This is a genomic window from Burkholderia sp. Ac-20392, from assembly GCF_017104585.1.
Taxonomy (GTDB): Bacteria; Pseudomonadota; Gammaproteobacteria; order Burkholderiales; family Burkholderiaceae; genus Burkholderia; species Burkholderia lata.
The window spans coordinates 1-49,382 of sequence record NZ_JAAGPB010000020.1; the positions used below are offsets into that span (position 1 = coordinate 1).

The 49,382-nt window shown below is 65.0% G+C and carries 35 protein-coding genes; 14 read left to right on the forward strand and 21 right to left on the reverse strand.

What is annotated here, in order from left to right; all coding sequences use genetic code 11:
- Together G3N99_RS04885 and G3N99_RS04890 are read right to left on the reverse strand one after the other, a co-directional pair.
- Window positions 1-502, reverse strand: a 502-nt coding sequence (locus G3N99_RS04885) for a thiamine pyrophosphate-binding protein (protein WP_277396330.1), incomplete at its 3' end; no start/stop codon positions are given.
- Window positions 503-712: 210 nt separating this feature from the next.
- Window positions 713-1,240 (reverse strand): Lrp/AsnC family transcriptional regulator, encoded by a 528-nt coding sequence (locus G3N99_RS04890; protein ID WP_174939848.1) that lies wholly within the window; start codon window positions 1,238-1,240, stop codon window positions 713-715.
- A gap of 164 nt (window positions 1,241-1,404) precedes the next feature.
- On the opposite strand from G3N99_RS04890, the gene mdeB reads away from it, so the two are divergent.
- The 3 genes from mdeB to G3N99_RS04905 all read left to right on the forward strand — a co-directional run bounded on the left by mdeB (window position 1,405) and on the right by G3N99_RS04905 (window position 4,990).
- Complete coding sequence (mdeB, locus tag G3N99_RS04895; protein ID WP_206121781.1) at window positions 1,405-4,152, forward strand: alpha-ketoglutarate dehydrogenase; 2,748 nt, start codon at window positions 1,405-1,407, stop codon at window positions 4,150-4,152.
- Between the two features lie 167 nt (window positions 4,153-4,319).
- Entirely contained in the window at window positions 4,320-4,790 is a 471-nt protein-coding gene (locus G3N99_RS04900) for a hypothetical protein (RefSeq protein ID WP_346778467.1), read from the forward strand.
- A complete protein-coding gene (locus G3N99_RS04905) occupies window positions 4,787-4,990 on the forward strand; it encodes a hypothetical protein (RefSeq protein ID WP_174939844.1) in 204 nt (67 codons plus the stop codon). Before G3N99_RS04900 ends, G3N99_RS04905 begins: the two co-directional genes overlap by 4 nt.
- Before the next feature lie 178 nt (window positions 4,991-5,168).
- Here the strand turns inward: G3N99_RS04905 and G3N99_RS04910 are convergent, their stop codons facing one another.
- The gene (locus G3N99_RS04910; protein WP_174939459.1) at window positions 5,169-5,669 is read right to left on the reverse strand and encodes an Lrp/AsnC family transcriptional regulator; all 501 of its coding nucleotides are present in this window, start codon (window positions 5,667-5,669) and stop codon (window positions 5,169-5,171) included.
- Between the two features lie 197 nt (window positions 5,670-5,866).
- Here G3N99_RS04910 and G3N99_RS04915 point away from each other — a divergent pair, with 197 nt between their 5' ends.
- Window positions 5,867-6,883, forward strand: a complete 1,017-nt coding sequence (locus tag G3N99_RS04915; protein WP_206121782.1) for a 1-aminocyclopropane-1-carboxylate deaminase — start codon at window positions 5,867-5,869, stop codon at window positions 6,881-6,883.
- Between the two features lie 96 nt (window positions 6,884-6,979).
- Here G3N99_RS04915 and G3N99_RS04920 read toward each other — a convergent pair whose 3' ends face one another.
- Genes G3N99_RS04920 through G3N99_RS04970 form a run of 11 tightly spaced genes read right to left on the reverse strand, consistent with a single transcriptional unit; the run spans window position 6,980 to window position 19,943 of the window.
- Window positions 6,980-7,729, reverse strand: a complete 750-nt coding sequence (locus tag G3N99_RS04920) for a heparin lyase I family protein (RefSeq protein ID WP_174981182.1) — start codon at window positions 7,727-7,729, stop codon at window positions 6,980-6,982.
- Entirely contained in the window at window positions 7,722-8,483 is a 762-nt protein-coding gene (locus G3N99_RS04925) for a WecB/TagA/CpsF family glycosyltransferase (RefSeq protein WP_174939465.1), read from the reverse strand. Before G3N99_RS04925 ends, G3N99_RS04920 begins: the two co-directional genes overlap by 8 nt.
- Entirely contained in the window at window positions 8,480-9,496 is a 1,017-nt protein-coding gene (locus G3N99_RS04930) for a glycosyltransferase (protein WP_206121783.1), read from the reverse strand. Before G3N99_RS04930 ends, G3N99_RS04925 begins: the two co-directional genes overlap by 4 nt.
- Complete coding sequence (locus G3N99_RS04935; protein WP_206121784.1) at window positions 9,493-10,743, reverse strand: hypothetical protein; 1,251 nt, start codon at window positions 10,741-10,743, stop codon at window positions 9,493-9,495. Before G3N99_RS04935 ends, G3N99_RS04930 begins: the two co-directional genes overlap by 4 nt.
- On the reverse strand, window positions 10,740-11,999 hold the full coding sequence (locus G3N99_RS04940) for a hypothetical protein (protein WP_206121785.1): 1,260 nt from the start codon (window positions 11,997-11,999) through the stop codon (window positions 10,740-10,742). Before G3N99_RS04940 ends, G3N99_RS04935 begins: the two co-directional genes overlap by 4 nt.
- Before the next feature lie 46 nt (window positions 12,000-12,045).
- Window positions 12,046-13,290: a UDP-N-acetyl-D-mannosamine dehydrogenase gene (gene wecC / locus G3N99_RS04945; RefSeq protein WP_206121786.1), complete on the reverse strand. Its 1,245-nt coding sequence runs from the start codon at window positions 13,288-13,290 to the stop codon at window positions 12,046-12,048.
- Window positions 13,291-13,318: 28 nt separating this feature from the next.
- A complete protein-coding gene (gene wecB, locus G3N99_RS04950; protein ID WP_174939475.1) occupies window positions 13,319-14,497 on the reverse strand; it encodes a UDP-N-acetylglucosamine 2-epimerase (non-hydrolyzing) in 1,179 nt (392 codons plus the stop codon).
- A complete protein-coding gene (locus G3N99_RS04955; RefSeq protein ID WP_206121787.1) occupies window positions 14,497-16,767 on the reverse strand; it encodes a polysaccharide biosynthesis tyrosine autokinase in 2,271 nt (756 codons plus the stop codon). The genes wecB and G3N99_RS04955 overlap by 1 nt, the downstream gene beginning before the upstream one ends.
- A 7-nt stretch (window positions 16,768-16,774) precedes the next feature.
- Window positions 16,775-17,263 carry a low molecular weight protein-tyrosine-phosphatase gene (locus tag G3N99_RS04960; protein WP_241011479.1) on the reverse strand — a complete coding sequence of 163 codons (489 nt, stop codon included), beginning with the start codon at window positions 17,261-17,263 and terminating at the stop codon, window positions 16,775-16,777.
- Complete coding sequence (locus G3N99_RS04965; RefSeq protein WP_241011480.1) at window positions 17,263-18,495, reverse strand: polysaccharide biosynthesis/export family protein; 1,233 nt, start codon at window positions 18,493-18,495, stop codon at window positions 17,263-17,265. Before G3N99_RS04965 ends, G3N99_RS04960 begins: the two co-directional genes overlap by 1 nt.
- 35 nt (window positions 18,496-18,530) lie before the next feature.
- Window positions 18,531-19,943, reverse strand: a complete 1,413-nt coding sequence (locus G3N99_RS04970) for an undecaprenyl-phosphate glucose phosphotransferase (protein ID WP_206121788.1) — start codon at window positions 19,941-19,943, stop codon at window positions 18,531-18,533.
- 994 nt (window positions 19,944-20,937) lie between these two features.
- Here G3N99_RS04970 and G3N99_RS04975 point away from each other — a divergent pair.
- The 7 genes from G3N99_RS04975 to G3N99_RS05005 all read left to right on the forward strand — a co-directional run bounded on the left by G3N99_RS04975 (window position 20,938) and on the right by G3N99_RS05005 (window position 35,479).
- Complete coding sequence (locus G3N99_RS04975; protein WP_241011481.1) at window positions 20,938-22,503, forward strand: ShlB/FhaC/HecB family hemolysin secretion/activation protein; 1,566 nt, start codon at window positions 20,938-20,940, stop codon at window positions 22,501-22,503.
- Window positions 22,504-22,675: 172 nt separating this feature from the next.
- Window positions 22,676-25,228, forward strand: coding sequence for a filamentous hemagglutinin N-terminal domain-containing protein (locus G3N99_RS04980; protein ID WP_206121790.1), 2,553 nt, complete (start codon window positions 22,676-22,678; stop codon window positions 25,226-25,228).
- 163 nt (window positions 25,229-25,391) lie between these two features.
- Window positions 25,392-28,781, forward strand: coding sequence for a GLUG motif-containing protein (locus G3N99_RS04985; RefSeq protein ID WP_206121791.1), 3,390 nt, complete (start codon window positions 25,392-25,394; stop codon window positions 28,779-28,781).
- Between the two features lie 897 nt (window positions 28,782-29,678).
- Window positions 29,679-30,689 (forward strand): fimbrial protein, encoded by a 1,011-nt coding sequence (locus tag G3N99_RS04990; protein ID WP_206121792.1) that lies wholly within the window; start codon window positions 29,679-29,681, stop codon window positions 30,687-30,689.
- A 563-nt stretch (window positions 30,690-31,252) separates the two neighbouring features.
- On the forward strand, window positions 31,253-31,843 hold the full coding sequence (locus tag G3N99_RS04995) for a fimbrial protein (RefSeq protein WP_174939491.1): 591 nt from the start codon (window positions 31,253-31,255) through the stop codon (window positions 31,841-31,843).
- Window positions 31,844-31,918: 75 nt separating this feature from the next.
- Complete coding sequence (locus G3N99_RS05000) at window positions 31,919-32,662, forward strand: fimbria/pilus periplasmic chaperone (RefSeq protein ID WP_206121793.1); 744 nt, start codon at window positions 31,919-31,921, stop codon at window positions 32,660-32,662.
- Window positions 32,663-32,860: 198 nt separating this feature from the next.
- Window positions 32,861-35,479, forward strand: a complete 2,619-nt coding sequence (locus G3N99_RS05005) for a fimbria/pilus outer membrane usher protein (protein ID WP_206121794.1) — start codon at window positions 32,861-32,863, stop codon at window positions 35,477-35,479.
- Between the two features lie 114 nt (window positions 35,480-35,593).
- Here G3N99_RS05005 and G3N99_RS05010 read toward each other — a convergent pair whose 3' ends face one another.
- The 7 genes from G3N99_RS05010 to G3N99_RS05040 form a co-directional block, all read right to left on the reverse strand.
- Entirely contained in the window at window positions 35,594-38,632 is a 3,039-nt protein-coding gene (locus tag G3N99_RS05010) for an ATP-binding protein (RefSeq protein ID WP_206121795.1), read from the reverse strand.
- 133 nt (window positions 38,633-38,765) lie between these two features.
- Window positions 38,766-39,440, reverse strand: coding sequence for a response regulator (locus G3N99_RS05015; protein WP_174939499.1), 675 nt, complete (start codon window positions 39,438-39,440; stop codon window positions 38,766-38,768).
- A 442-nt stretch (window positions 39,441-39,882) separates the two neighbouring features.
- Window positions 39,883-40,074: a hypothetical protein gene (locus tag G3N99_RS05020; protein ID WP_244132463.1), complete on the reverse strand. Its 192-nt coding sequence runs from the start codon at window positions 40,072-40,074 to the stop codon at window positions 39,883-39,885.
- 109 nt (window positions 40,075-40,183) lie between these two features.
- Entirely contained in the window at window positions 40,184-43,243 is a 3,060-nt protein-coding gene (locus G3N99_RS05025) for an ATP-binding protein (protein WP_206121796.1), read from the reverse strand.
- Window positions 43,244-43,585: 342 nt separating this feature from the next.
- A complete protein-coding gene (locus tag G3N99_RS05030; protein ID WP_206121797.1) occupies window positions 43,586-44,614 on the reverse strand; it encodes a hypothetical protein in 1,029 nt (342 codons plus the stop codon).
- 122 nt (window positions 44,615-44,736) lie between these two features.
- Complete coding sequence (locus G3N99_RS05035; protein WP_174939505.1) at window positions 44,737-45,564, reverse strand: hypothetical protein; 828 nt, start codon at window positions 45,562-45,564, stop codon at window positions 44,737-44,739.
- A 120-nt stretch (window positions 45,565-45,684) separates the two neighbouring features.
- On the reverse strand, window positions 45,685-46,272 hold the full coding sequence (locus G3N99_RS05040; protein WP_039369757.1) for an SEL1-like repeat protein: 588 nt from the start codon (window positions 46,270-46,272) through the stop codon (window positions 45,685-45,687).
- A gap of 360 nt (window positions 46,273-46,632) precedes the next feature.
- On the opposite strand from G3N99_RS05040, the gene G3N99_RS05045 reads away from it, so the two are divergent.
- From G3N99_RS05045 to atsR, 3 genes are all read left to right on the forward strand, one after another.
- Window positions 46,633-47,505 (forward strand): helix-turn-helix domain-containing protein, encoded by an 873-nt coding sequence (locus tag G3N99_RS05045; protein ID WP_174939507.1) that lies wholly within the window; start codon window positions 46,633-46,635, stop codon window positions 47,503-47,505.
- Between the two features lie 42 nt (window positions 47,506-47,547).
- The gene (locus G3N99_RS05050) at window positions 47,548-48,051 is read left to right on the forward strand and encodes a molybdopterin-dependent oxidoreductase (protein WP_206121798.1); all 504 of its coding nucleotides are present in this window, start codon (window positions 47,548-47,550) and stop codon (window positions 48,049-48,051) included.
- The coding region (atsR, locus tag G3N99_RS05055) for a hybrid sensor histidine kinase/response regulator AtsR (protein WP_206121799.1) at window positions 48,048-49,382 on the forward strand (1,335 nt) is incomplete at its 3' end. The genes G3N99_RS05050 and atsR, both read left to right, overlap by 4 nt.

A 49,382-nucleotide genomic window follows, 5' to 3' on the forward strand; every position in this document is an offset into this window, starting at 1 on the left:
TGCCGAGCGCGATGTCGCCCGGCAGCACGATCACCGCGACGCCGCGCTCGTCGATCGCGGTGCGCATTGCGCGCGCGAGCACGCGCGGGAACTGCGACGCGTTGGTCACGAGTTCCGCGAAGTGACTGCATTCGCGGAACAGCTCCTGCGGATGGGTTTCCTGGAAGTAGCCGAGGCCGATCTCGGTCGACGGAATGTGCGCGGCGATCGCGAGCACCGGCTGGTGATTGCGGTGGCAGTCGTAGAGCCCGTTGATCAGGTGCAGGTTGCCGGGGCCGCAACTGCCCGCGCACACCGCGAGCCGCCCGGTCGACGCGGCATCCGCGCCGGCCGCGAACGCGGCGCTTTCCTCGTGCCGCGTATGCATCCAGCGGATCGAGCCGATCTGGCTCAGGCTGAACGACAGGCCGTTCAGGCTGTCGCCCGTCACGCCCCAGATGCGCTCGACGCCCGCTGCCGCCAGCGTCTTCGCCAGATATTCCGCCATCGTCTGTTTAGCCATGCTGTCCTCGCTCGTTGATGGGTCGTCACACGAATGAACCGGCTCCGGTGGCTGCCTGCGCCGGCGACCGGACGAGCATACGCGATCGCTTCGCGCGGCGTCGTGAAGGTGCAATGCGCTGGCGCGCATGTCGTTCGGTCCCTTTCGACGGTGTCGGGCGACTGTCGCCGTTTCGTCGGCCAGCCGGCGGTGTCGCTCGCGAAGGTGCGTTCAGCTCCAGTCGGACGCCGATTCGTCCGGATCAACGAGCGTCAGCCCCGCCGACGGCAGCGGCAGCGCGGTCTTGTAACGCACCTGCTTCAGCGCGAAGCTCGACCGGATGTTCGACACGCCGGGAATCGTCGTCAGCCGCTCGATGATGAAGCGCTCGAGCGTGCGCATGTCGGGCATCACGACGCGCAGCAGGTAGTCGGCGTCGCCCGACATCAGGTAGCACTCCATCACCTCGGGCCGCTGCGAAATCGCTTCCTCGAAGCGCTGCAGCGCATCCTCGACCTGCTTCTCGAGGCTGACCTGGATGAACACGTTGATCCGCAGCCCGAGCGGCTCCGGGTCGAGCAGCGTGACCTGCTGCCGGAACAGCCCGAGCTTCTCCAGCGCGCGCACGCGGTTGAAACAGGGCGTGGCCGACAGGTTCACCGCCCGCGCGAGTTCCGCGTTCGTGATCCGCGCGTTCTGCTGAAGCTGGTTCAGGATGCCGATGTCGATGCGGTCGAGCCGCCGCGGGTTTGCGCTCATGGTCGAAATATTCCGGAAGAGTGGCCGTAACCGGAATATTTACACTATCCGCAGCAGAATTCCCAATGAAATCAGACGCATATTTTGCGGATCGGCGGGTAGCATGATTCGACCGATTGCCACTGATTGCGCGCCGCTCCGAACCGGTGCGCGGGAGACCTGCGATGACGGACCTGTCGAACGGACTCGACGCCACGCGGCGCGCGAACCTCGCGCACGCCGACGCCGACCCCGAAGAAACCGCTGAATGGCTCGAAGCGCTCGACGCGGTCGTCGCGCACGTCGGCCGGGATCGCGCGCAGTTCCTGCTCGACCGGCTCGCCGCGCATGCGCACGCGAGCGGCCTCGCGGCGGCGCGCGGGCCCGTCACGCCGTACGTGAACACGATCGCCGCGCACGACCAGCCGCCCTATCCGGGCGATGTCGAGCTCGAAGAGCGGCTGTCGGCCGCGCTGCGCTGGAACGCGCTCGCGATGGTCGTGCGCGCGAACCGCGCGTACGGCGAGCTGGGCGGCCACATCGCGAGCTACGCGTCGGCATCCGACCTGTTCGAAGTCGGCTTCAACCATTTCTTCCGCGCGGCAACGGGCGACGGCAGCGGCGAAACTGGCGAACGCAGCGAACGCGGCACGGGCGGCGACCTCGTCTACTTCCAGCCGCATTCGTCGCCGGGCGTCTATGCGCGCGCGTATCTCGAAGGCTTCCTCGACGAAGCGCACCTGAAGCACTACCGCCGCGAGATCGCCGGGCCCGGCCTGTGTTCGTATCCGCATCCGTGGCTGATGCCCGACTTCTGGCAATTCCCGACCGGCTCGATGGGCATCGGCCCGATCAACGCGATCTACCAGGCGCGCTTCATGCGCTACCTGCAGCATCGCGGCCTCGCGAACACCACGAACCGCACCGTATGGGGTTTCTTCGGCGACGGCGAGATGGACGAGCCCGAATCGCTCGGCGCACTGTCGCTCGCCGCGCGCGAGGGGCTCGACAACCTCGTGTTCGTGATCAACTGCAACCTGCAGCGGCTCGACGGCCCGGTGCGCGGCAACGGCCGCGTGATCGACGAACTCGAGGCGCTGTTCGCCGGTGCCGGCTGGAACGTGATCAAGGTGTTGTGGGGATCCGACTGGGATCCGCTGTTCGCCCGCGATCATGCAGGCGCGCTCGCCCGTGCGTTCGCCGACACCGTCGACGGCCAGTTCCAGACCTTCTCCGCGAACGACGGCGCGTACAACCGCGCGCGCTTTTTCAACCGCGACCCGGCGCTCGACGCACTCGCCGCGCAGCTCACCGACGTGGAAATCGACCGCCTGCGCCGCGGCGGCCACGACGCACGCAAGCTGCACGCCGCGTATGCGCGCGCGTTGGCTCATCGCAGCCAGCCGACCGTGATCCTCGCGAAGACGATGAAGGGCTACGGCATGGGTACGGCCGGCCAGGGCCGGATGACGACCCACCAGCAGAAGAAGCTCGACGTCGACGACCTGAAGGCGTTCCGCGACCGTTTCCGGCTGCCGCTGTCGGATCTCGACGTCGAGCAGCTCACGTTCTACAAACCGGCCGAAGACAGCCCCGAGATGCGCTACCTGCACGCTCGCCGGGCTGCCCTGGGCGGCTATCTGCCCAGAAGGCGGATGGTGGCGTCGGAGGGGCTCACCGTCCCGCCGACACCGGCCTGGGGTGCGTTCGCGCTGGACGCGGGCGGCCGCGAGATGTCGACGACGATGGTGCTCGTGCGCATGCTGGCCGCGCTGCTGAAAGACCCGGCGCTCGGCCCGCGTGTCGTGCCGATCGTCGCGGACGAAGCGCGCACGTTCGGCATGGCGAACCTGTTCCGGCAGGTCGGCATCTACTCGCCGCTCGGGCAGCGCTACGAGCCCGAGGATCTCGGCTCGATGCTCTACTACCGCGAGGACACGCGCGGGCAGATTCTCGAGGAAGGCATTTCGGAGGCCGGCGCGGTGTCGTCGTGGATCGCCGCAGCGACCGCGTACAGCGTGCACGACCTGCCGATGCTGCCGTTCTACATCTACTACTCGATGTTCGGCTTCCAGCGCATCGGCGACCTGATCTGGGCCGCCGCCGACCAGCGCTCGCGCGGCTTCCTCGTCGGCGCGACGTCGGGCCGCACGACGCTCGGCGGCGAGGGGCTGCAGCACCAGGACGGCAGCAGCCATCTCGCGGCGTCCACGATCCCGAACTGCCGCGCGTACGATCCCGCGTTCGCGTACGAAGTCGCGACGATCGTCGATGCCGGCATGCGCGAGATGGTCGAGCAACAGCGCGACGTGTTCTATTACGTGACGGTGATGAACGAAAACTACGCGCAGCCGTCGATGCCCGACGACGATCCGGCCGCGCGACGCGAAGGCATCCTGACGGGCATGCACCGGCTGCCCTCCGGCTCGAACGCGACGGCGCGCGTGCAGTTGCTCGGCGCGGGCGCGATCCTCGGCGAAGTGCTCGCCGCGCAGCGGATGCTGCACGACGACTGGGGCATCGATGCCGCCGTGTGGAGCGTCACGAGTTTCAGCGAGTTGCAGCGCGACGGGATGGAGGCCGAACGGCTGGCGCGGCTTGGCGATGTGCCGCGTGGGCCGTACGTCGAAGCGATGCTTGCCGCGACGCAAGGCCCCGTGATCGCGGCGACCGACTACGTGCGCGCGGTGCCCGAGCTGATCCGCGCGTACGTCCCGCGCCGCTACGTGACGCTCGGCACCGACGGGTTCGGCCGCAGCGATACGCGCGAGGCGCTGCGTGCGTTCTTCGAAGTCGATCGGGGGAGCATCGTGCTGGCTGCGTTGAAGGCGCTTGCCGATGACGGTGAACTCGATGCGGCGATGCTGCACACGGCGCGCGATCGACTCGGCAAGACGGCGCGGCAGTCTTGCGGAGCGCCGTGGCAACGCTGAGCGCACACGCAATGTTGTCGAGCGCTTTTTCAACCGTATCAAGAATTTTCGTCGAGTCTCCACTCGTCACATTTCCCGCGAGATAGTCACGGAACACGAGCACACAATTTGAGAGGGTGGGCGAAGACGAATCGGTAGAATAAGTCGATTCGTCAGGAGAATTGCCCGTGGCAACACCGAGATGTTTGAGCTTTTCGGAAACGTTTCAAGCCACCATGACCGCGCTGCATTTGCCGGTTCCCACAACGCTATTCGCAACCCTGCAAACAGCGGTGGCGAGTATCGGCACGATGATGGGCGCGCTAAAGACGCCAGGTCCGGATGCGACGGTCGCAGAATTGCTTGGCGCAACCACAAAACTCGAAGTGGCAACCGTCACGGGGGCGATCCTCGGCAGCGTCTATCCGGGTGCGGTCATCGGTAGCCTGATGGTCGCGACAGATGCTGCGTCGGCATGCGGCATCGGCAAACACGGAAGCAACCTGTCCTCGGCAGTCGCACAATGGGGCACGCGCTACCGCCTTGCGGTTCAGCCGTTGATCATGGCGCAAATCCTGCGGCATCCCGAAGTTCTCGCGCCCGGCCCGCATAGCTATCTCGGGTTGAAGGCAAACACTGCAATCCGGGGTGCGCGATGAAGTGGATTGTGGATCACTTGCTTCTCATCGTCACGGCGTTGATTTGCGCCGTCGTAGGATGGACCATCATCGCCGCGACCGGCGAGTGGTTTCCCACCCTGATGATGTTGATCGCGTTCGCTACGCTGTGGGGCGAAAACACACGCCTGCGAAAGCTACTGGAACAAAACGGCATCGACCCGAGAAGGCGGAAGCGGTAGCGAGTCGATTTGTCACGGCGATGAGCGAGGCGATATGCCTTTACCGCCGTGTTCGAACGCGTGGAGGTTGGCCTTGGTCATGCGGCGCCGCAGGTGAGACGCCCGTGCCGATCGTGCTCACTTCGTTTTGTGCGCATGCCGCCAACACCGCATGTGCCGTCAGCCGCATCGCGATGCGCTACAACGGCAGCGCATGCGTCGAAAGAATCTCCTTGAGCACCATGAACGAGCGCACCTGCCGCACGCCCGGCAGGTATAGCAGCTGCTCGGCGTGCAGCCGGTTGAAGCTGTCGTTGTCGCGCGTGCGCACCAGCATGAAGTAGTCGAACTCACCGGTCACCACGTGACACTCGACGCACCCCGACACTTTCTGCGCGGCCTTCTCGAACGCGGCGAACGCTTCGGGCGTCGAGCGATCGAGCACGAAGCCGATCACGACCAGCATCCCCGCCCCGAGCGGCTTCGGGTCGAGCAACGCGACGATGCCGCGGATCAGCCCCATTTCCTTCAGCCGCTCGACGCGACGCAGGCACGCCGGCGCGCTCAGCTTCACCTTCGCCGCGAGGCTCACGTTGGAGATCGACGCGTCCTGCTGCAGTTGCCGCAGGATCGCGCGGTCGATGCGATCGAGCACCGGTGCGGCATCGGCCGGCGGCGCGCTGCCTCGATCTAATTTCATTGCGTCATCCTCCATTTCAACGAATCGAAATTGTTTATGCCGTTCTCGTATCGTCGATAACGTAGGCCGTCTCAATTTATTTCGCAAGCTCATTTCTCGCGCTTCTGCCTATCATTTTTCTCGTCGGGACACGGCCTGCCGGCCGCGCCCGAGCAAACCGATGATTCGCCCTGTCCACCGCTTTCCGGAGCACGCCGATGAACCTGCAACGTTTCCCCCGTTATCCGCTCACGTTCGGCCCGACACCGATCCAGCCGCTCAAGCGCCTGAGCGAGCACCTCGGCGGCAAGGTCGAGCTGTATGCGAAGCGCGAGGACTGCAACAGTGGCCTTGCGTTCGGCGGCAACAAGACGCGCAAGCTCGAATACCTCGTCCCCGACGCACTCGAGCAAGGCGCGGATACGCTCGTGTCGATCGGCGGCGTGCAGTCGAACCAGACGCGTCAGGTCGCGGCCGTCGCCGCGCATCTCGGAATGAAATGCGTGCTCGTACAGGAGCACTGGGTCAACTACGAAGATCCGGTGTACGACCGCGTCGGCAACATCCAGCTGTCGCGCATGATGGGCGCGGACGTGCGGCTCGTGTCCGATGGCTTCGACATCGGCATTCGCCGCAGTTGGGAAGAAGCGATGGAGAGCGTGCGGCAGGCGGGCGGCAAGCCTTACCCGATTCCGGCCGGCTGTTCCGAGCATCCGCTGGGCGGGCTCGGCTTCGTCGGTTTCGCGGAAGAGGTGCGGGCGCAGGAGGCGCAACTCGGCTTCAAGTTCGACTACATCGTCGTGTGCTCGGTCACTGGCAGCACGCAGGCGGGGATGGTCGTTGGCTTCGCCGCCGATGGACGCGCCGACCGCGTGATCGGAATCGACGCGTCGGCCACGCCCGAGCGCACGCACGAACAAATCACTCGCATCGCGCGGCACACCGCCGAGCTCGTCGATCTCGGCCGGCCGATCACCGCGGCGGACGTGGTGCTCGACACACGCTACGCCGGCCCCGAATACGGGCTGGCGAACGACGGCACGCTCGACGCGATTCGCCTGTGTGCGCGGCTCGAAGGCATGCTGACCGATCCGGTCTACGAAGGGAAGTCGATGCACGGGATGATCGACAAGGTACGGCTTGGGGAATTCGAACCGGGGTCTAAGGTGCTGTATGCGCATCTCGGCGGTGTGCCGGCGTTGAGTGCGTATAGCGAGATTTTCCGGAACGGTTGACACGGTTCGCCGGAAGCCCGATAGGCGACGGCAACGTCGTCATCAGGCTTCCGGCAAGCCGGCCCGACACATGCACGGCTCGATTCCACCAGCCGTCTAGCGCACCTTCTTCATCTCGATGTCGCCGTAATACATCGTCCGTTCGGTCACATCGGACGGGCGTGTCTTCCACCACCATTTGTAAAGGCCGAGTTTGAAGTAAGCGTTGCGATCGTCCGGATACGCATTCGGGACACCTGCGACGTGCACGACGCGCTCACCGTTCCGGTACACGTCGGTCAGCGCGCCGACGCCGCGACCGTCTGGCCGGTACCGCAACACCCACCACACCGGCTGCCCCCTGTCCGCCGCCGGGTCGCCAAACGCAAACGACTGGCTCGGCGTGCCCGGCGCGCCGCGTACGTCGACTTCGTACTTCCCGTCGTTCAGCAGCAATGCAAACGGCGGCGATCCGTCATTGCCGCCCTGATGCAACTGCGCGATGAGCTCCGGCTGCCTGGAGTCGAACCGGTAGTCAGCGGGGATCACGGTCGACCACCGCACCTCGTAGTCGTGGCCATCGATGAAGCGAAACACCGGCGAGAAACTGACCTCCGAACGCGGCATCCCGCTCGCTACACCACGGAAGTCCTGCGAGCGGTGCATCGTCACCTTCAACAGTGCACCGTGAATACCGGAGGTCGCGATGTTCTGCGGCGTCGGTTCCTGCAGTCGAAGCCGCGGATCGATACCATTCGCCCAGTCTGATCGGTAGATGTGCGTCTCGTCAGGCGCGTCGCTTTCCGCGCCCGCGTGGCAAACCGATGCGGCGAACATGCATGCGGCAACAACGAATCCACTACGCATTGACCGCTCCTTTCCGACGGAACAACCGGGACACATACGCGCACGCCAGCATCGCCAGGAACCGGCTGTTGGTCGACAGGTAGCGCTTCCACATCCGCCCCGGTTCCTGGATCACGCGAAACGCCCACTCCAGCCCACTGCGCTGCATCCACAGCGGCGCACGCGCCACCTTCCCCGCCACCACGTCGAACGTGCCGCCCACGCCCATCACGAAATCGACGCCCAACTCCGATTTCCAGCGATTGATGAAGTTTTCCTTGTACGGCGACGTGATCGCAACGAACAGCAACCGCGCGCCCGACCGGTGGATATCGTCCACGACCGCCTGTTCGTCGTCCCGGAAGTAGCCGTGGTGATATCCAGCAATCGGCAATCGCGGATAGCGCGCCGCCGCCACCTCGACAACCCGCTCCACGACCTCCGGCATCGCACCGAGCAGATAGACCGGCAGCCCTTTCATGTCGGCCAGCGCCAGCAGCCGATCGAAGAGGTCCACGCCCGCGACGCGCTCCGGCACGGGAATGCCGAGCAATCGCGCGCCCCACACAACGCCCATGCCGTCGACGTTGACGATGTCGCATTCGCGCACCGACGCGGCAAGCTCGGTATCGCGTTGCAGATTGACGATCTTCGCGACGTTGACGACGACGTGCTGCGTGAATTGCCGTTGCTCCACCCTCGTACCGATCCAGTCCACCGTGTCGTTCATCGACATCAGGTCGATCGGGCATGAAAGGAATTCAGCGCGCTTCATCGCACAACCTCGCTATCGTGTTTTTCGACATCCGGAACATCGTGAGCCAATCGAGACGGCCGGCGAAGCGATGCATACAGCACCTTCAACTTCGCCGACACATCCGAAGAGAAGCAACCGAGCGCCGCCAGTCGCTCGCGCCCGTTGGATCGTCCGCCGGCATGCAGGACATCGGCAAGTTCGTTCGTGAGGCGCCCGAGGTCGTGATCGAACACGACCATGCCCGGCGCCACCCCATCGAGCAGTTGCCGCACGTTGCCGACATCGACCGACACGACGGGCAGGCCAAGCGCCATAGCTTCCTTGACAGACTGCGGCGACCCTTCCCGCGTCGATGTCATCAGCAGGCACGCGGCGCGTGCCAGCAGGTCGCGCACTTCGCCGCGATCGAGACCGTCGATGTGCCGCTCTTGCACCTGGATGCCGTGCTGCTCCGAAAGCTGGCGCAGCACCTGCGCAAACAGCGGATAGTTCTTCTCTGGGCGCTCCGGCGACGACGGAAAGACGACGATCGGCACTGTGGATATTGTCTGTGCGTCGTCGCGATGCGCGTCGAACACAGTCTCGTCGACAGCGCATGGGATCGTTTCGACGCGGCGGCGCAGCCCGCGCAAACGCACAGAGATTTCCGCGCTCACGCCAATGCTGGCATGGGCGAAGCAGGCCATCGATTGCGACACCGCGCGCATCCACCTCGGGCCGAGGATGTCCGTGCCATGAAACGTGATGACGACCCGAGCTCGCGTAAAGAGCCGGACCAGCGGCGCGGAGCAAGCACTCAGGCCGAAGTGGTAATGCACGACGTCGTACCTGCCCGATCGTGCCGCCTTCCAGACAGGCGCGATCGATCGCAGGTACTCGCCCTTGTCGCGATAGCCTTCGATGACGAGCACATCGACCGTGCAGCCGCCGGAACGCCGCAGCGCGTCGACCTGCTCGGTCACGAACACGCCTTGCCACGGGCTTGCGCGATTGGTGCCGAGATACATGTTCGTGACGACGAGAATTTTCATGAATGAGCCTCCACCGCACCGCCTCGATACGCCTGGCCGGCACCCGGCCGCTCCCAGGAGAATGCGTACATGGCCAGCAGCGCGGAAAATACGTAAGACGGCGACACAAACGCCATCGAGAAGACGTTGTCGAAGCAGAACGCGCCGACGATGTAGAACCAGACGGCCGGCTTTCGCCGCCCCTGCCCGTATCCCAGCACGAACACCAGCCACGCGATTGCACCGAACACGCCCATCTCGACGAACAGATGCGGGTAGAACGTGTCGGTGGTTTTCAACAGCCCGCCGAGTCCATACCAGTCGAAGTGATAGAGCGGGTAAAGCGGTGACGAGAACCGCACCGATGCCGGGCCGCCGAAGCTGCCCAGACCTTCGCCGAGCAGATTGCCGTTGCCGATCGACTCGGCCATCACGCGATAGGATTCGGCGCGTGCCGAATTGCCGGCGACGACGTAGAACAGGATCTTCGCCATGCCGACCTTCACCAGCGAATCCAGCATCCCCGCCGCCACGAGCACGAGCGCCAAACCCGCGATGCCGGCAGCGGCCAGCCACGCGCGCGCGTCCCGGACATTCCTCGCGAACGGATAGAACGCCAGCGCCGCGAAAAGCTTGAACGAGAAGCCGAGTAACCCGAAGAACAGGAAGCCCCATGACGCGATCGCCGCACGGCGGCCGGACCAGTACCAGCGGCACAGCAGGAACGCGCAGAAATTGATGAAGCTGAATTCCGAAAAGAAGCCCATCCACCCCTGCGCGCGCAGGAACAACCCCGAATCGATCCGGACCGGCATGAACAGCGGCAACCCGGTTGCATACGACACGTAGACATACAACTGGAACAGATCGTTGCTCACCACCACGCCGACGAACGTCCTGACCAGCACATCGAGCCGGTCGCGGTACGGGAAGATCGCCACCGTGATCGCGACCGGGAAGAGGAAGCGGATGAACTCCTCGATCCCAGCGTAGGCATTGAACGACAGCAGCATCCCGATGCAGAGCGACACGGCGACCGGCAGCACGACGACGGCCATCCGGTGAAAACGCGGACGCAGCAGGATCGCCGTGAATACCAGCCCGAACGCGCCGATCTTCACGACCTGAGAACGATCGTCGTCGAGCGTGAGCAGCGTGTCGCTGACGCAGAATACGACGTACGCGAGCGCCAGCAGGCCGACTCCCAGGTCGGCGACCCGCGAACGCCGATGCGGCCCGCTTGCGGGCGCTCGAATCGCCACGCTCATCGGCGCGCCCCCGACGCCGCCGGCAGCGTCTTCGGCTCCGTGACGTCAATCCCGCCGATCGATTCCCCATACGCGGCACACACCCGCCGCGCGTGCATGACGACGATCGCGTTCCGGATCAGCGTCACCGCCACGGCGGCCGCGAGCATGCAGAAGAACCCCGCTTCGCCGCCGATCGCGACACTGCCGCCGAGCAGCACGCCGAACAACGTCGACGTGCCGATGTTGATGCGCGCAGTGACCGCGCTCTGCTCGAAAGCCATCATCACGTTGCTGCCGACGACGCCAAGTACGCCGGCCGCGCACAGGATGGCCATCAGCACGCCGCCCGCGAGCGTCACGTACGTGCCTCTGCCGTCGATCCCGTAGTAGCAGGTCAGCCCTGCCACCATCGCCAGGTTCGCAGCGAGCACGACCACGTTGGACAGGTCGATGTTGCGCCGCATGATGCCCAGCGTCGCATCGAGCGGTGCCTTGTCCCTCTTCCTCTTCACGAGATCGGGCAACTGCGAGATCGAAATCGCACGCGGCAGCAGATTGCCGATCGCGGTGACCGACGCGAACAACGACAGCATCCCGGCGAACGACGCGCCGCACATCGCCTTCGCCGCGGGCACGATCGCGAGCGCGATGCCGCCGGACAGGAAATTGGTCAACCCGAACTGCAATCCCTTCGCGTCGATGCGCATCGACACCGCATGCCGCGCCGGTGCACCGATCGTGACGAACATCGCGACGGCCACCGCGATCAGCGCAACGGCGAGGCACAACGATGCGGAACAGCCGTGGTACGTCCCGCCCCGAAGCAACGCGCACGATCCCGCAATCAGCAGGCAATCGAACGCAATCGCAACCCGGTACCGGCGGGTCGACACGAAGAAATGCCGCGAGAGCTGATACGCGGTCCAGCCCCACATCAACGCAACCACGCCGCCGAGATCGAACATGACGAGACCTGTCGCGAACACCAGCACGCATGCGAACGTGGCGGCCACGGTCGTCCATCCGGCCATCGACACCAGCGAGTAGAACGCATCGCGCGCGGCCTGCTTCCCGTCGCTCGCCGGTACGCGCACCAGGATCAGCGTCGCCCAGCCAATGGCCGTGAAGAAGGCGATCATCTGTGCGATCGACAGGCTGGACGCGGCACGCCCGAGCTCGTCCAGCGAATAGATCCGCTGGATGACCCAGAACGTCAGCACGCGATAAAGGCCGGGGGCCCCGGTACAAACGAGCGCCTCGAGACGACCCAGCAACTTTCCGGTATCGGCGTTTCGCAACATGACCTTCGCGCCCGCCCCGTTACCCGCGCGACAGTACGCCGCGAGTGTCGATCACGACACGGGCTTGCAACCGCACCGGGTCCATGCGCCGGAATGGCGCGTGATCGACGAGGATGACGATCACGTCGGCTTCGGCCAAGGCGGTGTTCAGGTCGCACAGCCGGGCCCTCGCTTCGAGCGCAGCCGGCAACGCGGCGATGTTGGGCTCGACGACCAGCAGCGTCGCACCGCCGCTCTCGGCCAGCGCTTCGACGATCTCCATCGCCGGGCTCTCGCGCAGATCGTCGATATCCGCCTTGAACGCCAGTCCAAGACACGCGATCACCGGCTCGCGGAACCGGCTCGCCGCCTGGCGCACGCGTTCGTAGACGAAATGCGGCTTCTCGTCGTTCACGTTGCGCGCGGTGCGAATCAGCCGCGCGTGCTCCGGCGCCGAATCGACGATGAACCACGGATCGACCGCGATGCAATGGCCGCCGACGCCCGGCCCCGGCTGCAACACGCTGACGCGCGGATGGCGGTTCGCCAGCCGGATCAGTTCCCATACGTTGATGTCGAGCTGGTCGCAGATCACCGACAGCTCGTTCGCGAACGCGATGTTCACGTCGCGGAACGCGTTCTCGGTCAGCTTGCACATCTCTGCCGTGCGCGCATCGGTCAGGATGCACTCGCCGCGCACGAACATCGCGTACAGCTCCTGCGCTCGCATGCCGCATTTGCGCGTCATCCCGCCGATCACCCGGTCGTTCTCCACGAGTTCGCGCACCACATGGCCCGGCAGCACGCGCTCGGGGCAATGCGCGATCCGGATATCCGAACGCTCGCCGGCCTGATGCGGGAACGTCAGGTCCGGACGCTGCGCGGCGAGCCATGCAGCCACCTGTTCGGTCGCGCCGACCGGCGAAGTCGATTCCAGCACCACCAGGTCGCCTTTCTTCAGCACCGGCGCGATCGACCGGCATGCGGCCTCGATGTAGCCCAGGTCCGGCTTGTTCCCTTCGGTGAAAGGCGTCGGCACCGCGATCAGGAACGCATCGGCCGGCTCGGGCGTCGTTGTCGCACGCAAGTAGCCCTGCTTCACGGCCGCGTGCACGAGCATGTCCAGTTCGGGTTCGACGATATGGATCCGGCCGCGATTGATCGTATCGACCGCGTGTTGCGATACATCGACACCGATCACGCTTTTGCGGCGCGCGGCAAAGGCTGCCGCGGTAGGCAGGCCGATATAGCCCAGCCCGATGACGGAAACGGATTCGAATGACATGAATGGGGTTCTCCAAAGGTCGTGGGATTCACCAGGGCAAGCCGGCCAGGTACGCCGGCCCCTGAGGCAGGATCGGCGGCGCGACGAGCAGATCCGCGATCCGCTCGCTCGCGCGTCCGTCGCCATACGGGTTGTGGGCGCGGCTCATCGCGCGATAGGCGCTGCCGTCTTCCCACAGCTCGACCACCGCGCCGACCAGGCGCTCGACCTCGGTGCCGACGAGCCGCACCGTGCCGGCCGCGACGGCTTCCGGCCGCTCGGTGGTGTCGCGCATCACGAGCACCGGCTTGCCGAGCGAAGGCGCCTCTTCCTGGATCCCGCCGGAGTCGGTCAGGATCAGCCACGCGCGACTCATCAGATAGACGAACGGCAAATACTCCTGCGGCTCGATCAGTACGACGTTGCCGATGTTGCCGAGCAACCGCGTGACCGGCTCGCGCACGTTCGGATTCAGGTGCATCGGGTAGACGATCCGGCACTCCGGATAGCGCTTCGCGACGGTCGCGATCGCTTCGCAGATTTGCTCGAACCCGCGGCCGAAGTTCTCGCGGCGGTGCCCCGTGACGAGGATCATGCGACGCTCGTCGTCGACGAACGGAAAGCGCTGGCGCATCTGCTGCGCCAGCGCCCGATCGCGCGTCAGACGCGCGGTGACCGTCAACAGCGCATCGATCACCGTGTTGCCGGTCACGTGGATGCGGCCGGCGTCGACACCTTCGGCCAGCAGGTTCGTACGCGACGTTTCGGTCGGCGCGAAGTGGTGCAGCGCAAGCGCGCCCGTCACCTTCCGGTTCGCCTCCTCCGGCCACGGGGAATACAGGTTGCCGGTTCGCAATCCGGCTTCGACGTGACCGACTGGAATGCGCCGGTAGTAGGCCGCGAGCGTTGCGCCGAGTGTCGTGGTCGTATCGCCATGCACGAGCACGAGATCGGGCCGGAACGACTCCAGCACGGGATCGAGCGCGTTGAGGATGTGCCCGGTCAGGCCGCCGAGTGTCTGCCCGGCGCGCATCAGATCGAGATCGAAATCCGGCACGATGCCGAACAGGTCGAGCACCTGGTCGAGCATCTGGCGATGCTGGGCCGTCACGCAGACGCTGCAGCGCACGCCTTCGCGGGCGCGCAGCGCGTGAACGAGCGGTGCCATCTTGATGGCTTCCGGACGCGTGCCGAACGTCACGAGGATGTGTTCGTGGCGATGGGTCATCAGATTCTCCGTCGGCGGACCGCGCGATCCGCGGCGGTGTGTGAATCGGCGCCGTCGTACGCGTAAGCGCCGTAGTTGCCGTACTGCGCGGAGCGCAGCCCCGGCCGGAAGCCGTTGAACACGACGGCGGTCGTGCACGCACCGACGCGCTCGATCCGCTTCGCCGATTCGAGCAGTTCGCCCGTCGTGGTCACGCCGGAGCGCGCGACGAGCAGGATCGTGTCCGCATGCGCGGCCAGCACGATGGCGTCGGTCACGGGCAGCAGCGGCGGTGCATCGAGCAGCACGACGTCGTAATCGCGCGCCACGTGCGTCAGCGCCGCCTCGAGACGATCCGACGCCAGCAGTTCGACAGGCCGGTCGGTACGCGGGCCGGCGGGAAACAGGTCGACGTTCGGGGCAACGTCGTGCACGATGGCATCGGCGGCCGTCACGCCGCCGCGCAATACCGTCGACAGGCCGGCATCGGACCGCATGCCAAAGCGCCTGGCCAGCTCGCCACGGCGCAGGTCGCCGTCGATCAACAGCACCCGTTTGCCCGACTGCCCGAGCAATGCCGCGACGTTGGCCGACACGAACGATTTCCCGACGCCCGTGGAAGGCCCCGTGATCAGTACCCGGTTGTCGTCGAGGCGATCCGTCAACTGGAACCGCAGCGCCGTACACAGGCTGCGCAGCGCTTCGACGGCGGGGTCGTTCGGCCGTACCAGCGACAGCACCGAAGCTCCACCATCCGTCGCCGTGTCGCGCTGCGCGAACCGGCGTTGCACGGCACTGTGCGGAATCGTCGCCATTACGTTCAGGTCGGTATCGCGCTCGATCTCCACCGGATCGGTGATGCCGCCGAACAGCACCGCGCGGCCGATGACGGCGCACGTGCCGAGCACGAGCCCCACCAACGTGGCGATCACCGTGACCAGCGCCGGCTTCGGCCGCACCGGCTCGTCCGGCACGATCGCGCGATCGATCACGCGAACGTTGCCGATCCTGCTCGCGGTCGCGACGCGAAGCTGCTGGATACTGTTCAGCAAACCGACATAGATCTCGGTTTGCACGGTGACGTCGCGACGCAGGCGCACGACGTTTCGCTGTGCGTCGGGCAAGCGCCGGATCGTGTCGTTGAGCATGCCGATCTGCGCTTTGGCGGCGGCGATCTGCCGATCCACAGCCGCCCGCTCCGGGTGAGCCGGCGTCAGCATCGACGCCAGCGCCAGCCGCTTCTGTTCGAGCTCGAACAGCGATGTCTGCGCGGCGGTCGACTGTGTCAGCATCGCCTTCGCCTGCTCGGTCAGATCCACGATTTCATGGCGAGCCTGGTATGCGTTGAGGCGATCCTCGGCCGTACGCAACTGACGCTCCACCGTCGGCACCTGATCGCTCAGGAACGCCAGCGACTTCTCGGCGGTGGCCGCCTTGCGGTTCGCGTTCTGCCGCACGTAGTTGTCGGCGATCGCATTCAGCACCGCAGCCGCACGCACCGGATCATCGCTTTCGTACGACACGCCGATCACGCCGGACTGGTCCTTGCCGCGGTTCGCGATCGTCATCTTCTTCTGCAGTTCGGCGAGCACCACCTGCTTCGAGTAAGCCTTCAGGACGAACCGCGCACCTGTCCGGGCGTCGATGGCGCCGACCCGGAGCGTCACGTCGCCGGCGGCGGTCGCCACGCGCAGCGGCTCGCCGATCGCGCCCTCCATATCGCGGCCGAGATCGGCGCCGGACAGGCGATAGCGGCCGTCACCCAGCACCGTGACGACGAACGTGTGCTCTTCGAAGCTACGCGGCACATCGAACGCCGTAACGTCGATCCGTTCCTGGCCCCACGCGAACCCGCCGATCCCGAACAAACCGGGTGTCGACAGCCCGCGATTGAAGCGCGCGATGACGGGGCCGATCAGCGGCACGCGGTGCGGCCGCGCGTCGATGTACAGATGCTGGAGATCGACGACCGGTTCGGTCACGAGCCGCGAACGCAGGATTTCCATTTCGCCGTCGTCGGTCGACTTCACGTCGAACAGCGCGCCGAGGCCGCCGACGAGCCCGCCTTCCGCCATGCTGCGCAAGTCGGAGCCGCCGCTTTCCACCTGCACGGTGATATCTGCCTTGTAGACCGGCTTCGCTACGAGCGCATACGTGGCGCCGAGCGCGGCGCACGCGGCCGTGACCGCGACGATGCGGCCCGCGTGCGCGATCAGCAGGTCGAGGATGCCGCGCACGTCGAGCTCGTCGACATCGCGCGAAAAAGGTTGGCGTGGATTCGATGTATTCATGCGAGGCTCACTGCAAATGTTCCGGCGCATTCGCACCGATATCCGGCGGCCGCGACCGATTCTGTTCGAGACGTGCGATCCGCTCGGCCCAGTCGACGACACCATGCTCGATGAGCTTCATCGTGTAGTCGTACACATGGCGGCTGCGGCGGTACGGATCCGGAACATCGATCTGGTAACGCTCGGCAAGGCGATACACGCGACCGCGCGTCGTCGGGTAAGTCCGCTCGATCAGGTGTTGATGCGCGAGCTCCATCACGAGAATCAGTTCCGCCCACCGGCACATGCGATCGTCGACGCGCCGGGCCCGATGCACGGACAGGTCGAAGCCGCGCCCGGTCAGCAGCTCGTTCATCACCGGGTCGATCGCCATCCCGCCGATCGCCGCGACGCCGGCGGACTCGACCGTGCGGCCGGACAGTTCACGCGACAGCAGCACTTGCGCGGCCGGGCTGCGGCAGACGTTGCCGGTACACACCACTAGGATCCGTTTCATTATTTCGTGACGATCGCGGCGGTCAGGCCCGCGTTGATGGCTGGCAACAGTTGCGAGAGCACACGGCCGAAGCGCGCGAGCTTCGTACTGTCGACGTACACGACGTCCCGCGGCTGCAACTCGAATTCGTTGGCCAGTACCATCGACACCGGCGAACGGCCGTCCAGATGAAACACCCGTGCCTGCCGGTCGGCACCGGCCCGGATCACATAGGTTTGCTTCGGATCGGCCGTGCCCTGGTTCACGCTGCCCGCCTGCGACAACGCGTCGGCCAGCGTGAGACGGCCGTTGCGCAACGGCAGCGCCGTCGTCGGCCGGTTGACTTCGCCCATCACGTACACGCCGAACTGGTCGCGTGCGCCGACCTGCAGCAGGTCGCCGTTACGCAGCACGATGCGCGACGGATCGAGGTGCTCGCGAACCAGCCCCGGCAAATCGACCGGATAGGCGGTGCCGCCGCGCACGATCGTCATGCGACTCTGATCGGCGTCGGCCGTGAAGCCGCCCGCTCGCGTGACGGCCTCGAGCAGCGTCATCGGCGTGTCGTTGACAGGTTGCGCGCCCGGCGCATGAACTTCGCCGTCGATGTAGACACGATTGGCGCGATACGACGCCACACGCACCGTCACTTGTGGCGCGACGAACCACTTCGAGAGCAACTCGCGCAGCGCCGCCTGAATCTCGTGCGTACTCATGCCAGCGACGTGGATTTCACCCGCGTACGGAAACGTCAGGTTGCCGGCCTGATCGACGACGAAGCCCGACGGCGGATCCGCGGGGCGTGCCGTCTGATTACCCGGGTTGCCCTGTGCCGCCGCCAGTTCGGGGTGGTCCCATACGGTGATCTGCAGCACATCGCCTGCGTCGATTGCGTAAGGTGCCGGCGCGGCAAAGAGCGCCGTGCGCGTACGTTCCCCCTGTGCACGGGCATCGCGCCGCTGGGCCGCAATCAGCGTGCCGTCGATCGGCCCGATGGGTACCGACGCCGCTTCTTGCGAGACGCTCCCACGTTGAGGCCGGTCGAGCGATGCGGCATCGATGCGATGCATCGACACCGCCAGGCCGCTTTCGTGAGTCTGCGTCGAGATCTCGCCCTGGTGCGTCGCATCGACCGTGAGGTCCATGTGCATCCCTGGCTCGACCGCGCAAGCGCACAGCAGCACGATGGGCAAGACCGCCATCACCGATCGTAAACTTCGCTCCCGTGAGCGGGACTGATTTCCAGTTTCCATTCCTGTTATCCAAACCGCGTGCATCGACGCGTCATTCAATAAGCATTGCGATGCGTGAATCCGCACAGAACGGTCACCGCCACGATCCGCACGTCGAGCGCCAACGACCAGTTGTTCAGGTAGTAGAGGTCGTGCTCGATCCGCTTCTGCATCTTTTCGATGTGGTCCGTCTCGCCGCGAAATCCATTGATTTGAGCCCAACCCGTCACACCGGGCTTGACCCGATAGCGCTGGATATAGCCATCGACGCGGTCCTGATAGAAGACGTCGTGCTCCACCGCGTGCGGACGCGGCCCGACCACCGACATGTCGCCCTTCAGCACGTTGAAAAACTGAGGGAGCTCGTCGAGACTCGTCTTCCGCAGCAGCGCACCGAGGCGCGTCACGCGCGGATCGCCTCGCGTTGCCTGTCGGATTTCTCCTTGCTCACCCGTGTCATGCAAACACATCGTTCTGAACTTGTAGATCGTGAATGGCTGCCCGTAAGCGCCCATCCGCCGTTGCCTGAACAGTGCCGGACCGGGTGACGAGAGCTTGACCGCGATCGCGACAACAGCCATCAGCGGCGCAATCAATACCAACGCGAGACAGGCGAAGGTGCGATCGAAGATCGCCTTACCAGCCAACGCCTGTGGCGACAGCGGTCGCACGACAAGATCGAGCGCAGGCGCAAAAGAGAGATTCGTCCTGGACGAGCTGAACGGCGTCATCTCCGTCAGATCCGGTATGAAACGAATATCCACGAGATCCTTGCTGAACGCGCGAACGATCGCACCGACGTTGTCGGCCGCCGAAAGGGGCAACACGATCCAGACTCCCTCGACGCGCTCGCGACGTACGCACTCGACGAAGCTCGTCAGATCTCGATGAACTTTCGCGGCGCCGGCATCGACCGCCGATACCCGTGCCATGTCGAATATCGAGGTAACGCGTACTCGCGAGTTTGTGTCCCGTTCGGCGCGCCGTGCATATTCGAATCCGTGCTCGCCCTGACCGACGACGGCAACGGGCCGACGCATTGCGCGCAGCGACGCCGTGTAGCTGCCAGTCCAGCGCTGTACGCTGACCGACGTTGCACATCCGATCGCCGCAAAAACGAACCAAGCCGCCACCCAACCCGGCATGGGCATGCTCTGCCCGCTGATCAACGTCGCGAAGGCAGCACCACCGGCCAGAACGGCCGGCAACCCTGCAACCGTCAACCGTACGCGATGAAGCATCACGCGGCGAGCGTGTTCGCCACGAAAGACATTCGACGAGAACAGGATCAGCATGAACGGCATCAACAGCGCGATCAGCATCGCATCGGACTGCGAATACGACGAGCCATCGACCCATTGCTTCGCCGCCACCGCCGCGGCCACGAGCAGACACACATCTATCAACCGATTCCAGATAGCTCTTCCGCTGACGAATCGGATACTCCGAGCATGATCGAACGAACGCATAAGAGCTGGTCGATTTTCCATCGAAGCGGATCGACGACGCTGGCGTGGGCAACCCCACGCGTCACACCGTCACGGCCCTCGATCGAGCCGTGCCTGAAGGAAAACCATTCCCCACTATTTAGGATTACAGATTTATATCTTTCTCAAAGAGTCACCAATCAACACCAAACATCGGAAAATTATCGATCTAGATGGCGGAACTCAGAGATTCGAAATGACCCACCATGCAGAACCTCCCTAAAATTTTTTGCCCATCGACATGGTGAAGTACGAATACTGCCACCATGAGCACACCCGAAAAATCGGACGAGTACTAAATTGGCTTATTTTTAATTTTGTCTTGTCCCAATCTTTTTCAAGTCAATCTTGCCTACTCAAAGGAAAGTCAATCGTCAAGCATGTGACCGCGTGAACAATGCAGTAGACCTCTTTCTTCGATCTCCCTCAGGACCTCGTCACCGCGTCGAAAATCCAGCTTGATTGAGATTACGTCCAGTGTCCCGTTCTACTTGTATCCGCACACGGCCCAGCATTCAGGAATTGACCCACCGGCATTTTCGAGAAATGCCAAGTATCGAGAAACACTCGCTACCCGTGCTAGTCGGCGAATAATCTTACAAAAACGAATAATCGGCACACGTTACTCGTACTCGTTCCATATTCATCCCGAGAGCCATTTCGTAACATCGTCGGCAATCCAAACGGCCGATCGAGAGACCATGCATCGGCTGACAGGCCCATCCGTTCGAGGTCGAAAATTCGCTCTGTCCGTTCTCTGATCGCCGTGCCCGGGCCGCCCCCGACGCCGGCGCAAGCACCCGTTTCTCCCCGCACCACATCAGTGTCCCCGCGCCGTGCCCGGTCGTTACGTCGATCGGGGCAAAATGCCGGAAAGCTAGTCGGCCCGTTCCGCATCGCATGCCTGACCAGTCTCGCGCTGTCGCTTCACGGTGTCTCGCATGCGCAAGTCCAGATCCCCAATGCGGGTCAGTCATTGCGCGACGTCGAAACGGTCCGCCCGACACTGCCGGCCCCCGCCGCACCCGACCTCGCGATTCCCGCACCGGGCAAAGAATCCGCGCCCGCGACACCAGATGGACCACGCATTTCAGTCAGCGCGTTCGACATCGAAGGCAACCACGCAATCGACGCCGCGCCACTGCACGCGTTGCTTGCCGATCTCGTCGGCCAGGCGCTCGACTTCACCGCGCTGAACGAAGCGGCCGGCCGGATCACCGCCTATTACCGCAAGCGCGGCTACGCGCTGGCCCGCGCCTACCTGCCGCGTCAGGACATCGAGAACGGCGTCGTCCGCATTGCCGTCGTCGAAGGCCGCTACGGGCAGGTCGAACTGCACAACCGCTCGCGCGTACGCGACGGCGTGTTGCGCCAGCCGCTCGGCGCCGTGCAGGCAGGCGACATCGTGCGCGGCGCGGATCTCGAACGCGCACTGACCTTGCTCGACGAACTGCCCGGCGTCGCCGCGAAGGGCACGCTGCGTGCCGGCCAGCAATCCGGCACGACCGACCTGCTGATTGATGTGGAACCCGGCCCATTTGCCACCGGCTCACTCGAATTCGACAACTTCGGCGATCCGGTCACGGGCCGTTATCGCGCCACCGGGGCCGTCACCGTCAACTCGCCACTACGGCTCGGCGACCAGTTCTCGCTGCGCGGCCTCACCAGCAATACGAACCAGCAGTACTACCGCGCCATGTACCAGGTGCCGGTCGGTCCCGCGTCGACGCGGATCGGCGTCGCCTTCTCCGACATGGGCTACCGGCTCGGCAAGGAAATGCGCCCGCTCGGCTATCACGGCCGCGCGAGCGTGCGCAGCGCGTTCGTCACGCAGCCGCTGCTGCGCAGCCGGCGCGCGAGCGCCAGCACGCAGGTCATCTACGAGAACAAGCACCTGCGCGACGACTACGGCGTGTTCGAGCTCGTCAGCGACAAACGCGTGGACCTGTGGTCATTCGTCGTCACGGCGAACAGCAATGACGAACGGTTCGGCGGCGGTCGGAACGTGTTCTCGGCCACGCTCGGTATCGGCCGGATGAGCGGTAACGATCCGCTCGGCATGAACCGGTTCTCTCACACGCTCGGCAGCTTCGCGAAGCTCAACGTGAACGCGATGCGGCTGCAGGCGCTGGGCTCGCGGCTGCAGTTGACCACCCAATTCAGTGCCCAGCTCGCATCGCGCAATCTCGACTCATCGGAAAAATTCATCCTCGGCGGCCCGTACGGTGTGCGCGCCTACGCACTCGGCGCGGGTAGCGGCGACCAGGGTTGGCAGGCGAGCGCCGAGCTGCGCTATCTCGTCGCGCCCGGCTGGCAGGTCAGCACGTTCGTCGACACGGGCCGGATGCAGATCAACAAGCAGCCGTGGATACGCGACGAACTCAACACACTGCAACTGTCGGGCACGGGGGTTGGCGCGAGCTGGTACGGCGCCAGCCGGCAGATCAGCGTCACCGCCGCCTGGCCGCTCGGCAACGCGGACCGCACGCAGTCGGTCACCCGCGCCCCGAGCGTCTGGTTACAGGCCGCGCAGTATTTCTGAGCGGCCGGTAACGCGGTCTGGCCATGGCTTCGCGTCGGCCGGACCACACCGGCGGGCAGCCTCGCTGCCCGCACCCGAAGGGGCGGGGTCATCCGCCCATCTGATTCGATTCGTCGCGCACACGGGCGAGGTCGTGCCGGCGAAGCGAACCAACCATGAGGAAACAACAACGATGAACAAGACCTATGCATTGGTATGGAATGGCGCACGGCGCTGCTGGAGCGCGGTCGGGGAAACCGCGCGCCGCCGCGGCAAGGCGAGCGGCGGCAAGCGTGCCGCCATCACCGCCGTCTCGTTGCTCGGTTTCACTGCGCTGCCCGCGTTCGCACTGCCTTCCGGCGAAGCGATCCTGTCCGGCAAGGCCGACATCCTGCGCACCGAAGACGGTCGCACGATGAACATCAACCAGCACACCGACAAGCTCATCACCAACTGGCAAGACTTCAGCGTCGGCGGCGGCGAGCGCGTGTCGTTCCATCAGCCGGACAGCCAGTCCCTCGCGCTCAACCGCGTGATCGGCACCAACGGCAGCCGCATCGACGGCCAGATCAGCGCCAACGGTCGCGTGTTCCTCGTCAACCCGAACGGCGTGCTGTTCGGCTCCGGCGCGCAGGTCAACGTCGGCGGCCTCGTCGCATCCACGCAGAACCTTTCGGATGCCGACTTCCTCGCCGGCAACTACCGCTTCTCCGGTTCCTCGACGCAATCCGTCACCAACGACGGCACGATCACGGCTGCCGACGGTGGCAGCGTCGCACTGCTCGGCGCACGCGTGGCCAACAACGGCGTGATCCAGGCGAAGATGGGCCGCGTTGCGCTCGGCGCAGGCAACGCGTTTACCGTCAACTTCGACGGCAGCGGCCTGCTGAACCTGCAAGTGAATGGCGGTGCAGTCGATGCACAGGCATCCAACGGTGGCCTGCTGAGGGCCGATGGTGGTGAAGTCCTGATGACCGCGCGTGCAGCGGGCAATCTGCTCGACGCCGTGGTCAACCACACCGGCACGATCGAAGCGCGCGGCCTGAATGCACGCGGCGGCAAGATCACGCTCGACGGCGGTACCGTGAAGGTCGGCGGGAAACTCGATGCAAGCGCAGCCGATGCCGGCGCACCGACTGGCTCGATCCTGACCCGCGGCGAGCGCGTGGACGTCGCGAACGACACGCAAGTCGACACGAGGGCGGGCCATACCGCCGGCACGTGGACCATCGAAGCGGCCAACGCAAGCGTCGGCGATACGGCCGGGGCATCGAATGCGCGCGGCTTCAACAACAACTCGAATATCACGGGCAACGAGGGCGTCGGCCATGGCGGTGGAGGTTCGAGCACGTTGAACGCCTCGATCGCGGCAGATACGCTGTCGCGCAACCTCGGTACGACCAACGTCGCGCTGACCAACACGAAGCACGACCTCGCGGTCGGCGGGCCGGTTTCGTGGTCGAGCGACAACACGCTGACGCTGACCTCCGCCACCGGCAACGTCAACCTGCGGAAGTCGCTGTCCGCCTCCGGCAACAACGCACGCCTGCTGGTCAACGCCGCGAACCGCATCGACATCGACGACGCCGTGACGCTGACCGGCCGAAATGCCCATCTCGAACTCAATTCGAAGGCCGGTCATGCGTTGTCCAAGCAGGCCGTCGTCACGCTGTCCGGCCGGAACGCGTCGTACCGTTCCAACGGCGACGACTACACCGTGCTGCACACGCTCGACGATCTGCGCAACGTCGATGCGAACCTTGGCGGCCGCTACATACTCGGCAATGCCATCGACGGTAACCACGCCAGCTTCCGCAGCATCGGCGGCACCCGCTTCTTCAACGGAAAGTTCGATGGCCTTGGCAACACCATCAGCCGCCTGAACATCACCAACCCCGGCTTCAACGCCGTCGGCCTGTTTGCGGCAAACACCGGCTGGATCGGCAACCTTCGGCTCGATTCCCTCGTCGCAAACACCACGGGAGCACGCTACGCCGCGGCGCTTGGCGGTCTCGTCGGCATGAATGTCGGTGGCCAGATCAGGAACGTCGACGCGACGAATATCACGGTCAGCGGCAACGGCAGCGCGTCCGGCATCGTCGGTGGCCTCGTCGGGCGCAACCTCCGCGGCACCATCGAGAACGTTCGCTTCGCGGGCAAGGTGTCCGGACGCACGGATAGCCTCAGCGTCGGCGGCCTCGTCGGTCGAAACGACGACGGTACCCTGCGCAACATTTCTTCCAACGCCACCGTTTCGGCCGGCATCGGCGGCTACGTCGGCGGCCTCGTCGGATACAACAGCGGCACGATCGAAAACGCGACCGCGAGCGGCAACGTCACGGCTGAAAAATACGCGACCGTAGGTGGACTCGTCGGCACGAACGCCGCCGGCGGCGTCATCCGCAACGTATCGACCGACAACACGCTCGTGGCATCCGAATCGTTCATCGGCGGTATTGCCGGCGAAAACGAAAAGGGAGGCCTGATCGAAAACGCCTCGTCATCGGCCACGATCGGCGGCCGCGACGCGAAAGGCGGCCTCGTCGCCATCAACCGGGGAACACTTCGCGCATCGCATTCGCGCGTGACGTTGAGCGGCAGCCCGACCGACTTCGGCGGTCTCGTCTGGTTCAACGAGGGCGTCATCGAATCGAGCTCGGCGTCCGGGCCGGCAGCCAATTTTCCGGCGGTCAACGTCAATATCGGCACGCTCGACGACAAGACAGCCATGTTGTCCGTGAAGTAACCGTCGCGTTTCGGATCGGTCATGCCGTAACGGCGCGGGGCGGCGCACGCGCACTTCCCCGCGCATCCGATCCGTTCAACCGGGGCATCTGGATGCCGTGCGCATCGAGCAGATGTTCCGGTCATTTCGTGCAAATCAATCCAGTCATCAGGACGTCACCACCATGAACAAGACCTACGCATTGGTGTGGAATCACACTCAGGGCACCTGGACGGCGGTCGGGGAAACCGCACGCCGCCGTGGCAAGACCGGCGGCAAGCGCCTCGCCACTGCCGCCGTCTCGCTGCTCGGCCTCGCCGCCCTTCCGGCATTCGCCCTGCCCAGCGGCGAAGCGATCGTCTCCGGCAAGGCCGACATCGTACGCACCGACAACGGTCGCACGATGAACATCAACCAGCACACCGACAAGCTCATCACCAACTGGCAGGACTTCAGCGTCGCCAATGGCGAACGCGTCGCATTCCACCAGCCGACCGACCAGTCCCTCGCGCTGAACCGCGTGATCGGCACCAACGGCAGCCGCATCGACGGCCAGATCAGCGCCAACGGTCGCGTGTTCCTCGTCAACCCGAACGGCGTCATGTTCGGCGCCGGCGCACAGGTCAACGTCGGCGGCCTCGTCGCGTCCACGCAGAACCTGTCGGATGCCGACTTCCTCGCCGGCAACTACCGCTTCTCCGGCTCGTCGTCGCAAGCGGTCGTCAACGACGGCACGCTGACGGCCGCCGACGGAGGCGGCATTGCGCTGCTCGGTGCACGCGTGACCAACAACGGCGTAATCCAGGCAAAGCTCGGCCGTGTCGCGCTGGGCGCCGGCAGCGCATTCACGGTGAACTTCGACGGCAACCGCCTGTTGAGCGTCCAGGTCGACGGCGGCGCAGTCGATGCGCAGGCGTCCAACGGCGGGCTGCTGAAGGCCGACGGCGGCGAAGTCCTGATGACCGCGCGTGCGGCAGGCAATCTGCTCGACGCCGTGGTCAACAATACAGGTGTCGTTGAAGCCCTCGGCCTGACCGGACACGGCGGCAAAATCACGCTCGATGGCGGTACCGTGAAGGTCGGCGGCACCCTCGATGCAAGCGCAGCCGATTCCGGTGCGCCGGCAGGGTCGGTCACGACCCGCGGCGAGCGCGTGGTCGTCGCGAACGATGTGCAAGTCGACACGCGGGCGGGCCATTCCGCCGGCACGTGGACCATCGAAGCGGCCAACGCAAGCGTCGGCGATGGCAGTGGCGCTTCGAGCACGTCGAACACCTCGATCGCGGCAGATACGCTGTCGCGCAACCTCGGTACGACCAACGTCGCGCTGACCAGCACGAAGCACGACCTCGCGGTCGGCGGGCCGGTTTCGTGGTCGAGCGACAACACGCTGACGCTGACCTCCGCCACCGGCAACGTCAACCTGCGGAAGTCGCTGTCCGCCTCCGGCAACGACGCACGCCTGCTGGTCAACGCCGCGAACCGCATCGACATCAACGACGCCGTGACGCTGACCGGCCGAAATGCCCATCTCGAACTCAATTCGAAGGCCGGTCATGCGTTGTCCGGCAAGCAGGCCGTCGTCACGCTGTCCGGCCAGAACGCGTCGTACCGTTCCAACGGCGACGACTACACCGTGCTGCACACGCTCGACGATCTGCGCAACGTCGATGCGAACCTCGGCGGCCGCTACGTGCTCGGCAATGTCATCGACGGCAACCACGCCAGCTTCCGCAGCATCGGCGGCAACGCCGAATTCGCCGGCACGTTCGACGGCCTCGGCAACACGATCGGCCGGCTGTCGCTCTTCAATACCGCATCGAACGTCGGCCTGTTCGCGGCAAATACCGGACGAATCACGCATCTCGTCCTGCGCGACATCACCGTGAAAGCCTCAGGCTCGCACGGCGCCGTCGGCACGCTGGCCGGCTACAACACCGGCTCCATATCGGACATCGTCGCGCACGACATCTCCGTCCAGTCGCGCGGCCGCTCGATGGTCGGCGGCCTGGTCGGTTCGAACCGCGGCGGCACGATCGATCACGCAAGCGTGTCGGGGCAGATCGACGGCGACGGCGACACGATCGCGATCGGCGGGCTCGTCGGCGAGAACGTCGATCGGGCAGGCAGGACCGCCGCGATCCGGCACGTTCGGGCGGACACGCGTGTTTCCGTTGCCGGCAGCGGCATGGCGGGCGGCCTCGCGGGCATCAACTCGGGCCGGATCGATTCCGCATCCAGCGCGGGCACGGTCGTCGCGACCGGCGATTCGGCCACGGCCGGCGGGCTCGTCGGCATCAATGACGGCGGTGTCATCGTGGAGTCGTCGTCGACTGCCTCGGTCGAGACGCGCGACAACGCCATCGCGGGCGGTCTCGTCGGCGTCAACGCCGGTACCGTTCTCTCGTCGAGCGCGACCGGTGCGGTCAAGGTCGGTCACGGCAGCTTCGCGGGCGGCATCGCCGGCTTCAACTTCGGCAAGCTCGACGGTGTGAGCGCCAGCGGCAACGTCACGGCGGGCGACTTCAGTCAGGCCGGCGGACTCGTCGGCTCGAACACCGGCGAGATCACGTCATCGCAGGCAACCGGCAACGTGACGGCAGGCGACGCGAGCCTGGTCGGCGGGTTTGCCGGATACAACGCCGGCATGATCAGAGCCGCGTCGGCGACCGGCAGCGTGAACGCCGGACGGCGATCGTCGGTTGGCGGCCTTGCCGGCGCCAACGATGGGGATATCGTCATGGCATCGGCCGCAGGCGCCGTCACGGCTGGCGACGATAGCGCCGCCGGCGGGCTCGTCGGCGACAACCGGGGCAAGATCGACGCATCGCGCGCGTCCGGAGCCGTGCGCACCGGTCGCGACAGTACGGCAGGCGGCCTCGCGGGAACCAACCACGGCACCATCGATGCGTCCCGCGCATCCGGCAATGTCACGGCGGGCAACGTGAGCCGCGTCGGCGGCCTCGTTGGCGACAACAGCGGGCGCATCCGTCAATCGCACGCGTCGGGCAACGTGTCTGCCGGTCGCCATGCCGAGATCGGCGGCCTGGCGGGCCGGAACACCGGGTCCGTCAGCGCATCGTCCGCAACGGGCGATGTCCGGGCAGACGATCAGTCCGATGCTGGCGGCCTGATTGGCGTGAATTTCGGGACCATCGAGCAGTCGCAGGCAGCGGGCAGCGTTGCCGCGGGCGTGAGGAGCCGGGTCGGCGGGCTCGCGGGCCATTCGACCGGCACCGTGTTCGGGTCTCGCGCAACAGGCGCCGTGCACGGTGGCGATTTCAGCGACGTAGGTGGCCTGGTCGGGAGAAACCATGGAACCATCAAGCAGTCGTCGTCGAGCGGCACCGTTTCCGCTGGTCTGCTTGCGACGCTCGGCGGCCTCGTGGGCACGAACGTCGGCTACGTCGGTCAATCGTCGACCACGAGTCGCGTCGCGTTCACCGGTAACGCGGGCCAGCGTTATGGCGCGCTGGCGGGGGTCAACGAGGGTGAACTGGTCGGCGACACGGCTTACCGGTTCGACGCGTCGATGCCGCTCGTCGGGTCCCGTCTCGCGTCGATCGATCGCTAGGCGCCGACGATAGCGGAAGCCGCTCGCAAGACCAGCGAGCGGCTTCCGCGAGTGCCAGGCGCGGCCGACTCGCGATCGCATCGCGGTAGCGTCTCGATGCGGTTTGCGACGAGGCGGTTTCGGCCGCCGCCCGATGCCTTCGCGATTCCTTTTCTTCATCCGGCACGCCGATGATTCGGCCTGTCGGAATCCTGAATAACCGGTTTGACAGTCGACGTGCCGGAGCAGATGCCCACACGCTCGAATTCAGAAAATCGCTTCGCTCTCGGCTTCCCCGTCCGTTTTCCATCCGCGGTACGGTTCATCAGGCGATCGCCTTACCCGACGGCAAACCTTCGGCCACGCTTCATGCCCACGCCATGCCCGACCCCGGCCGCACGCTTCATCCGTCCGGCATCGCACTGTCGCTTCCCGATCTCCCGCACACGCAGGTACCGAATGCCATGCAGTCGCTGCGCGACGTCGAAACCGTCCGTCCGGCACGCCCTGCGACGACGTCGTCCCCAAGCCAGACTTACGGCGCACTCGCGGGTATCCACTACAGGGCGCCGAGCTGCAATTGCGCGAACAGCAACCGTGTCGCGCTGGTCGGTAGCAACCGCGGCCTCTTGAAAGACCAAGTGGGGGGAATGGACGAAGGCCAGCGCGGGGAAGCACAACGGCAAGCCGGCCTCCGCCGCAGCAACATACCGGGTTCCGGTATGGCCCTCAACCGATACGGTCGTGTACGACGCGTTTTTTAAAGGAATTCGTTCTTGTCTCATTTCCACGCGGCCTTGAAACGACAAGAATTTAGCGTTTGGTATTCGCCCTCCAGCCGAAGGCGTGGCGATCAGTCGAATCCGGTCAACGCTCGGCCATCATTGTTCAGGAAAGGGGAAGTAGATGAGAATCGGAATGTCCGCCGCGTATCGTGCGTGTTTGATGATCGGGGCACTCCTGCCCGCAACGGCGTGGGCGGACGTGAAATGCTACAACATAGTCGACGGTATTAAGACTGACCAGGCGTCGGTCGCGTTGATCCCGTCCATGTCCCCTCCCAGCTTCAGCCCGTTGGTACCTGTTGGCACGGTATTGATCCGGCAGGAACTGCCGTCCACAGGAAAAGCCTTTACGCTGCATTGCGACGGTAGTATCCGGAATAATCTGTACACCCGGGAGGGTGTACAGGGCCAGTACAACACGTGGCCAACCAATGTCGCCGGAATCGGTGTGCGCATTCAGTTTACCGGGAGCGGCGGCGGTATCGGCGAATGGTGGCCGCACCGCGACGACTCCATGAATGTCATTACCGGCGAATACAATGGCAACCGAAAATTGCTCATCGAGTTTGTAAAGACGGGGCCCATCAGCGCAGGCGGGGCACTTGTGGGCGAAATCGGAGCCGGCTGGGCTCGCGACAAATTATTCAAGTTCATGTCATTCCAGGTTGCCGGCGGCGGCATCACCATCACGCCCCGCGTGCCGACCTGCAAGGTCCGGGAGAAGACGCTCACCGTGCCGCTCGGCGACATCGCGGCCTACAAGGTCCTGCCGACGGTCGGTTCCACGTCGGAGGCGAAACCCTTCAAGATCGTGCTGGATTGTGACGGCGGCGAAGAAGGCAGCATCACGAAAACCTACATGACGCTGACCGACGTGAACAACAACGCGAATCTCAGCGATACGCTCACGCTGTCGCCCACCGAGACCTCCGCGAAGGGGCTGGGCGTACAGGTGCTGAACGGCACGAAGCCGGTCTCGTTCGGACCGGACAGCAGCGTGACCGGCAACCCCGGCCAGTTCTATACGGGCACGACGCAGAACGGCGTACTCGAGATTCCGCTGAGCGCGCGCTACGTGCGTACCGGGATCATGAACAGCGGCACTGTGAACGCGCGCGCTTCGTTCACGATGAATTACCAGTAAGCTGCGTCGGGCCGCCGTCGGCGCCCGTCACACACGCTCGGCCGCATTCGTCGGCCGACATCCGCGCTTTATCGCTCATCGCTCAGGCATGCGTTCCGAGACGGTGGTTACCCCCTCTCCTTCTCACGCCCCTTTCGCCTCCGGTTCGCTTCGCGCCGACGTATTGCACCCACCTGATCGAAACGTCGATCGTGCTATCCATCACGACCGATTTACGACCATATTGATTCGCCATCCAAATCAATATTGGATGACCAATTTTCCATACATCCCGACCAGCCATCGCCGATCAGGCGTGCATCCCTGATACAGAATCGGACCGCATGCGCGCACATCGTCAAATCTGGCTAACACTCTGGCGCAAACGCTCGAACGCCCCGGGAAAATTCATTAATTAGTACGTGTACTAGTGATTATTGAACTCTATTCGATCTCGTCCAATTTCCTCGATTCCGGCGAATTTCGATAATTGACACCGAAATGTAAGGCACTGCTCACCAGCGAAACAGGCGGGCAACGCCTCTACCTTTCACCCTGTCAACTTATCGTTAGAGAACGAGAATATGAAAATCGCAACGCGCACTCACCTCCTTTCGACGCTTCTGGCTGTGGCAGGCCTCGGCCTGGCGTCGGCTGCCAATGCGGCGGACGGCACGATCACGTTCACCGGCAACGTCACTGCCGCAACCTGCAAGATCGACGGCACCGCCGCCGGCGCGACGTCGAACAAGTCGGTGCCGATGCCGACGGTCAGCTCGGGCGCACTGAATCAGGAAGGCGCAGTGGCAGGCCGCACCGCATTCGGTTTCCAGCTGTCCGGCTGTGCTGTGGACACCGAAACGACCAAGGGTAACCCGACGAAGGTTCAAATCGCATTCGAAAACGCGACGAACGTCACGCCCGACGGCAAGCTGTCGCTCGACAAGGGCACGGCGGAAGCACCTGAAGCCCAGAACGTCGTGCTGCAGATCCTCAACGACCAGCAGAATCCGGTCGTCGTCGGCGCGAACGCGGAGAACCAGAACTCGCAAGTCGTGACGATCGGTTCGGATGGCGGCGCAAAGCTGAACTTCTTCGCGGAATACCGGGCAACGGGTGTCGCCACGGGCGGTTCGGCGAACTCGAAGGTTCAGTACTCGGTGGTCTACCAGTAAAGCATTGCGAGGCCCGTTACCCGGCGGGTCTCGCTTTCCGGTGCACCGCCTTCCATAAAACTATTAGAAGCCGCCATGAAAGTCATCAAATCGCTCCAATCCATTGCGCTGATCTCTGCCCTGATCGCCTCGCAAGCCTATGCGAGCGTGGTGATCTCTGGCACCCGCGTCATCTTCCCGAGCAACGAGCGTGAAGTGACGATCAAGCTGACGAATGACGGAAAGACACCCGCGCTCGTCCAGACCTGGATCGACACCGGCGATCAGAATGCGTCGCCGGAAACCATCAACGTGCCGTTCACGCTGACACCCTCGATGTTCCGGATGGAACCGAACAAGGGGCAAACGCTGCGGCTGGTCTATACGAACGAGCCGCTGCCTGCCGACAAGGAGTCGCTGTACTGGCTCAACGTGCTCGAAATCCCGCCGAAAGCGGAAGACGGCACCGATCGCAACCAGTTGCAGATCGCCTTGCGCACGCGAATCAAGATCATCTTCCGCCCGGAAGGCCTGAAGGGCGAAGCAGTCGCCGCACCGGCCCAGGTTCGCTGGGCGGTCGCACCCGGCAAGCAGGGCGCCTACGTCCTGAAAGCCACGAACCCTACGCCGTTTGTCGTCAATATCGGCAGCATCCTGCTGCATGCGGGCGGGCAAAAGTATGACGCGGGCGCAGGCTACGTGCTGCCCGGCGCCACCCAGGAATTTCCGGTCGCCAAGCTTCATGCAAAGCCGGCTGCCGATGCAAAAGTGCAATTCAACAGCATCAACGATTGGGGCACGTCGGCCAACAACGAGCAGCCGTTGTCGATCCAGCCGTAACGCCGGCTGATTCCACGCCCCTGATCACCGGCGAAGCGGGCCTGTCATGCCCGCTCGACAGGCCCGCTCAAGCCGATCGCCGACTGACCCACCTTCTTCTTCGTTCTAACGCGGCCTGTTCGATATCGCGAACGCATGCGTCGCATGTGTATGCGCCAACGGAAACGCACGCACAACCCTCAACTGGAGTGCCGGGGAATGATTTCGCCGATTCAACGTTCGTGCGTCGAGGTATCCAGCCTGCCGCGGCTGAAACCTGTCTACGCGCTGGTGCTGTCTAGTCTTGCCGCATGGTCGGCCGAAGGTCGCGCGGACGTACTGGAGCCGGCCCAGCCTGCCGTCGAGCGAATCCAGCTTGCACAAACCGATTTCGCCCAGGCGACTTTCGATCCCGGCTTCCTGAACAACGGCGGCGGGCAAGCGGTCGACATCTCGCGCTTCTCGCGCGGCAACGTCGTGCAACCCGGCACGTATACGGTTGACCTCGTCGTGGGTATCGACTGGGTCGGGCGCTACAGCATCACGTTCAACAGTGCCCCGGGCACGCCCGACGCACAGCCCTGCTTCGACGAGAAGCTGCTGCGTCGCATCGGCGTCGATTTCCAGAAGCTCGCGGCCGAGACCGTTGCCGCGATCACGGTCAAGGGAGAATGCCGCCGGATCGGGCAGATCATTCCCGAAGCGAGCGTATCGTTCGACTTCAGCGAGCAACGGCTCACGCTCAGCATCCCGCAAGCCTCGCTCGTGAACCGGGCCCGGGGCTATGTCAGCCCCGACCAATGGGATGCCGGCGTGCCCGTCGGCATGGTCGACTACAACCTGAACGTCTACAGCTCGAAGGTTCGCGACAGCCGCACCGACACGCAGGCCTACCTGGGCCTGAACGGCGGCGTCAACATCGGCAACTGGCATTTCCGTCATCAGGGTTCGTACACCTGGTCGCAGCGCAACGGCAGTCAGTACGAGAACCTCTCGACCTACGTGCAGCGGGATCTTCCGTCGCTGTCGTCTCAACTGGTGCTCGGCGAAACGTTCACCTCCGGCGAACTGTTCGACTCGACACAGTTCCGCGGCGTGCGACTGTCCACCGACGACCGGATGCTGCCCGATTCGCTGCGCGGCTATGCGCCGGTCGTGCGCGGCGTCGCCAACTCCAACGCAAAGGTCACGATCCGCCAGAACGGCATGACGCTCTACGAGACGACCGTCTCGCCCGGCGCATTCGAGATCCGCGATCTCTATCCGACCGGCTACGGCGGCGATCTTCAGGTTGCCGTCACCGAGGCGGACGGTTCCGTACACACGTTCTCGGTGCCTTACGCGGCCGTTCCGCTGTCGCTGCGGCCCGGCATCCAGCGCTACAGCTTTGTCGCGGGTGCGCTGCGCAACCAGCAGAACTCCAGCAATCCACTGTTCGCGCAGGCAACGTATCAGCGCGGCCTGACCAACCTGCTGACAGGCTATGGCGGCATCACCGTCGCCGCCGGGTACGCGTCCGCGATGCTCGGTGGGGCCTTCAACACGCCGTTCGGCGCACTCGGCCTCGACTTCACGCAGGCCACCACGTCGATTCCGGGCGTCAAGCGCTTCAACGGGTCGAGCTTGCGGGTCAGCTACTCGAAATCGATCGTGCCGACCGGCACCAACGTCTCGATCGCGGCCTACCGCTATTCGACGAACGGCTATTTCAACCTGAACGACGCGATGAACGCCCGCGACGCGGTACGTATCGGCTATCCCGTCGATACGGTGTGGCGACAGCGCAACCGCGCGTCGTTGATGCTCAGCCAGCGCCTCGGCGACAAAGCGGGCCAGCTCAGCCTGACCGCATCCGCCGCGAACTACTGGAATCGCCCCGGCTCCGACGTCAACTATTCGGTCGGCTACAACAACTCGTTCCGAAATATTTCGTACAGCGTATCCGCCACGCGCCAGCGCAACCTTGGCGGCGAAATGAGCACGCTGTATTACGCGAGCGTCACGATTCCGTTCGGCCGTACCAGACCGACGACACTCACGAGCAACGTCTCGCACGACACGCAAAGCCGCACGCAGGTGCAGTCGGTGCTGTCCGGCTCGCTCGGCGTCGACAACGATCTGTCCTACAGCGTCGCCGCGAACCACACGAACGGCAATGGCGGCTCGAGCACCGACGGCAACGGCAACATCACGTATCGCGCCCGCTTCGCGGAACTCAACCTCAGTGCCGGCGGCAGCTCGAACTACCAGCAAGGCTCGGTCAACATCCGCGGTGCGGCGGTTGCCCACCCGGGTGGCGTCACGCTGTCGCAGCCGCTGTCGGAAACGTTCGGCATCGTCGAGGCGAAGGGGGCGGAAGGCGCGCGGGTGACGAACGCTTCGGGCGTGCGCGTCGACAGCCGTGGCTACGCGATCGTGCCGTTCCTGACGCCGTATAACCTGAACACCGTCGAACTCGATCCGAAGGGCATTTCGATGGACGTCGAGCTGAAGGAGACGAGCCAGCAGGTTGCGCCGCGCGCGGGCGCCGTACCGTTCCTCAAGTTCGAGACCGACACCGGCCGCTCGGCCGTGATCGTGGCACGCAAGTCGGATGGCACGCCGATTCCGTTCGGCGCGGCCGTCACGGACGAAGCAGGCAAGGAACTCGGCATTGTCGGTCAGGGCAGCAAGCTGTTCGTGCGCGGCCTGAAGGATAACGGCGAACTCCTCGTCAAGTGGGGCAACGATCGCCGCTCGGTCTGCCGGATCACGTACAACCTGCCGGTCAAGGCCAGCAAGCGCAAATCGACGTCGTACCAGCAGATCACCAGCATGTGCCGTCTCGGCGCAATCTGATTCGACGCCTTCATGTGCAGACAACGCCCGCTTCAGCGGGCGTTGTCGTTTCCGGGCGCCGAACGCGTGGCCCAATCGCCCGGGTTGCGCGATTCACACGTGCGTCAGGCCGCATCAGCGCCCGGCATCCGCCAGACGAGTCAATGCGTCATCGATACTGCGACGGAATCCCGGCCAGTTCGCCATGAACGCGACCAGATCGTCGTCGAGTGCCGCAGCCTTCTCCATCGCTGCACAGGCATCGCGCGCCGTGTTGTCGCCGACCAATGCGAAGCCACCGCGCATCGAATGCAGCTCGACACCGATCGATGCGATATCGCCGGCAGACAGAGCCGCTTCGAGCACGCCGAGCGAGTGCGACGTGGCCCCACGCAACGTCCGGCGGATTTCATCCGTCACGACGAGCGCTGTATGTTGGGCATGCGTGGCCGTCGCATCGCCGGTGATTCCGTCACGCCCCGCGTGCGAACCACCATGCCGTCGCAACACCGCATCGAGCACATCAATCGACAATGGCTTGAGCACCACCTCGACTGCACCGACCTGTGCACAGCGGCGACGATCGTCGTCAGTCGCGTGCGCGGTCATCGTGATCACCGGCACTTTTGCGCCCTGCTCGCGCAGGAAGTTCGCCAGTGCGAAGCCGTCGAGCTGCGGCATGCTCAGATCGGTCAGCACGACATCGAACGGATGCACGAAGTACGCACGCATCGCTTCGACACCGTTCTCGACGATCGTCGCGTCGTGACCGAGTGCGTCGAGCTGATCCCGCAGCAGCGCACGGCTGGCCGGGTGATCCTCGGCCACCAGCACGCGCAGCGGCTGCACGTCGTCGCGTCGGTCCGGCGTTTGCGCGACGAGCGCCGCATCCGGCTCCGGCTCGGTGCCACGCCAGCCGGCGGGCGCGTCGGGCAGCGGCAATCTGGCCACGAACGTCGAGCCTTCACCCACGCGGCTCTCTACCGTCAGTTCGCCCTGCATCAGTCGCGCGATGCGGCGACACAGCGGCAATCCCAGCCCGGTGCCGCCGAATCGGCGATAGATCGATGCGTCGGCCTGCATGTAGACGTCGAACAGCGTCGGTAACGCCTCCTCGGGAATACCGACACCCGTATCGCGTACCGCGATTTCGACGTCGCCCGCTCCGACGTTATCGCCCGCAAGCCGAGCATCGATCGCGATGCCGCCGCGTTCCGTAAACTTGATCGCATTGCCGACGAGGTTCGACACGAGCTGGCGCAAGCGCGTCGGATCGCCGGTATAGCCGCGGGCCAGTTCCGGTGCGACGCGGCATTCGAGCGCCAGCCCCTTCGCTTCGGCGAGCGGCCGGAAGATCGCCGCGACGTCCTGCAACACGCGCCGAAGATCGAACGGAATGTGCTCCAGCGCCATCTGGTTCGATTCCGCCTTCGACAGGTCGAGCACGTCGTTGATCACGCGCAGCAGCGCATCCGACGACGAGACGATCGTCTTCAGGCGGCGCTGCTCGGCCGCCGGCAGATCGGCCCGCTCCATCAGTTCCAGGTTGCCGACGATCGCGTTGAGCGGCGTGCGGATCTCGTGACTCATCGTGGCGAGAAACGTCGACTTCGCCTTGTTGGCGTCATCCGCCGCGATGCGCGCTTCCCTCAGCTTGTCTTCCGTCAGCTTGCGGGTCGTGACGTCGGTCAGCGTGCAAAGCAGCACGTCGACACCGCGAAACTTGGTTCTGACGACATGAACGGCAAGATAGACCGTATCGCGTCCCGCCCGCTCGACGGCGAACTCGTGCTGCACGACGCGGTGCCGGTCGCCCGCACCGTCGTCGCGCTCCCGATAGGCTTGCCAGATGCGCTTGCCGAGCGGCAGCCCCGTTGTGTCGCTGTCGTAGGCAAGCACGGCTTCGTTGCGCACGACCGTGTCGCCGTCGGCCACCGACAGCAGCAGCAGCCCGGCGGGCGCATGGCGGATCAGTGTCCGGTTGAACGCCTCGCTTTCGATCAGGCGGATCGCGCGCCGGTTCGCCGGCAGCAGGGCGCGCCGGTCGAACAGGACGATCGTGAACCAGAGCAGCGCAATACCGAACAGCGCAATGCCGAGCGTCACGCTTACGCGAACCCACGTCGCTTGCGCCACGCTGCGCCACGAGAAGGTCGTCAGCATGACGAGGCTCGAATTGGGCAGTCGGTCGCTGACGACGAACCGCGTGCCGATCCGGCGCACGATCACGTGCTCGCCGATCGGATCGCGCGCGCCGGCCAGCGCGTGCCCGATCATCGCCGGATCGCGCAGGCGCCCGAACACGATATTCCGGCGCGCGTCGACGACGGCGATTTCCTCGTCGTCCGAGTCCGGCGACATGACGTCGCTGAGTTTGAACGTGCCGTTGAACACGATCCAGCCGAACGGCCGCCCGGCCGCGTCGTCGAGCCGCCGGGCGAATCGCACGAGCGAGCGCCCGACGACCGGATCGAAGCGGCGATCGAGCATGAACGTGACGTCCTGCATGTCGGCCTTCTGCTTCGCCGCACCGGTGGGCATCAGCGCGGCAATCAGCGCCTTCACGTCGGTATCGGGCGGCAGCGCACGTGTGCGCGCCACGAGCCCTTCGCCCAGCACGGCAAGGAACGGAGCGTCGAGCCCGATCAGATAGCCGCCGAAGGGTTCGGTACCGGCCGGCTGGGGCCGATATCGCGCATACGTGCCGACCAGCCCGAGCACGGTGCCGAGATACCGTGTATATGATTCGGCGGAATGGTCCGCACCGACCCCGGCCAGCAAAAGGATCGGCTGCCGTCCGCCCTCGGTCCGCACCGGCAGCCGGCCCTGCTCCGCCGAAAATGCCCGGAACACTTCCGGCGACGGTTGCGCGTTCCGGTTCCAGGCCTGTTCCAACCGGTTCCCGAGATCCAGCAATAGCCGGTCCGCAGTCCGCTGCGTCGCGTAAAACACGGTTTCGCGCTGCAGAAACGTCGAACGGGCCCGCGAGTAATAATCCTGCACGTCGAGCCGCATGACGAGCGCCGCACAGACAAGCATGAACAACGTGACCGCCGCGCCGCCACCGTACAGCAGGAACTGCTGCTGACGCCGGACCCGGTACGGATCGAACGCCTTGTGGCCAGTCGCGGCCGTGGCCGCGTGCGACGCGAGTTTTTTCAGTTTTGCGGGCATGGATCGTTATCGGCGGCGCAGGACGGAAAAGTCAGGTTCGGTACGCGCGTCCGCCATGCTGCTCGGCCGGATCGCCCATCGTCGCGCAACGCGATGGTCGATGCCTCCGGCAGGGCCACGTTCGGCGTGCCGGCTATTCGCCAGCGACTGGCGCATCGGGCGCGGATGCGTCAGGCAGGTTGCCGTCGCTCGCATAGCGGATCAGATCGGCATCGCGCACGATGCCGAGCTTCTTCATTGCGCTCGTTTTCTGCGAGCTGATCGTCTGTTTGCTGCGATGGAGCTGCGTGGCGATCTCGCCCACCGTATAGCCGGCGCCGAACAGACGGACCACTTCGATCTCGCGCGTCGTCAGCGGGCGGGCCGTATCCGACGTGCCCGTCGATTCCAGCAATTGCTTGATGTGCGGCGACAGGTAGTTCGCACCGACGTACGCTGCATGCACCGCACCGACGAGATGGGAAATCGCATCCGACTTGCTCAGGATGCAGCCGACGCCCTGCTTGCGGATCGCATGCAGCACGCTGGGGTTGTCGATCATCGTGATCGTCACGAGCTTCAGCGCCGGATAGCGGCGCTGCAGGAACGACAGCAGCACGAGCCCGTCGCCGAACTTGCCGCCGGGCATCACGTAGTCGACCACCAGCACGTCGCTCGGCTTCTCGTCGAGTGCCGCCACGAGATCGGTCGAATTGGACACGGAGCCGACGAGCCGGATCGTGCTGCTCTCCGCGAGCGCCTGCGACATGCCCATCGCGGATGATGGGTGGTCGTCCGCCACCATCACACGCACAAAGAATTCATCCATGGTCCCTGTTCTCCCCGAGGCTTTCGATCGCGCATCCGTCGGCGGCCGCCAATGCGGGCCGCGATTCCGTTCCATCCAGCGGACGGGCCGTCGAGTCGACCGTCGCTTCGATACATCGGAGAATGCTAGCGCGCCTCGATTTTAAGATAAAACACTGGCAAGACCGTAAGCATTGGCTGACCGGCAGAGGCGGGCTGTGTTCCGCGCCACCCCGCGACCCGACCTGCGTTCGGATACCGGGTGCACGCGCCCGGGCGCTGACGATTGGCATGCGCTTGCGTACAGGCACCACGCGCGTGGGCAAAGCGGACGATGACGCACGCCGCCGCCTCCCGGTGAGGAGCACCGCACCGCCCGGCCTGCCGCAGTGCCGTCGTGACCGCCTGCCCGGAGGCGCACCCGTCGCTCAATCATTGCGCACCGTGCGTTCTACCCGCCGTGACTATCTGCGCATCCCCTCATCCGACTCGCCCCGCTCCTCCAGCACCTGCTTCCACTCCGTGATCGCGCGCCGCTTCTGCATCGGCGACATGATCATGAATTCGTTCATCTTGCCGAGAAAATCCTTTCTGGACTTCTCGGGAAGCGTGGCGAAATCGAGCAGCATTGCGAAGACTTTCACCATATAGCGCACGGTCTTCCCCTCTTTTCTCCTGATTGATCTGCGCCGCTCCTGCCGATGCGGCGCGCTGCCTTCCGTTTTTTTGCCCCCGGCATCATCGGCCGCGACACACGATCCTCATTCATGCCATGTCGCCATGCGCGAAATGCGCGATGTCCTGTTTTTGTATTCCTTCTCCGCGCTCCGGCACGCCGCGGCGCCGGCCAAGGCCTGCCAGCGCGCCGCGCAGGTGCGCGAGCGTCACCGGTTTGGTGAGCACACAGCCGATTCCCGCGTCGGCATAGCGCTGCCCGTCATCCGGCGCGACATGCGACGTCACGACCATCACGTCGCAATCCACGCCGAGCGCGTGCACGGCGTTTGCCAGCGTGCTGACCGACATGTCCGGCAAACCGGCATCCACCAGCAGCACGTGCCACGCGCCGCTGGCCATCAGGCCGAGCGCCGCTTCGGCCGACCCCGCCGCTTGGACCTCGCAATCCAGCACGTGAAGCTGCTCCCGCAACAACGTGCTGCCGACGGAATCGAGGCCGGCGAGCACCACGCGCCTCGCGTCCGGACGAACGGCTTCCGCGGGCGTGCCAGTCAGCCGTTGCACGGCAGGGCCGCCGGTGTCGGCCAGCGCCTGCACGAGCGAAGCCTTCAAGCCACCCAGTGCATAACTCGACACGCGTATCGTCCTGCCCGCCCGATACGCTTGCGGCGGGCCGTCCGGCGTGGCGAGCACGACAGGGCAGCCACCGCCCAGGCTGTCGAGCTCCGCGCGCGACCACGCATCCGAATCGCCGAGCAGGACGATCGCGGCGGCCCGCGCACGACGGTCGGCCGGAATCCGCGCCGGACGTTCGTACGCGTCGACGTCGAAGCCCCATGCACGCAGATGCGATAACGCGAAGCGCTGCCATTCCGTACGGGCGACGACGATCAGCGGCACGCGTGCGCCGCGCGCGGGATGCGCATCGAGCGGCACGACCGCCATCCCGAGCGGCAGCGTCAACGTGAAGCGACTGCCGGTGCCCGGCACGCTCGCCACGTCGATCCGTCCGCTCATCGCGGCCGCGAGGCGATCGCACAGCGCGAGCCCGAGCCCGGTGCCCCCGTAGCGGCGCGTGATCGACGCATCGACCTGCGAGAACGCCTTGAACAGCTTGTGCCGATCGGCGCCCGCGATGCCGATGCCGGTGTCCTCGACCGCGATCGACAGCTCGGCGCCGCCGCATCCGGCCGACGCGACCGACACGCGCACCAGCACGTGCCCGCTGGCGGTGAACTTGATCGCGTTGCTCAGCAGGTTGCCGAGCACTTGCCCGAGCCGGGTCGGATCACCGCGCATCTGCTGTGTGTCGCTCGCGTCGACTTCGCAGAACAGTGACAGCGCCTTCGCCTTCGCGACCGGCGCGAACGCGCCGAGCGTGCGCTCGATCACGCCGATCACGTCGAACTCGATCGCTTCGACCGTCATCGCACCGGCTTCGATCTTCGAGAAATCGAGAATGTCGCTGACGAGCGTGAGCAGGCCCGACGCTGCCGTGCGCAGCGTCTGCACGCGGCCGTGCTGTGACGCATCCAGCGCGGAACGGGCGAGCAGTTCGAGATTGCCGAGGATCACGTTGAGCGGCGTGCGGATCTCGTGCGTGATCGCCGCGAGGAACGACGACTTCGCCGCGTTCGCCGAATCGGCCGCGCGCACCGCTTCCTCGAGCTGCTGAACGAGTTGCCGTCGTGCGGTGACGTCAGCGACCGCGACGATCAGCACGTCGATCTCCTGGTAACGCGCGCCGCACGCGCTCACCTCCAGATGCAGCGGCGTCGCACCTGCATCCGCATCGGCCAGCACGAAATCGGTCTGCAGCGAACCGCCGGCCGCGCCGCCTGCGATGAACGCGTCGTAGCGCGCCACTGCCTGTGCGGACAGTGCGCGATAGTCGCTGCCGAGCCGCGCGAGCATCTCGGCCAGCGCAGGGCTGACGAGCATGAAGTGGCCATCGGCGCGCGAGATCAGGCCGAGGCCGATCGGCGCCGTCTCGATCACGCTGCGGCACAGTGCTTCGCTGTCGAACACGCGCTGCGAGCGTGCATAGACGGACGCGAACACCCGCCGATGGAAGCGCACGAGCAGGATCCACATGATCGCGATGGTGAGCAGCGACGCGCCGAGCAGCAGGCTCGCACGCCACGCGACGTTCGCGACGACGTCCGCCCACGGCAACGCATACGCAAGCATCCAGCCCGTTGCATCGAGGGTGCCGTGGAAGATCACGAAGCCGTCACGGAATGTGGCCTGCTCGGGCTTCGTGTTGTCGCGCGATGGATCGAGCGCCAGCAGGCGGCCGATGCGGGCTTCGTCGCCGGCCACGCCGGGGCTCGCCGCGACGAGACGGTTGTCGCCTGTCGTAATGAAGAACGCGCCGTCGACCGGATGCTCGGGCTGCCACGACAGCAGGTGCTCGGGCGCATATTCGGTGACAAGCACCGCGAACGGCTCGCCGTCGACCTGCGCCTGCGCAGCCAGCCGGATGCGTGCGGCACCCGAGATCGGATCGTTGAATGGCGGCAGCCAGCGCACGTGCGGGCGACCGATGGACCCGGCCACCTGCGTCGGGCCGGCACCGAAATCGATCCGCAGTGCCTCCATCACGCGCGCGCGGCTCTCCGGCGTCTCGAGCACGCCGCCGCCGGCGCCCGAATCCGGCACGAGCCCGAGCAGGCTGGTGCGCGTGCTGTAGTGATAGCCGACGAGCGTCTGCCCGCGATTGATCGAGCTCGCCGCGCAGATGCGCGCCAGCAGCACCGACAGCGACAGGTAGCTGGCCACCTCGGTTCGGTCGGCGGGCTGTTTCGACACACCGAACACGACGGACGGATAGGGCTTGATCGCGGCCCGCTCCCCGCCTTCGTAAAACGCGTCGACCACGCCGTCGGGTGCCGGCGCGGTTTCCCGCCAGATCAGCTGTGCATTGGTCACGCCGTTGCGGAACGACGTCTCGCTCACCTTGATCTCGTTGAGCGTCTGCACCATGCCCGTCAGGAAATTGTGCCGCTCGCCGTCGAGATAGCCATACACGATCGAACCCATCCCGAGCGCACAGGCGATCAGGATCAGGATCGTGACGACGATCCCGCCGCCGAACACCGAGATGTTCTGATAACGGCGGATCGATTGGAGCGGGCTGTAAGGCATGTCGCGATGCGACGATGCCGGACGCCGGCGTGCATATGCATCCGGCTCCGGCATCGTGCAGGAAGGTGGCCCAGGAAGATTGGAATGCCACGATCATGCCAAACGGCCTGCCTAAAATCAGTCCGGAATGAACGGTTTAGTACATGTCCAATATGATTTGAACGCAGATTTGAACTTGAACGATATTTGCGCGCCGATCCGGCCTGCAGGGGTCAGAACGTTACGGGCGCTGGCCCGATCGGGGGCGAGCAAAGGCAAGCGGGGTGGATACCGTCCTGTCGGCGTCCACCCCGCTTCGGAAAAAACAGAAAAGCGGCCGCGCGATGCAGCCGCCATGCTCGCTCAGTTCTGCGTGAGCGGATTCAGCGTCGTGCACAGGAAGCCCGTGCAGTTCTTCGGCGTGAAATAGAACGATGCCATCGCGAGCGGCGGCGTGGTGCCGAGCGCGATGTCGCTCAGATACGCGCTGCCCTGCCCGCCGAACGTGTTCGACTGCTGGACGAAGCTCGCGCCGGTCGACTGGATCGCGGCAGACTGGTACGTGAAGGTCGGCGACTGCGTCTGGTCCTTCACATAGACCCACGAGATCGCCATGCCGAACGCCATCGCGCCCTTCGCGCGATAGCCCTTCGCCCCTTCGCTGTTGGCCTGCGCAATGAAGTCGTTGACGGTCGACGTCGGCGCCAGCGCGTCGTACGTATAGGTCGCGCTCGACGCGTTGTTCTTCATGTAGATGTTCGCCTGCACCGACGCCACCGCGATCGGCCCCAGGAACCAGTAGCCCGACTGGCCCTGGCCGTTCGCCTGCGTGAGGAACGCATTGGCATCGGCCGGCAGGCCCGTCGTCGTGTACGTGTAGGTGGCCGACGAGCCGCCATCCTTGCGGTAGAGATCGCCGTACGTGAGCGGCCCTTCGTAGCGGTAGCCGCTCGCCCCTTGCGCATTGGCCGTGTTGACGAAGGACGTCATGTCGGCCGGCGCCGTCTGCAGCTGGTACGTGTAGGTCTGCGCGGTGCCGTCGTTCACGAAGATCGATTGCGTCCCGCCGTTGCTCGAGCTGTAGTAGTAGTCGCCCAGATAACGATAGCCCTTCGCGCCTTCGCTGTTGACCAGCGTCAGGAAGCTCGCCTTGTCGGCCGAGACAGGCTGCGCCTCGTAACGCCACGTCAGCGTGCCGCCGCCCGAGCCACCGGAACCGCCCGAGCCGCCACTGCCGCCGCTTCCCGTGCCGCCCGACCCCGTGCCGCCGGTCCCACCGGTGCCGCCGTTGTTGCTCGTGCCCGATCCACCGGACGCCGCGGGCGAGGAATCGTCGCCGCCGCAAGCGGTCAGCGCCAGACAGGTCAATGCGATCAGGGCAACGGCTTTCATCGGGATCACCTCAATGCAAAAAGGACGAACGAAGCCGGTACGCGCGGATCACGCCGCGCGCACGGACAGTCACGAATCACGAATCAGGAACCGGCCGGCGGCGCACCGCCGGCCCGGGAACGTCAGTTGACCTGGAGCTGGCCACCGCGGCCGAGGCCGCCCTTGACGTCCTGCGCCTTGTAGCTGCGCAGTGCAACGACCATCTTGTTGTACGCGTCGATGAACGCGACGACCGTTGCCTTGCCTTCCGGCGTCGTCGAGAAGCCGGCGAGCGCGCCGCCGACGCCGCCGCCGAAGCCGCCCAGCGCCGCACCGTAGTTGGTCGCCGTCGAGCTGCCTTCCGACGCCGCGATCTGCACGGCCGAGCGCACGTCGAACAGCGTCAGCGTGACGACCGACGCCTTCGTCTGCAGGTGGCCGGCCACCGCCGCGACCGCGCCGTTGCCGATCAGCCCGCCGATCATGCTGCCGATACCGCCGATCGGCGAATCGTTGATGACGATCTGCGGTTCCATGTAGTAATCGGCCGCGACACGCTGGCCCTTCTGCTGCTTCGAGCCCGCGCGGTATTCGCCCGAGTTGCGCTGCAGCTGCGTGATGCGCGACAGGCGCGCATCGCTCTTCTGGTTGCCGATCGACGTGATCACGAAGCAGTTCGACTGTTGCACGGCCAGGCGCAGCAGCGGGTCGATCGTCGTCATCTTGGTCGCGCTGCCGAACGGGCCCCACCAGTCGGCGTTGCGGCCGTCATCGACGGCGATCGTGCCGAGCGGCGATGCGCAGCGTTGCAGCCCCGAATCGGCGCCGGCGCTCGTGCCGCCCGCAGCGGCACCGGTCACGCCCGCGTTCTGGCCGCCGGGCGTCACCACGCCGCCGCAGCCCGTGACGGACGCGCAAAGCGCTGCCACCAGCGCACCTTGAGTGAGACGTTGGGAAAGGATGGTCTTCATGTCGTTGTCGATCGATTAGAGTCGTTGTTCGGCTTATGTGTTCGTGCGAACTTCGATAAGCCCCCCGGCTGGCGCGCGATGGTGGTCTCCCCGCTGCTGCCCCCGTTGCTTCAGGCCCGGTCAGTAGTACCAGTACGTCTGCTGCCAGACGCCGTAGTACGGATAGCCCGAGTACCAGTAGCCGTAATAGCGGTCACGCCATTCCGTGCGCCATTTCCAGTCTTCTTCGTCTTCTTTCTTCGCCTTGCGCGCCAGGTCGAGCAGCTTCTTCGACTCCTTGTCGCCACGGCCGGCCGCGATCGACAGCCACTTTTCCGCTTCGCGCGCGTCGGAACCCATTTCCTCGAGGCCGAACAGGTAGAAACTGCCGAGCGCCTTCTGCGCCTGCAGGTCGCCTCGCTCGGCGGCCTCGCGCATCCACTTGAGTGCCTGGTAGCTGTCCTGGCGCACGCCGTCGCCGCGGAAATAACGCAGGCCGAGGTCGTAGGCGGCCTTCGGCTGGGTCTTCGCGGTCTGCTTCAGCGCAGCGATGCGCGGGCTTTCCTGGTCTTCCGAATCGTCCCTTTTTTGATAGGACACCTGATCTTTAGGACGGTCGGAACAACCTGTGTCGTCGCAGATCCGCACCGTGTTGCTGGTGATGGACGGATCCTGCGCGCACGCGGCCAATAGCAACAGCAGCCCCGGTGCGAGTAAACGGCGGTACATTGTTACCTTCCTCAAGTTTTATTGGCGCCGCAATTCTTCGAGCTATCCCACCCCCGCGAGCTCGCACCCGGTGGCGCGCGGCGCAACGGATACAATCCGCCGACGCCGACACGCACTCCAAGGCTCTCTCAGGTTCTCTCTTCGAATCGTTCCGTCACTGTTTCATTGTTGTCGCTTTTCGCTGTATCGACTGTTGTCGTCGATGACCTCCAAACATGACGCGACAAACAATAGTGACGTGGTGAGCAATAATAATGAAGAAAAATGGCATGTCAAGGTCATTCGCTTTTTCGAAGTTTGCGTGACACGTCAGTTTTGATATGCTCACCCTCGCCAAAAACCCCTGGAGACCCCATCGAGATGTCCACCACCGAGCAGGCCAACGTCGATCTGATCACCGCCAACAAGGTGCGCGACCTACTGAACCGGAACGGTATTCCGCCGCGAAGTCACAACACGACGATCGCGAACGTGCTCGGCCTGAGCTTCTCGGTCGTCACGCGCAAGATGAAAGGCCTGATCCCGTGGAACCTGTCGCAATTGCAGGACATCGCGACGCACTTCGGCGTGCCGCCCGCGATCCTGCTCGACGACAAGGGCACGCAGCCGGCCGCCGCCGAGATGATCGACGCGACGCTCGTGATCGAGTCGCGGCGCTTCCGCTGCCGCGCCGCGATCTCGACCAAGGCCAGCAGCCAGATCGAAACGGATTTCGTCGCGCTGCAGTGGCAGGGCGAATGGCTCATCACCGAGCGTCAGCACGCGCGCGAGGGCCGCACGTATCCGGTCGACGTCATCGAGCTGCGCTCGACCCAACCGAACGTGTATGCGGCGCGGATCGCCGTGGTCGACGATTCGCAGGACGTCGCCGAAACGGTGTGTGAATATTTCATCGAGAAAGGCGTGAACGCGATTCCGTACTTCGACGGCGCGGCGTTCCGCAAGGCACTGGAGGTCGAGGATTTCGACGGCTACATCCTCGACTGGATGCTCGGCGACCAGACCGCCGCCGAACTCGTGCGGGGCATCCGCTCGAGCGAGAACAGCGGCGCACCGATCTTCCTGCTGACCGGCAAGATCTCGACCGGCGAAGCCAGCGAAGACGAAATCGCGCACATCGTGTCGCACTACAACGCGCGCTGCGAGGAAAAGCCGGTGCGCCTGCCGATCCTGTTCGCCGAAGTGGCGCGCGAACTGAAGATCACGCTGCCGGCCACGGCCGCCGCGAACTGAGACCACAACGACAAATCACCACTGCACGACCGAGGGCAAGACATGCGAATTTCGACCATCTGGACCAAGAGCCTGCTGACGGCCTGCCTGCTCGGCATGGCTGCCGCGACCTGGGCCGCTTCGTCGTTCACGTTCACCGTCGACGGCAAGATCGACAAGCACAACCAGCAAGGCAATAAGGCGTACGTGTTTTCCGAGCAGGCGCTGATGGCGCTGCCGCAGCACACGATCGTCACGTCGACGAGCTGGACGCCGAAGGCGACCTTCACAGGCCCACGCCTGTCCGACATCCTGAAGACCGTCGGCGCGCACGGCACGCAGATCGAGTTCCGCTGCATCGACGAGTACACGTTCACGATTCCCGTGTCCGACGCCGATCGCTACGGCGTGATCCTCGCGCGGACGATGAACGGCAAGGTGCTCGGCAACGACAACTACGGCCCGCTGTGGATCATGTACCCGCGCGACCAGTATCCCGATGAACTGAAGACGCCGCTCGGCGAAGCCAAGTTCGCGTGGCAGATCATCGGCCTGACGGTGAAATGAAACGCGGGCGATGGAAAAATAGAAAAATCATCCTGGTCCTCGGCTCGCTGTGGATCATGGGGTTCGCCGCGTGGGCGTTCCTGCTGTGGGACCTGCTCGCCACCTCGGTCAACGAGGGCGTGCTCGAAGGGCCGCGCGAAGGCGTGTTCTGGACCGCCGCGCAATACCGGAACGTCTATACGCGGTTCGACCGGCAGCTGATCCTCTACGCGACGCACCAGGACGACGACTTCGATCACGTGCAGATGCAGCTCGACAGCCTGTCGGTGTCGTTCGGCTTTCTGCAGCGGCCGTCGGAAGTGTCCCAATACTGGCTGCGCATCCCGCGCGCGCGCAACGAGATCGACGCGCTCGGCGAATTCATGACGCGCCTGAAGCGCAACGTGCCGTTGCTGCGCGACTCACCGAAAAGCGCGCAGCAGGTCATCGACGAGGTCAACGCGTACTGGCCGAAGGTCAACGGCCTCGCGAACTATTTCCGCGCGATCGAGATGGCGCAGCGCGACTTCACGTTCCATCAGCTGAAGGAAAAGCAGCGCGCGATCCTGATCCTCGGCATCGTGCTCGGCGTGATCCTGTGTGCGCTGTTCCTGCTGCTGTTCTATACGATGCGCACGCGTGACGACCTGCTCGAACGGCAGGACGCGGCGCTCGACGCCGAACGCAAGGCGTCCGACCGCGCGTTCGAAATGATCGAGGCGAAGAACGCGTTCCTCGGGATGGTCAGCCACGAGTTGCGCACGCCGCTGCAGGCGATCTGCGGATCGGTCGAGATCCTGCTCGCGCGCCCGCAGTCGGATGCGAACCTGAAGACGATCCGGCGGCTGCAGAATTCCGCGTTGTCGCTCGAGGCGCTCGTCAAGGACCTGACCGACTACATCAAGCTGCGCTCGACGAAGCGCCTCGCCGAACGGGAAACCGTCGGCATGGCGTCGCTGCTGGCCGAGGTGCTCGACCCGCTGCGCGAGAGGATCGCGGCCAAGCGGATCGCGATCGCGCAGCAGGTCGAGCCGCACGACCTCCAGATCCGTTCCGATCGCAAGCTGCTGCGCCAGGTGCTGTCGAACCTGATCGAGAACTCGGTCAAGTACACGGTCGGCGGATCGATCGACGTGTCGATCACGCTCGCCGACGCACCGGCCGGCCAGCAATTGAAAATCGCCGTGCGCGACACGGGCGCCGGCATCGCGAAGCCACACCTGTCGAAGATCTTCGAGCCGTTCTATCGCGCGAACGACGCGGTCGGGCTGCATGTGGACGGGATCGGCATGGGGCTCGCCGTCGTGCGCGAAATCGTGACGACGCTGCGCGGGCATGTGGACGTGCAGCGT

Bases quoted from the DNA above. Each gene is read 5' to 3' on its own strand.
- G3N99_RS04890 (WP_174939848.1), bottom strand. From the start codon at position 1,240: ATGAGCGCAAACCCGCGGCGGCTCGACCGCATCGACATCGGCATCCTG.
- mdeB (WP_206121781.1), top strand. From the start codon at position 1,405: ATGACGGACCTGTCGAACGGACTCGACGCCACGCGGCGCGCGAACCTC.
- G3N99_RS04905 (WP_174939844.1), top strand. From the start codon at position 4,787: ATGAAGTGGATTGTGGATCACTTGCTTCTCATCGTCACGGCGTTGATT.
- G3N99_RS04910 (WP_174939459.1), bottom strand. From the start codon at position 5,669: ATGAAATTAGATCGAGGCAGCGCGCCGCCGGCCGATGCCGCACCGGTG.
- G3N99_RS04915 (WP_206121782.1), top strand. From the start codon at position 5,867: ATGAACCTGCAACGTTTCCCCCGTTATCCGCTCACGTTCGGCCCGACA.
- G3N99_RS04920 (WP_174981182.1), bottom strand. From the start codon at position 7,729: ATGCGTAGTGGATTCGTTGTTGCCGCATGCATGTTCGCCGCATCGGTT.
- G3N99_RS04925 (WP_174939465.1), bottom strand. From the start codon at position 8,483: ATGAAGCGCGCTGAATTCCTTTCATGCCCGATCGACCTGATGTCGATG.
- G3N99_RS04930 (WP_206121783.1), bottom strand. From the start codon at position 9,496: ATGAAAATTCTCGTCGTCACGAACATGTATCTCGGCACCAATCGCGCA.
- G3N99_RS04935 (WP_206121784.1), bottom strand. From the start codon at position 10,743: ATGAGCGTGGCGATTCGAGCGCCCGCAAGCGGGCCGCATCGGCGTTCG.
- wecC (WP_206121786.1), bottom strand. From the start codon at position 13,290: ATGTCATTCGAATCCGTTTCCGTCATCGGGCTGGGCTATATCGGCCTG.
- wecB (WP_174939475.1), bottom strand. From the start codon at position 14,497: ATGACCCATCGCCACGAACACATCCTCGTGACGTTCGGCACGCGTCCG.
- G3N99_RS04955 (WP_206121787.1), bottom strand. From the start codon at position 16,767: ATGAATACATCGAATCCACGCCAACCTTTTTCGCGCGATGTCGACGAG.
- G3N99_RS04960 (WP_241011479.1), bottom strand. From the start codon at position 17,263: ATGAAACGGATCCTAGTGGTGTGTACCGGCAACGTCTGCCGCAGCCCG.
- G3N99_RS04965 (WP_241011480.1), bottom strand. From the start codon at position 18,495: ATGGAAACTGGAAATCAGTCCCGCTCACGGGAGCGAAGTTTACGATCG.
- G3N99_RS04970 (WP_206121788.1), bottom strand. From the start codon at position 19,943: ATGCGTTCGTTCGATCATGCTCGGAGTATCCGATTCGTCAGCGGAAGA.
- G3N99_RS04980 (WP_206121790.1), top strand. From the start codon at position 22,676: ATGAACAAGACCTATGCATTGGTATGGAATGGCGCACGGCGCTGCTGG.
- G3N99_RS04985 (WP_206121791.1), top strand. From the start codon at position 25,392: ATGAACAAGACCTACGCATTGGTGTGGAATCACACTCAGGGCACCTGG.
- G3N99_RS04990 (WP_206121792.1), top strand. From the start codon at position 29,679: ATGTCCGCCGCGTATCGTGCGTGTTTGATGATCGGGGCACTCCTGCCC.
- G3N99_RS04995 (WP_174939491.1), top strand. From the start codon at position 31,253: ATGAAAATCGCAACGCGCACTCACCTCCTTTCGACGCTTCTGGCTGTG.
- G3N99_RS05000 (WP_206121793.1), top strand. From the start codon at position 31,919: ATGAAAGTCATCAAATCGCTCCAATCCATTGCGCTGATCTCTGCCCTG.
- G3N99_RS05005 (WP_206121794.1), top strand. From the start codon at position 32,861: ATGATTTCGCCGATTCAACGTTCGTGCGTCGAGGTATCCAGCCTGCCG.
- G3N99_RS05010 (WP_206121795.1), bottom strand. From the start codon at position 38,632: ATGCCCGCAAAACTGAAAAAACTCGCGTCGCACGCGGCCACGGCCGCG.
- G3N99_RS05015 (WP_174939499.1), bottom strand. From the start codon at position 39,440: ATGGATGAATTCTTTGTGCGTGTGATGGTGGCGGACGACCACCCATCA.
- G3N99_RS05025 (WP_206121796.1), bottom strand. From the start codon at position 43,243: ATGCCTTACAGCCCGCTCCAATCGATCCGCCGTTATCAGAACATCTCG.
- G3N99_RS05030 (WP_206121797.1), bottom strand. From the start codon at position 44,614: ATGAAAGCCGTTGCCCTGATCGCATTGACCTGTCTGGCGCTGACCGCT.
- G3N99_RS05035 (WP_174939505.1), bottom strand. From the start codon at position 45,564: ATGAAGACCATCCTTTCCCAACGTCTCACTCAAGGTGCGCTGGTGGCA.
- G3N99_RS05040 (WP_039369757.1), bottom strand. From the start codon at position 46,272: ATGTACCGCCGTTTACTCGCACCGGGGCTGCTGTTGCTATTGGCCGCG.
- G3N99_RS05045 (WP_174939507.1), top strand. From the start codon at position 46,633: ATGTCCACCACCGAGCAGGCCAACGTCGATCTGATCACCGCCAACAAG.
- G3N99_RS05050 (WP_206121798.1), top strand. From the start codon at position 47,548: ATGCGAATTTCGACCATCTGGACCAAGAGCCTGCTGACGGCCTGCCTG.